This window comes from Photobacterium nomapromontoriensis (genome assembly GCF_050336815.1).
Lineage (GTDB): Bacteria > Pseudomonadota > Gammaproteobacteria > Enterobacterales > Vibrionaceae > Photobacterium > Photobacterium nomapromontoriensis.
In genome coordinates, this window is the sequence record NZ_JAKJSL010000036.1 from 1 (window position 1) to 57,671 (window position 57,671).

The 57,671-nt window shown below is 45.3% G+C and carries 49 protein-coding genes (1 of these 49 running past the window's edge); 25 read left to right on the plus strand and 24 right to left on the minus strand.

Features of this window, described 5'->3' with window-relative positions; genetic code table 11:
• The 16 genes from L4D12_RS15460 to L4D12_RS15535 all read left to right on the plus strand — a co-directional run.
• Positions 1 to 689, plus strand: a 689-nt coding sequence (locus L4D12_RS15460; protein ID WP_428448745.1) for a type II and III secretion system protein family protein, incomplete at its 5' end; no start/stop codon positions are given.
• A complete protein-coding gene (locus L4D12_RS15465; RefSeq protein ID WP_428448746.1) occupies positions 686 to 1,180 on the plus strand; it encodes a hypothetical protein in 495 nt (164 codons plus the stop codon). The genes L4D12_RS15460 and L4D12_RS15465, both read left to right, overlap by 4 nt.
• Before the next feature lie 3 nt (positions 1,181 to 1,183).
• Positions 1,184 to 2,425 (plus strand): CpaE/TadZ family protein, encoded by a 1,242-nt coding sequence (locus L4D12_RS15470; RefSeq protein ID WP_428448747.1) that lies wholly within the window; start codon positions 1,184 to 1,186, stop codon positions 2,423 to 2,425.
• On the plus strand, positions 2,422 to 3,690 hold the full coding sequence (locus tag L4D12_RS15475; RefSeq protein WP_428448748.1) for a TadA family conjugal transfer-associated ATPase: 1,269 nt from the start codon (positions 2,422 to 2,424) through the stop codon (positions 3,688 to 3,690). Before L4D12_RS15470 ends, L4D12_RS15475 begins: the two co-directional genes overlap by 4 nt.
• A 10-nt stretch (positions 3,691 to 3,700) precedes the next feature.
• Complete coding sequence (locus L4D12_RS15480) at positions 3,701 to 4,609, plus strand: type II secretion system F family protein (protein ID WP_428448749.1); 909 nt, start codon at positions 3,701 to 3,703, stop codon at positions 4,607 to 4,609.
• Positions 4,609 to 5,457 carry a type II secretion system F family protein gene (locus L4D12_RS15485; RefSeq protein WP_428448750.1) on the plus strand — a complete coding sequence of 283 codons (849 nt, stop codon included), beginning with the start codon at positions 4,609 to 4,611 and terminating at the stop codon, positions 5,455 to 5,457. Before L4D12_RS15480 ends, L4D12_RS15485 begins: the two co-directional genes overlap by 1 nt.
• Positions 5,458 to 5,460: 3 nt before the next feature.
• On the plus strand, positions 5,461 to 6,180 hold the full coding sequence (locus L4D12_RS15490; protein WP_428448751.1) for a tetratricopeptide repeat protein: 720 nt from the start codon (positions 5,461 to 5,463) through the stop codon (positions 6,178 to 6,180).
• 36 nt (positions 6,181 to 6,216) lie between these two features.
• On the plus strand, positions 6,217 to 6,693 hold the full coding sequence (locus L4D12_RS15495) for a TadE/TadG family type IV pilus assembly protein (RefSeq protein ID WP_428448752.1): 477 nt from the start codon (positions 6,217 to 6,219) through the stop codon (positions 6,691 to 6,693).
• Positions 6,686 to 7,237, plus strand: a complete 552-nt coding sequence (tadF, locus tag L4D12_RS15500) for a tight adherence pilus pseudopilin TadF (protein ID WP_428448753.1) — start codon at positions 6,686 to 6,688, stop codon at positions 7,235 to 7,237. Before L4D12_RS15495 ends, tadF begins: the two co-directional genes overlap by 8 nt.
• A gap of 1 nt (position 7,238) precedes the next feature.
• A complete protein-coding gene (locus L4D12_RS15505; protein WP_428448754.1) occupies positions 7,239 to 8,759 on the plus strand; it encodes a pilus assembly protein TadG-related protein in 1,521 nt (506 codons plus the stop codon).
• Between the two features lie 7 nt (positions 8,760 to 8,766).
• Entirely contained in the window at positions 8,767 to 9,411 is a 645-nt protein-coding gene (locus L4D12_RS15510; RefSeq protein WP_428448755.1) for an OmpA family protein, read from the plus strand.
• A gap of 250 nt (positions 9,412 to 9,661) precedes the next feature.
• Complete coding sequence (locus tag L4D12_RS15515) at positions 9,662 to 10,390, plus strand: outer membrane lipoprotein-sorting protein (RefSeq protein ID WP_428448818.1); 729 nt, start codon at positions 9,662 to 9,664, stop codon at positions 10,388 to 10,390.
• A gap of 88 nt (positions 10,391 to 10,478) precedes the next feature.
• Entirely contained in the window at positions 10,479 to 11,708 is a 1,230-nt protein-coding gene (locus L4D12_RS15520) for an ABC transporter permease (RefSeq protein ID WP_428448756.1), read from the plus strand.
• A gap of 1 nt (position 11,709) precedes the next feature.
• Positions 11,710 to 12,954: an ABC transporter permease gene (locus L4D12_RS15525; RefSeq protein ID WP_428448819.1), complete on the plus strand. Its 1,245-nt coding sequence runs from the start codon at positions 11,710 to 11,712 to the stop codon at positions 12,952 to 12,954.
• Positions 12,954 to 13,637: an ABC transporter ATP-binding protein gene (locus tag L4D12_RS15530; protein ID WP_428448757.1), complete on the plus strand. Its 684-nt coding sequence runs from the start codon at positions 12,954 to 12,956 to the stop codon at positions 13,635 to 13,637. Before L4D12_RS15525 ends, L4D12_RS15530 begins: the two co-directional genes overlap by 1 nt.
• 47 nt (positions 13,638 to 13,684) lie before the next feature.
• Entirely contained in the window at positions 13,685 to 14,824 is a 1,140-nt protein-coding gene (locus tag L4D12_RS15535) for a hypothetical protein (protein ID WP_428448820.1), read from the plus strand.
• Positions 14,825 to 14,943: 119 nt separating this feature from the next.
• Here the strand turns inward: L4D12_RS15535 and L4D12_RS15540 are convergent, their stop codons facing one another.
• Entirely contained in the window at positions 14,944 to 16,110 is a 1,167-nt protein-coding gene (locus L4D12_RS15540; protein WP_428448758.1) for a Card1-like endonuclease domain-containing protein, read from the minus strand.
• Between the two features lie 396 nt (positions 16,111 to 16,506).
• Positions 16,507 to 17,148 (minus strand): LysE family translocator, encoded by a 642-nt coding sequence (locus L4D12_RS15545; protein ID WP_428448759.1) that lies wholly within the window; start codon positions 17,146 to 17,148, stop codon positions 16,507 to 16,509.
• A 239-nt stretch (positions 17,149 to 17,387) separates the two neighbouring features.
• Between L4D12_RS15545 and yidD the strand changes: the two genes are divergently transcribed.
• The gene (gene yidD, locus L4D12_RS15550; protein WP_428448760.1) at positions 17,388 to 17,756 is read left to right on the plus strand and encodes a membrane protein insertion efficiency factor YidD; all 369 of its coding nucleotides are present in this window, start codon (positions 17,388 to 17,390) and stop codon (positions 17,754 to 17,756) included.
• Between the two features lie 87 nt (positions 17,757 to 17,843).
• Here the strand turns inward: yidD and mltC are convergent, their stop codons facing one another.
• Positions 17,844 to 18,971, minus strand: coding sequence for a membrane-bound lytic murein transglycosylase MltC (gene mltC, locus L4D12_RS15555; RefSeq protein ID WP_428448761.1), 1,128 nt, complete (start codon positions 18,969 to 18,971; stop codon positions 17,844 to 17,846).
• A 210-nt stretch (positions 18,972 to 19,181) separates the two neighbouring features.
• Here mltC and L4D12_RS15560 point away from each other — a divergent pair, with 210 nt between their 5' ends.
• The gene (locus tag L4D12_RS15560) at positions 19,182 to 20,243 is read left to right on the plus strand and encodes a succinylglutamate desuccinylase/aspartoacylase family protein (RefSeq protein WP_428448762.1); all 1,062 of its coding nucleotides are present in this window, start codon (positions 19,182 to 19,184) and stop codon (positions 20,241 to 20,243) included.
• Positions 20,244 to 20,545: 302 nt separating this feature from the next.
• Entirely contained in the window at positions 20,546 to 22,501 is a 1,956-nt protein-coding gene (locus L4D12_RS15565; RefSeq protein WP_428448763.1) for a CHASE3 domain-containing protein, read from the plus strand.
• Between the two features lie 94 nt (positions 22,502 to 22,595).
• On the opposite strand, the gene L4D12_RS15570 is transcribed toward L4D12_RS15565, so the two are convergent.
• From L4D12_RS15570 to L4D12_RS15585, 4 genes are all read right to left on the minus strand, one after another.
• Positions 22,596 to 23,090, minus strand: coding sequence for a YcxB family protein (locus L4D12_RS15570; protein WP_428448764.1), 495 nt, complete (start codon positions 23,088 to 23,090; stop codon positions 22,596 to 22,598).
• A gap of 841 nt (positions 23,091 to 23,931) precedes the next feature.
• Positions 23,932 to 24,393, minus strand: a complete 462-nt coding sequence (locus L4D12_RS15575; RefSeq protein ID WP_428448765.1) for a MarR family winged helix-turn-helix transcriptional regulator — start codon at positions 24,391 to 24,393, stop codon at positions 23,932 to 23,934.
• Entirely contained in the window at positions 24,390 to 25,433 is a 1,044-nt protein-coding gene (locus L4D12_RS15580) for a DUF2955 domain-containing protein (protein ID WP_428448766.1), read from the minus strand. The genes L4D12_RS15575 and L4D12_RS15580 overlap by 4 nt, the downstream gene beginning before the upstream one ends.
• A gap of 13 nt (positions 25,434 to 25,446) precedes the next feature.
• Positions 25,447 to 26,496, minus strand: coding sequence for an HlyD family secretion protein (locus L4D12_RS15585; protein ID WP_428448767.1), 1,050 nt, complete (start codon positions 26,494 to 26,496; stop codon positions 25,447 to 25,449).
• 202 nt (positions 26,497 to 26,698) lie between these two features.
• Between L4D12_RS15585 and L4D12_RS15590 the strand changes: the two genes are divergently transcribed.
• A complete protein-coding gene (locus tag L4D12_RS15590; RefSeq protein ID WP_428448768.1) occupies positions 26,699 to 27,049 on the plus strand; it encodes a RidA family protein in 351 nt (116 codons plus the stop codon).
• A gap of 128 nt (positions 27,050 to 27,177) precedes the next feature.
• On the opposite strand, the gene L4D12_RS15595 is transcribed toward L4D12_RS15590, so the two are convergent.
• Both L4D12_RS15595 and yccS read right to left on the minus strand, forming a co-directional pair.
• On the minus strand, positions 27,178 to 28,362 hold the full coding sequence (locus L4D12_RS15595) for a DUF1963 domain-containing protein (RefSeq protein ID WP_428448769.1): 1,185 nt from the start codon (positions 28,360 to 28,362) through the stop codon (positions 27,178 to 27,180).
• Positions 28,363 to 28,429: 67 nt separating this feature from the next.
• Positions 28,430 to 30,622: a YccS family putative transporter gene (gene yccS, locus L4D12_RS15600; RefSeq protein WP_428448821.1), complete on the minus strand. Its 2,193-nt coding sequence runs from the start codon at positions 30,620 to 30,622 to the stop codon at positions 28,430 to 28,432.
• A 213-nt stretch (positions 30,623 to 30,835) separates the two neighbouring features.
• On the opposite strand from yccS, the gene helD reads away from it, so the two are divergent.
• Positions 30,836 to 32,968, plus strand: a complete 2,133-nt coding sequence (gene helD, locus L4D12_RS15605) for a DNA helicase IV (protein ID WP_428448770.1) — start codon at positions 30,836 to 30,838, stop codon at positions 32,966 to 32,968.
• Positions 32,969 to 32,989: 21 nt separating this feature from the next.
• On the opposite strand, the gene L4D12_RS15610 is transcribed toward helD, so the two are convergent.
• From L4D12_RS15610 to torT, 3 genes are all read right to left on the minus strand, one after another.
• Positions 32,990 to 33,970 (minus strand): zinc-binding dehydrogenase, encoded by a 981-nt coding sequence (locus tag L4D12_RS15610; protein WP_428448771.1) that lies wholly within the window; start codon positions 33,968 to 33,970, stop codon positions 32,990 to 32,992.
• Between the two features lie 240 nt (positions 33,971 to 34,210).
• The gene (locus L4D12_RS15615; protein ID WP_428448772.1) at positions 34,211 to 34,672 is read right to left on the minus strand and encodes a methylglyoxal synthase; all 462 of its coding nucleotides are present in this window, start codon (positions 34,670 to 34,672) and stop codon (positions 34,211 to 34,213) included.
• Between the two features lie 238 nt (positions 34,673 to 34,910).
• Positions 34,911 to 35,975, minus strand: a complete 1,065-nt coding sequence (gene torT / locus L4D12_RS15620; protein ID WP_428448773.1) for a TMAO reductase system periplasmic protein TorT — start codon at positions 35,973 to 35,975, stop codon at positions 34,911 to 34,913.
• A 145-nt stretch (positions 35,976 to 36,120) separates the two neighbouring features.
• On the opposite strand from torT, the gene torS reads away from it, so the two are divergent.
• Positions 36,121 to 39,111: a TMAO reductase system sensor histidine kinase/response regulator TorS gene (torS, locus tag L4D12_RS15625; protein ID WP_428448774.1), complete on the plus strand. Its 2,991-nt coding sequence runs from the start codon at positions 36,121 to 36,123 to the stop codon at positions 39,109 to 39,111.
• Positions 39,112 to 39,194: 83 nt separating this feature from the next.
• On the opposite strand, the gene L4D12_RS15630 is transcribed toward torS, so the two are convergent.
• The 4 genes from L4D12_RS15630 to L4D12_RS15645 form a co-directional block, all read right to left on the minus strand.
• Entirely contained in the window at positions 39,195 to 40,496 is a 1,302-nt protein-coding gene (locus tag L4D12_RS15630) for a rhodanese-like domain-containing protein (RefSeq protein WP_428448775.1), read from the minus strand.
• 358 nt (positions 40,497 to 40,854) lie between these two features.
• The gene (locus L4D12_RS15635) at positions 40,855 to 42,435 is read right to left on the minus strand and encodes a DEAD/DEAH box helicase (RefSeq protein WP_428448776.1); all 1,581 of its coding nucleotides are present in this window, start codon (positions 42,433 to 42,435) and stop codon (positions 40,855 to 40,857) included.
• A 123-nt stretch (positions 42,436 to 42,558) separates the two neighbouring features.
• Complete coding sequence (locus L4D12_RS15640; protein ID WP_428448777.1) at positions 42,559 to 43,404, minus strand: TPR end-of-group domain-containing protein; 846 nt, start codon at positions 43,402 to 43,404, stop codon at positions 42,559 to 42,561.
• A gap of 128 nt (positions 43,405 to 43,532) precedes the next feature.
• Positions 43,533 to 43,697, minus strand: a complete 165-nt coding sequence (locus L4D12_RS15645) for a hypothetical protein (RefSeq protein ID WP_428448778.1) — start codon at positions 43,695 to 43,697, stop codon at positions 43,533 to 43,535.
• A gap of 256 nt (positions 43,698 to 43,953) precedes the next feature.
• On the opposite strand from L4D12_RS15645, the gene L4D12_RS15650 reads away from it, so the two are divergent.
• Positions 43,954 to 44,478 (plus strand): RNA-binding S4 domain-containing protein, encoded by a 525-nt coding sequence (locus tag L4D12_RS15650; protein ID WP_428448822.1) that lies wholly within the window; start codon positions 43,954 to 43,956, stop codon positions 44,476 to 44,478.
• A gap of 120 nt (positions 44,479 to 44,598) precedes the next feature.
• On the opposite strand, the gene L4D12_RS15655 is transcribed toward L4D12_RS15650, so the two are convergent.
• The 3 genes from L4D12_RS15655 to L4D12_RS15665 all read right to left on the minus strand — a co-directional run bounded on the left by L4D12_RS15655 (position 44,599) and on the right by L4D12_RS15665 (position 50,095).
• Entirely contained in the window at positions 44,599 to 46,230 is a 1,632-nt protein-coding gene (locus tag L4D12_RS15655; RefSeq protein WP_428448823.1) for a methyl-accepting chemotaxis protein, read from the minus strand.
• Positions 46,231 to 46,618: 388 nt separating this feature from the next.
• Positions 46,619 to 48,250 carry a methyl-accepting chemotaxis protein gene (locus L4D12_RS15660; RefSeq protein WP_428448824.1) on the minus strand — a complete coding sequence of 544 codons (1,632 nt, stop codon included), beginning with the start codon at positions 48,248 to 48,250 and terminating at the stop codon, positions 46,619 to 46,621.
• 216 nt (positions 48,251 to 48,466) lie between these two features.
• On the minus strand, positions 48,467 to 50,095 hold the full coding sequence (locus L4D12_RS15665) for a methyl-accepting chemotaxis protein (protein ID WP_428448779.1): 1,629 nt from the start codon (positions 50,093 to 50,095) through the stop codon (positions 48,467 to 48,469).
• Between the two features lie 590 nt (positions 50,096 to 50,685).
• On the opposite strand from L4D12_RS15665, the gene L4D12_RS15670 reads away from it, so the two are divergent.
• Entirely contained in the window at positions 50,686 to 51,420 is a 735-nt protein-coding gene (locus L4D12_RS15670) for an IclR family transcriptional regulator (protein WP_428448780.1), read from the plus strand.
• Positions 51,421 to 51,449: 29 nt separating this feature from the next.
• Entirely contained in the window at positions 51,450 to 52,445 is a 996-nt protein-coding gene (locus L4D12_RS15675) for an arginase family protein (protein WP_428448781.1), read from the plus strand.
• A gap of 82 nt (positions 52,446 to 52,527) precedes the next feature.
• On the opposite strand, the gene L4D12_RS15680 is transcribed toward L4D12_RS15675, so the two are convergent.
• The 5 genes from L4D12_RS15680 to L4D12_RS15700 all read right to left on the minus strand — a co-directional run.
• Positions 52,528 to 53,745 carry a phosphopentomutase gene (locus L4D12_RS15680; RefSeq protein ID WP_428448782.1) on the minus strand — a complete coding sequence of 406 codons (1,218 nt, stop codon included), beginning with the start codon at positions 53,743 to 53,745 and terminating at the stop codon, positions 52,528 to 52,530.
• A 3-nt stretch (positions 53,746 to 53,748) separates the two neighbouring features.
• Positions 53,749 to 54,948, minus strand: a complete 1,200-nt coding sequence (locus L4D12_RS15685) for a YhfX family PLP-dependent enzyme (RefSeq protein WP_428448783.1) — start codon at positions 54,946 to 54,948, stop codon at positions 53,749 to 53,751.
• 149 nt (positions 54,949 to 55,097) lie between these two features.
• Positions 55,098 to 56,399 (minus strand): YhfT family protein, encoded by a 1,302-nt coding sequence (locus tag L4D12_RS15690; protein WP_428448784.1) that lies wholly within the window; start codon positions 56,397 to 56,399, stop codon positions 55,098 to 55,100.
• 10 nt (positions 56,400 to 56,409) lie between these two features.
• Positions 56,410 to 56,769 (minus strand): DUF2620 domain-containing protein, encoded by a 360-nt coding sequence (locus L4D12_RS15695; protein WP_428448785.1) that lies wholly within the window; start codon positions 56,767 to 56,769, stop codon positions 56,410 to 56,412.
• Between the two features lie 29 nt (positions 56,770 to 56,798).
• Positions 56,799 to 57,671, minus strand: the 3' portion of a protein-coding gene (locus L4D12_RS15700) for a phosphotriesterase family protein (RefSeq protein ID WP_428448786.1). It continues 6 nt past the right edge of the window; the window shows 873 of its 879 coding nt (coding positions 7-879); its start codon lies off the right edge, out of view; it ends in the stop codon at positions 56,799 to 56,801.

The following is a 57,671-nucleotide window of genomic DNA, read 5'->3' on the forward strand; positions in this document are numbered from 1 at the left end:
GGGCCGGGGTGGGGCAGTTTGCGTTCAATCAGTTTGAGGCTGCCGATTTAACGACCCTGATCACGGCATTAGGCGATGAAACCATCGCAGAAGTATTGGCCGAACCCAACCTCACTGTTTTATCAGGGGAATCTGCCAGCTTTTTGGTTGGCGGTGAGGTGCCGGTGATTGTCTCGACCAGTAACAACGTCAATATCAGTTTCAAAGAATTTGGGATCAAGCTGGATCTGACGGCAAAGGTGATGAGCAATGACAAAGTGCGGATGTTGATCGCACCGGAAGTGAGTGAGGTCGAGCAGTACATTAAAGCGGCAGGGCTAGAAGTTCCGCAATTAGCCTCACGTAAAGCGATGACGACCGTGGAATTAGCCGATGGGCAAAGCTTCGTGTTGGGTGGCTTAATGAATAGTCACGATTTTGAGCAGATCCAGAAAATTCCATTGCTGGGGGATATCCCGATCCTTGGGGCGGCGTTTAGGAAGTCAATCACAGAGCGTAAGAAAACCGAATTGGTGATTGTGGCGACGGTCAATTTGGTGCGTCCTATCTCACCGCGCGAGGTACAACTGCCTTATATCAATAAAACCTCGACGCTGGATCGTTGGTTTAACATCGACCACGCAGAAACCAGTGAAACAGAGCAATCATTAGGGATAGATCTACTGTCACGAGGGGGGTTCATGCAATGAGACGATTTATCACGATCACGCAGATACTCTTATTAGGATGTGTATTAGTGGTAACGGGCTGTGCAGAGAATACATTAACGGCGGCCAAGGGGGCGGAAGCCCTGGTTTATCCTGAGCACCATACCTACCAATTCACGCTTACTGGCCGTTCTGGCCCAGCAGAGGTTGAAATAGAACGTGCTATTTTTGACGCGCGACAGTCTGATCATGATTTTGATGTAACGATCAGCTACCGCTCGACGCGAGGACAAGTGGTGGCTAATCGGCAGCTGGCGAAACTGAAAGCATTGGGTGTCTCGTCAGAGCAATATCGGTCGCAATACGTTTTGTCATTATCGAGTGATGTGAAAGTCGACATCAAATTGACGCGTTTGCTAGCAGAGACGTGTCAGCCTGAAACCATTGAACAGCTAGCGCTCAGCCGAGGTTGTTTTGTTGATGTCATGCGCATGAAGCAGGTTGCTAGGCCTGCACGGTTAATGGGAGAGTGAGACATGTTTGATCTTGCCAAGGCTGTCAGCCTGGAGCCTACACCGTCGTTTCCAGTCAATGCCGGGCCGAATAGTTGCACCTTAATTTATCAGTCTGATGAGTTCAGGGCATTAATTGATGAACTGTTTCTCTTTGAAGGCTGGACTGATCCAACGGTGATCAAAGAATCTATTTATTCTAATCAGATTGATCACGACGATCTTAATGACATTGTGTTACTTGAACTGAACCGTTCGACAGATGTGATTGAAGATGCGCGTTATTTTGCCAGTCAAATTTCCCCGCACAAAGGGGTCATCGTGATCGGTAAAGATAACGAAATTACCACCCTTCGCATATTGAAGGAGATGGGTTTTTATTACCTTTATTGGCCAGCAGAAAAGCAGGATTTGACCGACTTTATTCTTCACGTCAATAAGAGCTTGAAGGAACTCTCTGGGGTTTATTCATCACGTAAAGCGAAGCGTGTCGCGGTAGTCGGTTCAAAAGGTGGCGTGGGGACGACGTTTCTTGCCTGCGAGTTGGCTTTTGCACTTGCTGATCAGGGGGCGGATACCATTTTGGTCGATCATCAATATAAAGGCAGTAACATGGATGTCATGTTGGGATTAAAAGGGTTCCAGCGTTATAACATCAGTGAAATGTCAACGCCCATTGTGGAACTTGATGATGAAAGTGCCAGTTTATATCTGCAGCCCGTTAAAAGCAGGTTGCGGTTACTGGCCATGGACAGCAATGACTCTGACAGTCAGGTATTGGGGGTCTGCCAGACACTGTGTCAGCTATTGAGTCGTCATACTAATTTTATTATCGAGGATTATTCCGCCAGTATTGGTTTTCGCTTGGATCCTATTCAGTTGGTCGATTGTCACGATGTCGTGATTTTGGTTATTGAGCCATCGATATCATCGGTAAGAAATGCACAATATTTAATTGAAACACTACAAAATATGGTATTAGCCGGAAGTCGTAAAATTCGGATTATTCCGATATTGAACCATCACCGGCCGAGTAATACCTATGAACTGAATATTGATGAAGTTACACGTAATTTAGAAATGCCGATTGTGCAATCACTGCCGTTTAATAAACATGCTGCACATTGGATTATTGATGGTAAGCGGTTATATAAATTCGATAAAACGATAAATAGGGCATTGAATGAACTGGCTTTACTGATTAATGGTAAATCGAAGAGAAAAGCCAAAACTTCCCATTGGTTTAAGAGGTTGATGATGCGATGAGTGCGAGAAAATCACTTTACCTCGAATTTCGGCAGCGGATATTTGAAGCGCTGGATGCCGAAGCCGTGCAGCAAATGAGCCGAGATGAACTGCATACACAGATTCTTAGTGCAGTGGAAATTCTGGCGCGTAGTCGACCTCAGCCGATGACCACAATGATACGTGATGGGCTGGTTAAAGGTTTAATTGATGAGTTGTTAGGACTCGGGCCATTACAGCCTTTGGTCGATGATCAGAGCATCACCGACATCATGGTCAATGGCCCCGATAATATTTATTTTGAACGTAACGGTAAGCTGCAACGTTCAGAGATTTCATTTGTTAATGAAAATCAGCTGCTAGAAGTAGCAAAGCGTATTGCTTCTCGTGTAGGGCGTCGGGTGGATGAAATGTCACCGATGGTCGATGCCCGTCTTGAGGACGGTAGCCGAGTTAATGTGGTTATTCCGCCTATCGCTCTCGATGGAACTTCTATCTCCATCCGTAAATTTCGTGAACAAACGATAGGGTTAGAAGAGTTAGTCGGGTTTGGCGCGATGTCGGTGGATATGGCTCGAGTGTTGATGATTGCAACGCGGTGTCGATTGAATGTCTTGATCTCTGGTGGTACCGGATCCGGGAAAACAACCCTACTCAACGCATTGTCACAGTATATTGATGAAGATGAGCGCGTCATAACGATAGAAGATGCGGCGGAATTGCGTTTGCTTCAACCTCATGTTGTTCGTTTAGAAACGCGCGGTGCAAGTATTGAGAATACAGGCGCGGTGAATCCGCGAGACTTGCTGATTAATGCCTTACGGATGCGCCCTGATCGGATTATTGTTGGGGAGTGTCGAGGCTCAGAAGCCTTTGAAATGTTGCAGGCGATGAATACCGGCCATGATGGCTCGATGTCAACATTACACGCCAACTCACCGCGTGATGCTATTTCCCGGGTAGAGTCGATGGTCATGATGGCCAACCTGAATCAACCGCTGGATGCTATTCGTCGCACCATCGTGAGTGCGGTGCATCTTGTTATACAAGTTAATCGCATGCGTGATGGGTCACGTAAGGTGACCAGTATTTCGGAAGTGATTGGCTTAGAAGGTGAAAACGTGGTGATGGAAGAGATTTTCCGTTATCAACAAAGTGATACTGAATTAGACGGTAAACTGCAGGGACAATTTGAAACACAAGGCATTATGCAGCGCTCAATTATCGTCAAGAAGGCACAATTCTCCGGATTATACAGCGAGCTAATGGCTGCATTCCGGAGTTAAGGGGCTATGTATGGGATATTATTTATCACTCATTCTCTTTGGTCTTGCCGTTATCTTATGGAGAAAAAGAGATGGAGACAAAAAACAGATTTATTTTGAGCATGCGACAGCCCGTGAACTAAAAAGTATCCGGCAGGCGATTAACGTCAAAACATTTGAGCGTCGTACATTACGTCAAATGGTATTAAATTATGTGAGGCCGGTATTTGCCATGCTAGGAGAGCGCGGGAAGTGGATTGTTTTACTTTACGTGATCGCGATGTTCATGCTGGGCGGATATTTCAACAATACGGTCCTGAATTTGCAATCACAATGGTTCACTGTATTGCTGCCCTGCTTTGCTTGTTGGGGAGGGTGGAATTGGCTGGTGAATAAACGCCGCAGTGATTTCGAACAAACCTTTACTGATGCACTGAACATTATGATGAGCGCGATAACTGCAGGTGAAAGCTTGATGCAGGCAATATCATATGTTGGTGAAAGTATGGATAATGCGATTGGGCGTGAATTTAAATTAATGGGGGAACGCTTCAAACTCGGCGAAAGTCCCGATGTGATTTTACAGCGGTCATGCCGAAATTATCCTTATCCAGCCTTTATTTTTTTTGTAGTGACAATACGCGCCAACATCAGTCGTGGTGGCCAGCTTAAAAATGTCTTGGCACGCTTGATTCGTGTGTTAGTCGATTCACGCGCAATTGAAAAAAAGAAAATGGCGATGACATCGGAAGCGCGGATATCATCAAAAATTGTCGCCGCGATACCGATTATATTTATGTTTATAATTAACACCATTAAGCCTGAAAATATTGACTTCATTTTAATGGATCCTGAAGGTCGCTACATCCTTTATTATGTACTAGGAAGTGAACTGTTAGGGCTGTTTATCATTTGGTGGTTGGTGAGAGGAGTAAAATAATGACTATTTTAATGTCTATATTTATATCTTGCTTGCTATTGGCATGGTTGATCACGTTTTCTATTCAACGGAAAACAAGAAGCAGTACCATTTCACAATTTCTATTCCAACAACATAAAAGTAAACTTTCTCAGCTGAATGATGTGCTTGTTAAATTTGGTAAAGCACATACCAAGGAGTTAAGTCAAAAGTTTATTGAAGCTGGGATATATAACACAAAGTTAGCTAGGTTTTATTTTCCGTTAAAAATCGCAGTTGCGAGTGTGTGTTGTAGTGTAATTGCGTTCAGTGAGTTAGCGTTTGATACACAATTAATGATGGGCTTTTTTTCAATCGTGGTTGTGATCATCGGGCCGGATATGGCCCTGGCAATAAGAAAGAGAGCATTGATAAAAAAAACATCCCGCCAGTTGCCTTATATGTTGGATATGATGGCGGTGTGTGTTCAAACAGGAATGACGTTAGAAGCATCGTTAACCTATCTTGGTATCGAGCTTGAAGCGTTTGACCGGGATCTGTGCTTTCACATCAAAAAAACCTCTGATTCAGCACGAGTATACGGATTAGAAAAAGCGCTGAATGATTTTAGTCATCGCATACCGACACCCGAAGTTAGAAGCTTTACATTAACGCTTATTCAAAACTTGCAGCATGGCACATCAATCGCCTCTGTTTTGAGCGATTTAGCAGAAGATATGCGAAAAATGCAGTTGCTCTCTGTGGAGGAAAAGATAGGTAAGTTATCCGCTAAGATGAGTGTTCCACTAATACTGCTGATTATGTTCCCGATAGTGATCTTAATTTTGGCCCCAGAAGTGATGCAGATGTCAATCAGCGTAGGAGGATGAGACATGGATAGGGTGAATTATTTCGTGTTACCGCTATTACTATTGATGCTATCCGCATGCAGTCAACATGTGGGAAACCACAATGATATTGCTATCGCTGAAATGGAAAAAGCCGGAAATACTCAAGGTATGATTGCTTATTATAAGTCAGAGTTACAAACAGATTCTGATAATCCTAGTTTGTATCAAAAAATAGCACAATTGTATTATTCTAATCATGATCTTGAATCCGCTGAATTTTATGCAAATCATAGTCAGAAGATAGCAGAGCCCGATCAACACTTATTTTTATTAATGGGTAAAATTTATGATGATTCAGGAAAGTATACAGATGCACTCGAGGCATTTGACCAATCTGAATTACAAGGCAATTCATCGGCAGAATTGTACATTAGCAGAGGAATTGTTTTAAGTAAACTGGGTCAATATCTTCAAGCGGAAGAGCAATTTAATACTGCACGATTGAATGGTTATAACGACATCGCGGTTAAAAATAATTTGGCCGTATTATACTTGCTTCAAAGACGCTACGCAGAAGCTGCAGATATTTTACTGCCATTATTGCCTTACGCGAAAGATAATCAACGATTAAAAGTGAATTTATCTATCGCATTGATAAAAGTAGGCGATAAAGAACGTGCTTATCATACATTGAAAGATTTATACAATGATGAACAATTGCGTGTTTTATTCCAGTTAGTAAAAGACATGGAACAAGTCTAGTGATAGATAGCACGGAATGAGTAAGAGGATATAGTGATGGCAAAATACAGACAGCGTGGTGTAACAACAATTGAGTTGGCATTGGGGTGTATAGCACTGATATTCACGACATTTATGATTTTCGAAATTTGCTATAAAATTTACATTGTCAATGTGACTGAATTTGCGTTAAGAGAAACCATTAGAGCGACAAAAGTCTATGAGGGAAAAAACACACATAGTCTTTATCAGACTGAATTTTATAGAATTCTAAATCGTGATAATACATTATGGGATTTTTTGCTCGTTAAAGATAAATTTAAATTAACGTCTGTTTATTTTAAGTCTTATGCAAACATTATTAATAATGTTGCTGAAGATAGTAAAAATCCACGCTTGAAATATGTATTAGCCGAAGTGACGCTTGCCTATCAGTATGCACCGATATTTACATTTAACCCCAGTGTTGAGAGTACCATTAGCCGTACAATGTTGTTGAACCTGGAACACGAAGGGTGGGGAAATCATGACTAGATTATCTCGGAAACAGCAGCAAGGTGTTTTTGCTATAGAGCTCGTCTTTGTCTTACTTGGATTATGTGTGTTTTTTTTGTTTGTGTCAGATCTCAGTCATAAGCTATTAACCCGATCGCAATTGGATAGAACCAGTTTTGCATTGGTGAATATTTTAAAGGAGCGAACTCGTTACTATGCTGATGTGTCCGGAGATACGCGCATTGTTCGTTATGCGTTGAATGATAAAGACAATGAAGACATGCAAATATTAGCCGCGAGAATGCTGAACGTTTCTCGAGAGCAAGTCGCTGTAGGGATAGAATCCCTCGTTGATAAGCAATCTCAGTATTTAAGCAGTGAGGTGTTTGATCGATTGAACTGCAAGCCAGCGACTTTGATTAAGGAGCATGGCTTATTAATACCGAAAAAGAAAAATGAAAAAACCTATCCATTATATCAGGTGACACTGTGTGCTCGTCATGATGGTTGGTTCTTACCTTTTATCAGTAATAAGGATGGGAAAGTCTTAATTGTTTCTAGTTCTGTGATTGCGGGGCGTTGATATGAAAAGGATAGGCGTTAGAACACGAGTCGCTAAACAGCAAGGCGTTGCTGTGATATGGATGGTTTTATTGCTGGTTCCCATCATGGGATTTGGATTTTGGGCCGTTGAGGGTACGCGCTATATTCAAGAGAAAAGTCGGCTTGAAGACGCGGCTGAAGCCGCCGCATTAGCGGTAACCATGGAAGATAGAAGTGAATCATCAAAGAAGATGGCAGAAGCCTATATGCGAGCTTATGTACGTGATATTGATACGGTTAAGTTGGATGTTATTCGTACTTTCCAGGAAGCAAACCCAGATAAAAATATTCCAGAAGTTATCCAATACAGTGTTGATGCCCAAACGGTACATCAATCTTGGTTCAGTAGTGATGTTATTCCTTCTTTTTCGAAGAAACAGGCTATTGCTGGCTATTCACTGGCGAAAAAGTCACCTGAATTTTTAGGTAATAAGAATATCGACATTGTTTTTGTCTCAGATTTTTCTAATTCTATGAATAGTGGATGGGATGGTGATGAAGACAAAATAGATGTGTTAAAAAATGCGATATTATCGATATCAAATAAAATTTTAGTTAAAGACGCATTTGATGGAAAAGTGAAAAATAGAGTAGCATTTGTTCCATACAACTTAAGAGTGCAAGATAAAATATCAAATGAATTAATTTGTAATAGTCAACTTAGATATAATGATAAGTTTCAAAAAAGGAGTGAGTTGAGTTATGAAGAAGTAAATTGGGGTTATTGGTCAACTCGCGATGAAGAAGAGTTAGAAGATTGCAAGAAAAAACAAAGTAAATGTCCAGCTAAAAATGAAAACGAACGTAAAAAACAGCATCAAGAAGCTAAACGAATATATCATGTATTTTCTCTAGATGGCGATGGTTGTCGGGACGGTTATACAGAGTGTTATAAATACATAGATTATAATAATACTGTGTTATCTTTGTTTAAAAATAAAATTGATTCGTTTGATTTTCATTATAAAACATCAGGAAATAATTTATACTCATCTGTTATGTGTTCGTCAAAAAGTAACGGGTTTTATTCTATACCATTATCTAAAGATATCTTGGAAATAAATCAAATTGAAAAAATGTCAGCAAATGGAAATACAGGTGCATATCAAGGTATTATTAGAGGAGCTCAAATACTTGCAGATGGTCGCCAGTTGAGTAATTCAACGCAAGCTGATATTGATGCATATAAATCGAGATTGAAAATGTTATTGATTCTTAGTGACGGGCAAGAATATCCAAATAAAGGCATATTATCAACATTAGTAAATAATAACATGTGTGACAAAATAAGAGAGGAATTTAGTGACAGTGAGGTGCCACTTTATATTGGCGTGATAGGTATTAAGTTTGAGGCCAGTGGACAGGATGGTTTCAAAAACTGTGTATTGGACCCTAAAGAAGACATTATTGATGTGGATAATGTTAATGATTTAATTGATAAAATTGAAGAGCTGATTCAAAAGGGCTCAGAATCTGATGGTATTCCTAAACTATATGGATGATAGTGCGATGAAAACATTATTACGGTTACTTGTTATTTTAATGCCACTATCATCAGCCTTGGCTGAAGGGCGTGATGAGCAGGCATTGATTGAATATTGCAATACCCCGACATACTCAATGCAGCATGAGGTGGTAATTGGTGATGTGACAGGAATCGGTCACCATCGAAACGGCTTCTTACTGGTCACTCAGAAATCACACGATCCAGAGTTGAAAGCTTATTTATTATCATTAGCAGCTCAGGGTGGTTTACCCAGTAAATGTATAGAATATCTGGATGGTAAGCAGTTACTTGTTATTGAAGCGAACAGTCGCTCGGGTGATCCGCTACTTGCCCGCGTATATTTTGATTTTGACCGAGCTAATTTGACACCTACCTCCAAGTTGATTTTGACGCAGGTCGCTCAAAAACTGGCGCAGTCTAATCAGGTTATACGGCTGGTTGGGCATACCGATAATATCGGGACGATAGAGTACAACGAGGTACTTGGGTTGAAACGTGCTCAGAATTCGGCAACCTACCTTATCGGCCAAGGGGTAAATACAGATAAGCTCTCTCTGAGCAGTCAGGGAGAAGTAAACCCGATAGCCTCGAATACCACTGCAGCTGGCCGGCAAACTAATCGACGAGTAGATATCTATCCAAAATGACGGACGGAAAAATGCTAACCGCAGTGTATGTATGGCTGACAGCCATGCTAATGAATCAACAATTAAACCAGCCATTGCGCTGGTTTTTTATACCAGTAATTTTTTATTGGGCGGGCTCACTTATGCTTATTAGTATTGTGCGACAGCATCCCCGATTGCCATAACACGGTATGTTGTCAGAAATGGAATAACAAAGGTGAATATCATGCAAAAGTTAGCGGCGCTTAAGCATTTATTTATTGTGTTCCTGATGGCGGTTTCGGGCCTGTCATCTGCTGCTGTGGAAGCACAGTCGGCCTCTGACATTGTGCGTAAATCGGATGCGCAAATGCGCGGAGATTCAAGTTATTCAGTGGCGACTATGCGGATTGTCCGGCCGACCTGGACTCGAACCATGAGCATGAAAAATTGGACCAAGGGGCTGGATCTCTCTCTGGTGCTAGTGACGGCGCCTGCCAAAGACAAAGGCACAGCGTCGCTTAAACGTTACCGCGAAATGTGGAACTGGTTACCCAATATTGAGCGTGTCATTAAGATTGCCCCTTCGATGCTGGGTCAGTCATGGATGGGCTCAGACTTCACCAACGATGATTTAATCAACCAGTCTTCAATCGTGGTGGACTACACGCATCGGATGGTTAAAAAATTGACCTTCGATGGTGAGCAAGCGTGGGTGATTGATGCGTTTGCTAAACCGAATGCGCCCGTCGTGTGGAGTAAAGTCAGGCTTTGGATCTCTGCCACTAACTATCTGCAGCGTAAAGTGGAGTTTTACGATGAGTTTGATGCGTTGATCAATACCATGCATGCCTTTGATATTAAAATGATGGGCGGCCGACAAGTCGCTACTCGAATGGAAATGCTTCCGGCAGATAAACCGGGGAATAAAACCGAGATCATTATTCATCAGGCACAGTTTAATTTCCCCATCAAAAGCAGTTTCTTTTCTCAAAGCCAGATGAAGGCACTGCGTGACTAAAAATGGTGGCTAAAATAGGTAATTAAAAGAGGCGCTTAGAACAGCTGATGACTCTGCTTTTTTAGCGTGATATGGACAGGGAGCGACGATGTTACTGACGTTAGCTTGGCGAAACATTTGGCGACAGAAGCGGCGAACCCTGCTGACCGCATCAGCATTGGCGCTGGCGTTATCCCTCTCTCTGTTTATGCGCAGCTTGCAAGAAGGCACCTATGCTAACAATATCGAAAACGGTGCCCGTTTTTATACGGGATTGATACAGCTTCAGCACCCTGCGTTTGCAGAAAGTCAGAGTATTGATGATCTGCTGCCGATGGATGCCGCATTTCTCAGCCCCGCAGCTTCCCTCGCGAATATTGAACGTATTCTCCCGCGCATTGAATCCTTTGCTTTAGTCGCATCAAAAGATAAATCCAAAGGGGTTGTGGTGCTGGGGGTTGATCCTATCGCCGAGGATGATTACTCGGCCATTTCTGCCCGCCTGAGTCAGGGGGCATACCTTGAACCGGATGATCAGCAAGTCCTTATTGGCGAGGGTGTCGCGCATTATTTCAATCTGACCGTGGGCGATGAGCTGGTTCTGTATGGCCAGGGATACCATGGTCAGACTGCGGCAGGGCTCTACCGGATCAAAGGGGTTCTGGACTTTCCGGTTGCCCAACTGGATAACCAACTGGTGTATATGCCACTCACACAGGCTAAGACGTTCTATAGCACGGGTGATCAGGTCACCGCTTGGGTAATGAATGTTCATCAGTTGAAGGCATTGCCTCAGACGATTGCAGCACTGCAAGCTGACTACCAAGGGACAGTCAACGTCCGTGATTGGCAAGATCTCGCACCGGAAATGGCTCAGCAGATTCTAATGGATAAGGTGGGCGGGCTCGTTATTATGTATATGCTGTATGGCGTGGTGGGTTTTGGCCTGTTTGCCACGTTGCTGATGATGACTTTAGAGCGCCAGCGTGAGTTTGGGGTGATGTTGGCAACGGGCATGCTCAGGCGCAAGCTGTTGGCGCTGGTGGGGATGGAGTCAGTCATGATTGGTATGCTTGGCGTCCTGATCGGTATGGTTGTGACGGCGCCGCTGCTGGTGTGGTTCTACCTCTACCCTATTGAGCTGACGGGGGAGACGGCAGAAATGATTGTAGAAATGGGCTGGGAGCCGATTCTGCCGATGTCGTTGGATCCCATGCTGATGGTAAATCAGATCATCATTGTATTGGTGCTATTAGGGATCTGTCTGCTGTATCCGATGTGGCGGATCCTCCGCTTAGAGGTCGTCAGTGCGCTAAAAGGAGGTGGCCATGCAAACTAACATGTTGGTGAAGTTAGCATGGCGTAATCTCTGGCGTAACAAGCTACGTACCGGGATCATGCTGGGTGCGATGGTGTTTGGTTTGATGGGGGTTGTCACAATGATGGGGTTCATCTCTGGTCTGTATAGCAGCATGATCCACAATGCCATCATGTGGCAAACCAGCCATATTCAAATACAGAACAGCCGCTATCTTAATGATCCAGACATCAAATCAACCGTGGTTGACCTACCTGAATTGGCACAAGCTATAGCCGCTCTGCCTGGGCTCAGAGGTTGGTCGGCTCGCTTTGTTGCTGATGGCCTGGTGGCCTCAGCACGCAGCTCTAGGGGCGTGCGGATCAACGGTATAGATATCGACGCCGAAGCTTCTGTTACCCCCTTAGCTGACAATATTAGTGACGGTGAATGGCTGTCTGCTGAAGGGCGTAATCCGGTACTGGTGTCTGATAACATTGCATCACGGCTGAAGCTGCGGGTAGGGTCGAAAGTCGTACTGACTTTTACTGACGCCTTTGGTGATGTGAGTGGTGCCGCTTTTCGAGTTCGTGGCCTGTTCAATACCCCATCATCGGCCTTTGATGATGGTAATGTCTTCGTTCGCAAGGCGGACTTGACAGCGCTTGCAGGGATTAATGGCGCGCATGAAATCGCCATTTTACTGGATAGTGATTCGGCAGCCATGCCATTGGCGGTGTCTCTGTCACAGCAACTGCAACAGCAATTTGATCATGAGATGACAGCATCGGGTAATCGGGTCAGAGACTGGCAGCAGGTACAACCCATGCTGGCATCAATCATCAATCAGCAGGGGATCAGTAATGCCATTATGCTGGGGATTTTTGTGGTCGCCCTGAGCTTTGGGATCGTCAATATCATGTTGATGTCGGTCTTTGAACGGACTCGAGAATTTGGGGTGTTAATGGCGGTCGGTATGCAGAAGCACCGAGTGTTCTTATTGATCATGCTGGAAACCGCGTGGTTAGGGATCACGGGGGCGGCGCTGGGACTGGTAGTGAGTTTCGTCCTCATTACGGGGTTGCAGCATACCGGGATCCCGTTGGGCGTAATGGCTGAGGGATTAGGCGCTTTTGGGGTCGATACTGTGTTATACCCGCAGGTCTCGTGGTTCGAATACCTGATGATATTTTTGACCGTTGTGGTGGCGAGTTTACTGGCTGCGCTTTATCCGGCGCGTCAAATTCTCAAGCAGCGTCCCGTTGATGCAATGGTGGAGAAACACTGATGACAATTGAAATTCACCAGCTTTGTAAGACCTATAATCCCCAAAGTGATTTCCCAGTCCATGCCGTAAAGAATGTGGATTTGACGATTGAACAGGGGGAGTTTGTCGCCATTATGGGGCCATCAGGCTCTGGCAAAACGACACTGCTTAATATGCTAGGGGGAATTGACCATCCGACATCGGGCAGCGTTAACATCGACCATTGTGATATTGGTTTGTTGGATGAAAAGGCGTTGATTGCGTTTCGCCGAGATAATATTGGGTTTATTTTTCAAGACTATAGCTTGTTACCAGTACTGACGGCGCTGGAAAATGTGGAGTTTGTGATGCAGTTACAGGGACATGACGAGGCGCTTTGTCGACAGCGAGCCAGTGAATTGCTTGATCAGGTCGGGTTGGTGGAACAAAAACACAAGCGGCCAGCGAAACTGTCTGGTGGGCAGCAGCAGCGAGTTGCGGTAGCCAGAGCGCTGGCACCGCGACCACGGTTTGTCATGGCTGATGAGCCGACCGCCAATCTCGATGCTCAGAGTACCGCTGAACTGCTCGATATCATGCAGCAGCTCAATGAGAAAGAAGGCACGACATTCATTTTTTCTACCCATGATCCCCGGGTGATCACGCGGGCGAGGCGGGTGATCGTGTTTGAAGATGGTCAGTTGAAAGAGGATCGCCGCCAGTGAGTGGAATGCGAAGGCTCACTAGAGTGGGGGCGATAATAGTGTCAACAATGACAGCGGGTTCGGCAGTAGCACAGATCCCCGGCCTTGAACCGGAAAAACAGTGGGATCTGAATGGTTATGTGAAATACATGACGGCAGGTTCTTTGCCAGATAGGCAGTCGAATGGGATCGACCATCTTATCCATCAGCGATTTAATGTTGAGTACCGATGGAATGAACAGCTCAGATTTAATGCGGGGATGCGTAATCGGCTGCTGTTTGGTGATACGACTGAGCAAGCGGGTTACGCAGATTTGATTGCGCTGGATACGGGCTACATGGATCTGTCGAAAAACTGGCTGGATAAGAAAGGGGTTGTCGGTAATAGCCAGTTTGATCGTCTCTATCTTGATTGGCAGCATGATGACTGGCAGTTACGTGGAGGGCGGTTCCGAATAAACTGGTCGATGGCGAGCTTGTGGAACCCTAACGATATCTTCAATGCGTATTCAATTTATGACTTTGATTATGAAGAACGTTCAGGCAGCGATGCGGTGATGGTGAGTCGAAAACTGGGCTTTGCCAGCGCGGTGGATCTGGTTTACAGCCCCAGTTCCGACAGTGAACGGCACAGTTATGCCGGACGTTATTTATTTAACCATGCAGGTTGGGATCACCAATTATTGGTCGGGAAATCAGGGCTGGATTATCTCTTAGGAGCAGGGCTTGCTGGTGAAGTAAAAGGGGCGGGTGTACGTGGCGAAGTGACTTGGTTTGATCCGAGTCAGGCTCAGTGGCAGGGCGAGCCATTAGTGGCAACCGTGGTGGCGACCGTTGAGGCAGATTATAGCATTGGTGGTGAGCGTAACTGGATAGCGCGAGGATCGGTGTTGTACATTTCAAATCCTCAAAACACGCAAAATGCCGTTGTTTTTCTGAACCTGCCGTTGACGGCCAGAACGTTGAGCTTTGCCCGCTGGACAGCTTATGCGGATGCCAGTCTGGATATCACTCCATTGAACAGGCTGACTTTATCAGCGACTTATTACGATGATGGTTCATTTTTTGTTGGAGCCAGTAATAGCTATTCGCTGGCTGATGACTGGCAGTTGCTGGCAGTACTACAGCGTTTTGATGGTACCCATAAGAGCTTGTTTGGGCAGAGTGCAACGACGTTATTGTTTGCTCAGATCCGTTGGAGTTTTTAACCGCTGGTAAGCACCGTTTGAGAGGCGAAGTGATGTCCCAAAATTGCCTTAAGGTGATGGAAAATAAAAAGCGAGAATAGGGCGCTATTCTCGCTTTTTATTTTACTTACATAGACACATTACGCGATATTGTGGTCTTGACCACCCGCGCCTTCAAACCATGTCTGGAGGTGAGCTTGCAAGTCGCCAAGCTGCTCTGGGCCGATAATCGCAAGGCCGAGATCTTGGGCGCGTACGATGTCATGGTGACGTAATGGACGGAAGCTGACCAGCATAGCGCGAGCCTGAAGGCCACCGAGCAAATCACGGAGAGATTCTAGTTTGTACAGCGTATCATCGCCATCATCACGCATGCCTTTGGTTTTACATTCGATGATGTGAAGCTTGTTGTTCACCACCGTGGCGACATCAAGTTCGTTTCGTACTTCTCTTTCACCAATCTTGCGGTAAACCTGCACACCGAGTGAATGGTCCTGAATTGTCGGTAAGTCATTCTGGATAGCACTAACTGTACTGTGTACTAGATTCTCAAGCCATTCACCATTAGCAAAGCGGCGTGCTTCTTCATGTTTGAAGGTTAAGATACCATCGTGGTAGGTTGCCAAACCCGTTTCTTCGAGATCGGTCAGCAGCGTGCCAAGCTCTTTGTAGCCTTGTTGCTTTTCGCTAAGGGCGACATCCAGTTTTTGTTCTTTGCGGCAAGTCGTAGCCAGATAATTTAGGGTTGCGAGGCCAGGGCCTAATTCTAAGGCAGAGCTTGCCCAGCGTTGGCCCAGCTCCCACAATTGCTCATTGAGCGCTTCCGGTACAAGATGCTCGGGGAGTTCACAACGTGCACCAAAGATAGTGAGATAATCGGTGAGTTGAATGCGGTCTTCAACTTGTTGCTGTTCGCGATCTGCAGGGTAAAGCCAGCACATCTCATCACTGAAAGGCTCGATAACGTAAATTGGCCAGTGGTAAGAGCGGAATACTTCGTAAGCAGAGAGTAGACGGTGACGTAGGCCACAGCTGGCATTGAACCAGACTTCAGTGTCTTGTTGTTCGAGTTTTTTAGCCAGCTCATTCACACGCTGGCGAATGCAACTGATATTGATAGAGTCGGGGATAACGCAGAATTCAGCAGCGATGTTACGAGGAATGAGAATCGATGATAGTCGTTCATACTGCTCTCGTTGTGATTCTGTGCCGATAAATATCATTTTATCGGCGGGAATATCGGAATCGAGGAGCGGGGTGATCAGTCTTACTGGATCTTGATCAATAATGCCAACGTGAGTAATCATAATTATCCTTCAGCGGAGTGTGACTCGTGCCGGCGTATTTATAGGGGACAATAAAGGTCTGGCCTGTACACGTTAGTCAGCAACGAACGCTTTGATGTATCATTGTTAATATATATGGACAAGGCTTGTAAAATTCAAGTTCCCCAAGCCAGAAAAATATACCTGAACGATCTCATAGGAACAGATGAAGATGACGAGATCGCTTGGGTATAATCTATGCGATGTTACTCTAACTATTGTCTGAGCAATGTAAGTCTTTGTCAGGAAAAATAAACAATTGTATCTATAGTGATTGAAGGATAATCGTATGGTAAGCAGCATAAATAATTAGCGCGCCTATTGGCGCGCTAATAATATGATTTTTAATTGCATATTTATTTGAATCAGCTATTTCAATTAGCTAATTGAAGGCACTTGCGAAGCTAACAACCAGATAGCTAGAACAAAGAAAATAAAGCCCATAAATTTGTGCTGGTTGGTGCGGAATTTTTCATTTTTTAGCAACGGTTGGCCAAAGCTGCCGACCATTTTTACTAAAAATAAATTAAACAGTAACCCCAATACATTGAGTAATAAACCGAGTACCAGCATTTGTTCGCCGGAGCTAGCGGTAACGTGTGTTGAGACAAATTGTGGCAGAAATAGTACAAAGAAAATCAACGCCTTTGGATTAAGCAGGTTACTGAATACTGCACGGCGATACAGGGTTGCAGCCAAACTATTGCTTTGTTCGAGCTCTGGGGCATCTGAAGGTGTGGTGCGCATGCAATCCCAGCCCATTTTAAGCAGATAAGCACCGCCCAATATGCGTAGTACCTGTAACGCAATAGGGTTCATTGCAATCAGCGCAGAGACCCCCATGGCGGCTAACAAGGTTAAGATTAACCCTGATGTCGCATTGCCCAAGCTGGCAAATACGCCCACTTTTTTTCCGTAGCTTAAGCTCGAGCTGGCAATGAGTAACATGTCCGGGCCAGGGATCAGTAACAGGGCAATTACAGCGGTAAGGTAAACAGGCAATACGGCAAGATCAATCATGGTCACAAGTTGGTTGAAAGCAAAGATGCGGGATTCTAACGGCTGATGCAGTGAAATTGAATAGTTTTGTTCTCTAGTGTGGGATATAAATCTGACTTGTTGCGGTTATGTTTGTTGTTTGTGTTGAACACTGGTGGTGTGAAGTCACTCGCAGATATAATTATGCTCAAGTAGAAGGTAATCGCGTTATTGCATAATGGTATTTTAGTTGCCAGTTCTGATTTCAGATAATCCATATTATGCGTAAAATAGTGGTGTATTTAATTTGTTGTTATCAAAGATATCTATCGCCATATAAGGGCTTTCGATGTGCCTACGGTTGTTTACATAGCGGTGATTCATGCTCTGAGTCGATTAAAAAAGTGATTGCCGAACAAGGGGTTATAGCCAGTATTCGGCCTGCAAAAATGCAATTTCAAGCCTGTCATGATGCCTATGAGCAACTATCCCTTCAGGCAGAGCGTTCACGAAAAAAGAAAAGGAAACGAAAGGTGCTTGATTCCTGTGATTGTGTGCCGTGGGATTGCTTGCCGATAAATAAGTGTGAACTGCCAGATTTACCCTGTGACTGCTCATTCATCGGGTTTCGCAGTAAAAAAGGTGAGTAGGGTCGGTACGTAAGCCCCTGTGATGTCATGATTAGAGTATCACTGGGGCTTAATATTTAACGGTTAGTCAGGCTGAGAATGGATACATCACAGCTTGCCGTCATTGAAGTCTTTTTGGAAATACAGCACTTTTTGCAGATACCGCCGCGCTTCGCCTTTAGGGTGCTGGGTGGTTAATGCGTCATAAACTTGTGTCGGTTTGAGGCTGTTTAATTTCACCATCGCTTGTTTGCGATCTTTATGGAAGGTCGATAATACACCGCCTGTACCACCGTTATACGCCGATACCATGCTAAAATGCAGTGAAGTCGGGTTCTTGACGTCACGGAGGTATCTATTTTTTAAAATATAAAAATAGGCGGCACCCGTATCGATATTGTTGGCTGGGTCAAACAGGTACTCCTTGGTTGGGATCCCAGGCTTTTTCTTAACTAAGTTGAATACATCCGCCCCAGCGGTTTTTGGGATCACCTGCATTAAGCCGTAGGCACCTGCATGACTAACCGCATAGGGATTAAAACTACTTTCTGTTTTAATAATGGAATAGATTAAATCTTCTGATAACCCGTAGCGTTTCGCCGCATCGCGGATCAGGTGGGCATATTGGTATTCTCGTTGACTAAGGTGATCTTTCACCATGTCAATTTCAACGTAATACGCTTTTCCACGCTTGATCGGTTTCTGTTGCAGTTTGTTACTAATTAAGTAGTCAGCAAAACGGTTTGCCCGCCACTGCCATTCAATAGGCTTGCCATCTTGATCGACCACTTGTCCTAATAAAAAGGGCTTACCCGTCAGAATAACGTCTTTATCGGTAAAGAGCTCAGCATCTTTGGGATCGGCGGGCATCAGCAAGGTTTGAACGACTGCTTTTTGTAGTTTTTCCATCGGCTGATGTTGATCAATGGTTGATACGTATATTTTGCCCGTTTCAAAGTCGATGTGTGCGCGAGTACGGTAGCCATCAATGTATTTCACATAACGGTGTTTGCCCGCTTCAAGGTATTCGTCGTCCCCCCATTGCTTTTTAACATGCTGAGCAAGGTAAGCATATAATTTACCAATCGCTTCTCGATCATAAGTCGGCTGGTGTTCTGCTGGTGGCTTTGGGTCGTATATAGGGGGATCATTGCAGAGACAAGATTCAGCAGACGGAGGTTGCTGGGCGCAGGCTGATAACATTAAGCTGCTGAGAAGTAGAATTATTTTCTTCATATAACCTAGGAAAAAAGAGTTCGCCATGAATGTCGGCAGAGGTGCGGATCATAAGTGAAGCGGGAGATTGGCAGAAATAAATAATTTTCATCATGACAATAAAATTATTTAGCCATTAAAGCAGATCAGGAATTTAGCTTATAAGGTTATATTAATGATAAATGTTAAATAAAAGCATTTCTAGTCGTCAAAATAGAAGGAATTAAACCGATGGTCAAAAAAACAATGCAACCACCTTTTGAGCTTGGTGGCATTACGGTGCAACCCGGACAGCGTGGCAACTGTGAACTAGAGATTGCTCGTCTATATACTCATTCACCGTTATCTGTTTCAGTTGATGTGCTTCATGGCAAATTTCCCGGTCCGGTATTATTGGTTAATGCTGCGATACATGGTGATGAATTAAATGGTGTTGAGATCACCCGGCAAGTCATTGACAAAATAGATCTAAATAAGCTTCATGGAACCGTTGTCGCAGTCCCTGTGGTGAACGTTTTTGGGTTTATTCATAAGTCACGGTACTTACCTGACCGTCGTGATCTTAATCGTTGTTTTCCTGGCTCAGAGCGTGGTTCAATCGCTGGGCGTATGGCTTATCAATATTTTAACCAGGTGGTACGCCGCTGTACGCATGTGGTGGATTTACATACTGCAGCAATTTATCGCACCAACTTGCCCCAGATTCGCGCTAACTTAGATAATGAAGCCGCCAGAGCAATGGCAATGGCTTTTGGATCACCGGTTGTTGTTGACGCGACGTTGCGTGATGGCTCGCTGCGTGCAGCGGCAGAGGAATTTGATATTCCCGTGATCACCATGGAAGCGGGTGAAGCACTCCGTCTTGATCCCCATGCAGTCGGTGCTGGCGTGAATGGCGTGCTGCGTGTGATGCGCCACCTAGAAATGCTGCGAACCGGCTATAGCAAGAAACTGCCTGAGCCGATGGTACCGCGTGCTACACGTTGGATTCGGGCCGATTCTGATGGCTTACTGCGTTCGCATGTTGCTCTTGGTGCTAAAGTTGATAAAAATCAGGTTATTGCGACCGTTAGTGACCCTTCTGGCAGTAATGAGGTGACAGTGATCGCCCCGCAGGGTGGCATCGTGATTGGTCAGCAAACGTTGCCATTGGTGAATGAAGGCGATGCCATTTTCCATGTTGCTTTCTTTGAAGAGCCCGATAGCTTAGTTGAAGAGCATGTTGAGTCGTTTCTCGATGATGCCATTGAAGTGCTTGATGATGATCTGAAATGGGGCATGGCAAGCGCATAAGCAAGTAGCAATAATAAGGGAGACGAGAGTTTCCCTTATTTATACAGTAATAAATCCTGTTATTTTATTTAGTCTTTAACTTCAGACAAAACCATTAATCATAGTCTAGAAAATAAGATGTAATAGAGATTGATTCACATTCTTTGATTTTATTGTACTTCTGTGTGCCACTTCTCATTAATTGATATTTTGTTAATTGGTTTATAACAATTTTTAAAAACAAAAACCAAGCCTAATAAATTTCATACACTACTATCAATGATAGGAATTTATCTATTTATTGATTGGTTGGGGGATGAGGAATGGAAATCTCTAATATAACAATACGAGGCCGATTGTTGGCCAGTAATGCCATTATTTCATTGCTGCTGATTGGATTAATGTTTGTTGTTTATAGTGCAATTACGACTATGGGTAAAACATCGCACTGGGTCGCACATACTCATGAGGTAATTGGTCAAAGTAAAGGATTAGTCAACTCGATGGTTAATCAAGAAACGGGATTACGTGGTTTTACAATTGCGGGGCAAGATGATTACTTAGCGCCCTATATTGAGGGACGTGCTGACTTTCAACAATATCTCACAACCGTAAAGCAATTAACCCGTGATAACCCCGCTCAGCAGGCGCGCTTTGATCAGGTCGCAGAGCAAGCAAAGAAATGGCAAGAATATGCAGGATCAGTGATTGCTCTTCGTAAAGAAATCCGTGATGGTGAAGCGATTAATCATCAATTAAAGGCGCTTATAGATTCAGGCATTGGAAAGCAGAAAGTGGATGATATACGTGCCGAGATTGCATCAATGGATCTGGGAGTGATTGGCGATGAAACGCTTGATGCCATAATTAATATGCAAACTGGGCTAAGGGGATTTTTACTTAACCATCAAGAACGTTATCTTGAACCCTATAATGATGGCAAAGCCATTATTGTTGATAATTTACCTATCATTCGAGGAACTCAACTCGCTAATAAAATACAGTCATGGATAGATGATTATGCTGAAGTCGCGATTAATTTGATGCGCGAAGCCAATCAGTTTAAAACAATGGCAGATCTGTATGTATTTATAGAAGGGGACAAAGGTAAGCAATACATGGATAGCTTGCGCGCGAAGGTTGAGGAGATCGTCAATGTTGAGTTGAACTTGATGAAAACACGTGATGCCGCAGCCCGTTCATCCGCAGATTTTGCGAGTAAGGCCATTCTGTTTGGTGGCGCTATCACGTTATCATTAACCTTTATATTTGCTTACTTTACCTCTAGAAGTATTGTTCAGCCGATTGATCGAGCGGTGATATTGGCTAAGAAACTGGCCGCAGGAGATCTCCGAGTAAAAGTAATCAATGCTGGTAATAATGAAGTGGGGGCATTGCTTAATGCGATGCAGACCATTGCCGATAACCTAAAGCAAATGATCGGGAGTATAGCTAAAACCAGTGAGCAGCTCAGCGAATCCTCTCTTCATCTGAGTACCACGCTCGATCAGACCGGTAATGGTGCCAAAGAGCAGCTTAATATGACAGATCAGATCGCAGTGGCAATGAACCAAATGTCGATTTCCGTACAAGAGGTGGCGCAAAATGCCATTTCGGCAGCACAGGTAGCCAGTGAAGCGGACCAAGAAGCTCAGACTGGGATTTCGGTCATTGAAGGGACGATGGGTAATATCGATAAGTTGGACAGCGAAATTAACCAGACATCAAATCAATTGTCTAACTTAGTTGAAGAAACTAACAATATAGGGAAAATCCTTGATGTGATTGGTGGTATTGCCGAACAAACCAACTTATTGGCATTGAACGCTGCTATTGAAGCGGCACGTGCCGGCGAGCAAGGGCGAGGATTTGCGGTGGTGGCGGATGAAGTGCGAGTGTTGGCCAAGCGCACCCAAGAGTCAACCACTGAAATTCAAAGCTTGATTGAGCGTATTCAAGGCGGAACGCAAGACGTTGTCGGTAGCATGGCGCAAAGTACAGATTTGCTACAATCAACCATCTCTTCGGCGGGTCAGTCAGGCGAGGCGTTCAGTGCTATCACTCAGTCTATTTCTAAACTTAATGACATGAATACACAAAGTGCCAGTGCTTCAGAACAGCAAAGCGTAACGGCGGAAGAAGTGAATAGAAACATGTTGACCGTTAACAACATTTCTCAAGAAAGTTTTGACGTTACGATGAGTGCTGTTGAGTCCTGCAAGGAGCTGGCGCGGTTATCTGAAACACTGCATGAAACTGTCAGAAAGTTTAAGATGTAACACCGTAACACCGCAACACAATAGAGTAACGAATCAGGGAAGCCACGCGGTATCGGCTTCCTTGTTATTACCTCTATTGTTGCGCGCATTGACGTTAGTTCATTTTTGATACAGCGTGCTGCTCTACCATGAACGCGATCACTTCATCATTTAAGCACGATTTACTGACATATTGCCGCTGTTTACCCATATGAAAGATAAAACCTAAATCGCTTTGTTGAAGTTGGTCGATTTCACTCCAGGCGATATTACGGGTGTTTTTACCGCTTTTATAACTCACACCGTTAGAGTCAACATGAAATACTACTTTGCTGCCAGAGCTCATGCCGAATGATTGTCGCCATAACCACCAGGTTCTCTTAAAATAAACACTAAGTGCTTCAATAACACTCAATACGATAAAGAACCAACCAATGTAACTGTTTGATAGTAGATCGAATTTTACTAAAATCCCCCCAAAAAGCAGAAAAATCATTCCTTTTAAATAGGCTTTTGGAAATTCAGCAGGGCGGCTAGTTTGATCATAACACTCTGCAAAAAATGCCTTATCGAGAGAGTATTCTGTGGTGAAATCAAAATTTTTAGACATATGTGGCTACTTTGAGGTTTTCTGTGAATGAGTATTCCATGCTGCGGCCTCGCAACTCGAGCGATTGTATCGCTTCTTGGTGCTTTTCTTTAGCTGTTTTGATCCTCTTTTGTAAATCAATAATACCGACAGGGTCTGCTCTCACCATAGCTAGTTTGCTATCCAAATTGGTATTAAATGATTCATCAGTCAGCTAAAAATCTAGGCGCTCTGTAATGTTAAGTATACGTATGCATCTTAATTTGAATTGATTAGCTACTTTGCTAATATATGGATTCCTATACCGAACACGACAGAATTGCTGGGTGATCACAATGTCAGTAGTAACTAAGCTGACTCGCTGTTGGACAATTCTGAGTTACGAGGTGCCAACTGTGAAAGTTCTGGGTAATTTCGTGTGACGAATGGAAGTAACACACCTCATAGTGAGTCATGCTGATTTTTTGTTCTTTCTTTTTGCGTCTAGGTATTCTTGATATTTCTTAGAAAACCACTGATGTAAGTGCAGTCCTGTGTTTTTCTTTACCAAGTACGCGATGAACGCCAAGACCAACATACCTATAACTGTACCCATGATGCTCACCTATTTTAAACAAAAAAACTAATTAAACAGTATGTTAAGCAGCTTATATGAATTGTGATATTTACTATAAATATAGTTTTATCTTAGCTAAAGTCAGCGATTTTGATACTGATTTGTTTAGAAAAGGCTGAGCATTGATTTTTGGTTTGTTCAAGTTCAAATTATGTTTCAAATCAATCAACGTAGCAAATTTTGGGGCAGAAGCGTTTTAGAACCATTGCACTATCTCATTTCTGCCCCAAAACGCTTTTGGTGTCATTAATCACTGCCAAGCAGTAAGTCTCTTTGAATCAGCTTGCGGCATAACTGGTGCAGTAGCGTTATCTCACTGGTATCAAGAGGCGCGAAAAACGCATTAGTAATTTGCTTTAGCCGGCAGTCGGCTTGTTCTTTAATCTCTCGTCCTTTATCGGTGATCGTCAGATACCGCGCTTTTTTATTGGTGTCACTTTTGTGTGCTTCTAATAATCCACGTTTAATGCAGTTATCAACCAGTCGTTTGGTGACAGAACGTTCACGGCGCAGTGATTCAGCCAACGTCTGCTGTGGTACTTTCCCTAAATGGATCAAGGTCCGCATTGCACCGAGCATCTCAAGAGAAATATCAAATTCATCCAGCAGAGCTTGGCTGGCAAGGGTTCTAAATTGTTTATAGGCCAGCCCCATGATGAAAGAAGGGCTGTTATCAAGCTCCGGAATCGATGTGATTGATTGAGTCATGCGTTACCCCTGATGGTATTTTTGTCTTTGTGAGGTTGTGTTAATTGATGACAAATTAACAAAATAATTAGGGTTACCGTTAATTCCCATGCCCGCAGGAAAGTGTTCTCCAGCCCTAAGTCAGTGCTACTCATGTAGAGCTGGATCGGTAACAAGGTGGCCAGCAGAGCATCAGCATGAATGTCTTTTTCTGTTCCCTCGGCATTGGCCATTGAGTATGCCAGCAGATAAATCAATCCCCCGAGTCCGAGAGCATAGAAACCAATGACATGCTGATGGCCAGCCATGAGTAGGGTAAAAATAACCGCAATGGCACAGCCGCCAACTTGGGTTAATAATCGACGTTTTACGACCAAAGCGAAGCTGTCTCGATTCTGCTGAATCGCAGCCGCTACCACTGGCACCATACAGAATGTGGCCGAAATCATATCAACCATCATGAGAAAAGCCAGCCCCGAGCCAATTAAACTTAAAGAAACCAGTCGGTTCTGATAACTGACCGGATGTGGGGTGAAAACGGGGGGCGGGCCTTTTCTCGCGATGGGAAATAGCGCAACCATGATTTTCGCCATAATAGCGGTGATAAGCATTGCGAGGAAAATTTCATGAATACGTTCTGGCATGTTCATGGTGGTGTGTTGCGAGAACACAATGATTAAAATCCAATTGAAGGTTGGCATTAACATTGCGCCCTGCTTGGCTGGGGTGGTTGCACGACGGCGCAGCTGATCAAAAAAGATCAGGCTAATGGTCCAGATGATAAAGGGGTGATCCGCAAAGATCTCTGACACTACCACTGCACAGGATGCGGCCATTAGGGTTGGCAGCAAGGTTTTTGCCAGCCCATACCAAGAATAATCTTTGCCCTTGGTCATGATGATCGTGGGGTAAAGAGCAAAATAGACGGGTGAGCTGAAATCAAAGAATTTGCCGATCAACATGCACAGTGTCACGGTTAACGTCACCCGAAGTGCTTCATTTAAGCGAGATTGTTCCATTAAGCGAGACTGTTTCATTAAGCGAGAGTGTTCAATGGGCATCGGGAGTCTCTCGTTAGTAAATATAACGGAATAGTGCAACCAGTTTGATCCAGCAAGCACCGATGATATCGAGCACCCCATTGCCATTTTCCACCATCGCACTGGCGCGTGAACCTGAAATTAATGCCGGATCGAGGTGGTCAACATGGATGCGGGTCCGTATTTTTTGCTGCTCGCGGATCCAGCGGCTGTCGTTGGTGACGCTAGAGAGTTGATTGGTTGGATTGGACGCATCGTAAATAGCACGATCTTGATTAATGATTTCACCATCAAAAACTTTGCCTGGCAGGGCATCAAAACTGATCCAGACTGGGTGACCGGGCTGCAAGTAAGCGATCCCTTTTTCATTGAAATCGGCACTTAACCAGCTATGACTTTCGCTGACCAAAAATAACGCCACACTGCCTTGGGTAATATACGTACCAGCCTGTAGTTGTAAGTTACTGACCGTGCCATCGGTTTGTGCCAGTACCTGCGTATGGGTCAGGTCGAGCTTGGCACTGTCGAGCTTTGCTTGTGCTAATTCAATAGCAGCATTGGTGTTGCCACTGGTCAGTTCTGCTTGTAATCGCTGTACGTCGGCGTGCGCTGCTTGTACGGCTTTGTTTGTCACTTGGGCGTTGAGCTTTATATCATCCAGTGCTTGTTGGGTGCTGAGGCCTTTTTTTCGCAAAGCAGTATAGCGGGCTAATTTTTGCTGGGCATTATTGGCTTCCAGTTGGCGTTGTGCATGGGTTTGCTCTGCCGCATAGAGTTCTTGTTGCTTCGCGGCAAATGACTCTTTCGCTTGCTGCAGTTCAGCTTGTGCTTGGCGAACGGCAAGCTGATAGCGATGTTGATTGATGGAAAAGAGCACATCTCCCGCTTTAACGGTTTCACCATTTTTTACATTAACCTGTGTAATGACCCCACTGACTTCCGGGGCAATATTCGCCACTGCGCGGTACATCGTGGCTTGCGTGGTAAATGGTGAGAGATTATCGGCAGTGATCAGGAATAAGGAAAAGCCGATGGTGATACTCAGAACCGCATAAATGGCGTATTTATAAACACTTTCTTTCACTTTGTTACCCATACAACAAAATACAGAGGCCGTGATTATAGTATTTTTTGTTGTGTATGCAACAAAAGTTGTGATCTATTTCACCTTTCCTATGTATCACTGCAAATTATGGTGGTCGTTGGCTTGAGCTTTACCATACGAAACGGGCAAAACTGCGTTATTATATTGGCCATGTACAATTGCTCTATTTCTAGGATTTACAATGGATATTCAACGTATTAACCCATGTGCTCGTTGGTCTGACGTGACTATTTTTAATGGTATCGCTCACTTTGTTGAAGTGGCAGACACCGATACCAGTGCCGATATGGCCGGTCAGGTTCAGCAAGTACTGAGCCAAGCGGAAGCGACGTTAGCACGTGCAGGCAGTGACAAGTCTCGTCTGTTGTCTGTGACTATCTACGTAACCGATTTCGCTAACTTTGCAGCGTTGAATGAAGCGTGGGAAGCATGGTTGCCGGAAGGTTGTGCACCAAGCCGTGCGTGTGTAAAAGCAGAATTGGCTGATCCAGATTATCTTGTTGAGATTGCGTTTGTCGCTGCAACAAAATAACCCTGTGAAATGATGGGCTTACTTATTACAGCACAGTAATCTGTTTCCCCCTATGTTATTTAAAGAGGACGTTTTAATTGATGTCCTCAATTTTCATATCAGGGGGATGCTATTCATTTGGACGGGATCTAGTCGGGACAATATGTGTGCGTTAACTGTCGCCAGTCAGTATCATCGCCACGTAACGCATCAGCAGGCATGCTGTATATACTGCTACCCGTATCGCAGTACATAATGTTCAAAATAACGATATGGTTATTAGGCAAATAGTCTTCTGCATAGTCTTCAATCCGAGGCATTAATCCATACCCATATTGTAAGTCACAATAAAGATCAGGATCGCATTGCTCACCAAGCTCACTTAAGGCGAGTGCTATTTTTTCTTCACTATTCGGCAACTGGGTATAGGATTTCCACTGTATTGGATACAGGTTTGGGGTGCGAAGATTACGTTCAAATCGGGTTGGAATCAGCCATGTGGCCTCTAACGCCCTGTCGCTGTGTTCACTCCAGTCAAGAGATGCTAGTTCTGCATCGGTCCAGTACCGCGATTCACACGCATTAATTGGGTCTTCACCTTCTTCCGGTTCAGGAATAAAAACTTGTAATAGTCCTTTGCTTGGTAAAGAGGGGTTTAGCCCGTTTAATTCCGCGAAGTTAATCTGAAATGCCAGTTTCAGGTCTGCATTATTGACTAGTGATACGGGTAGCGCTGATTCAGGCAACCACGGTGACCCGATAATGCGGCTTTGAAATTCATTGATATATTCGCCTTGTAACATGCGAAAACCAATATTCAGATCATCAAAATGCGTGGCCAATTTCATCAGTAGCTGTTGGTGATGTAGTTTGCTGGCAAACTCGTTATGGTAAAAAGCCGTATTATGTTGGTATGGGTTAGTTAAGCCTTTATTTTCAAACTTTTCGAGTAAGAGTAAGTAGGGTTGGGCTAACCGTGTTTTTTCCTCAATATCTTCGATATTACAGTGATCTGTCGGAATTAAATTATCTAGTCGCTCCATCATATTGTTGGCGACAGTGCGTTGGAAATATCCCTTGGGTAGATCAGGACTATAAGGGTAGAGGCTGGTTTCTTTTGATGGATCAAATCCAGATTGGTTTATCAACCATGTTACGACATCGAGATTCGGTGAGGGTTTGGCAAAGACATACTCTAAGGCGCTACGGCCATTGCTATCACGCTCATGTAAATCTTGCCCGGCATCGAGCATGGCTTGCAATGCGTCTCGATGTTCAGCAAATTGCGTATTTGATTTGATTTTTTTTAAAAGCCAAAACCACTCTTTTAACATAATTAACCTTTCTTATTATGTTTATAAATCCATATTGAGATAAGACAGAACGTCGTAACAAGGGAGATCAAGTGTCTTGTTTATCTTCTGCTTTTTCGGGTTTGCGGGTGCGGGCCGCCAGTTTATTCGCTAACGAGTGCAGTTCTGGCAGCATGCGTTGAATAAGGTGTAATTGCTGTAGCACCATTCGGGTTGAGGTGCAATCTTCATCACGCCATTGCCCCAGCCGCTGCTCTAAGTCACTGTCTGATTCAGGTGCCTGACTGCACAGGTTGCCATCTAGCTGTTCGGCTAAGCATTCTAAATGCATGTGAATTTGGCGGTGTGCCTGCGCGACCAGATGGTGAGTACTTTCATCGTCGAGTTGAGTGCGGTGGGCACCCAGAGCGGAAATATAACCCAGCATGGCATGGTTGATAGTCAGAAACCGAAAACATTCATCGGTTGCCATTCGATACCGGCCGGGCTCTAGTAACATATTACTGATAGCGGTACTTAATTGCGCATCGGTATTATGGGCATTGCGACGCGCAATACGGTAACTAAGGCTATCTTTTTTGCCAATTCGGTATTGACCGATGATTTGAGCCAGATAATCGCGGTTGGATCGAATCGCCGTTGCCATTACATTGTGTAATCGGCGGGCTTGCCAGTCAGGCAGGATAAAGCTCACGGCAAGTACGGCAAGCAAGCAGCCAAGGAGCGTATCGCCAAGGCGCGGCAAAATAACCGCAAATCCTTCACCAAGTTGGTTAAAACAAAGCAGAACCAATAAGGTGATAAACATGGTCGCCATGCCGTAATTGGCAGTACGGAACGAAAAAAATAGCACCCCTGACATGACCATCATGACTAACTGACCTTCCTGACCCGGGAATAAGTACAGTAACGGCATACCAATCAACAGGCCGGCTAGAGTACCGATCACCCGCTGCTTGAGTCGCAGGCGAGTCGCGCTGTAGTTAGGCTGGCAGACAAACAAAATGGTTAGCAGAATCCAGAAGCCGCGCTCTAAATCTAATGCAAGAATACAGCCGTATCCTACCGTCAGGGCGATAGCCATGCGCAGGGCGTGACGGAATAGCATTGAGCTGGGAGTAAACTGACTGGTGATGCGTTGCCAACGCTCTTTCATACTGCGCGCTTCGGTATCATCGAGCTCGGTATCAGTGTCGGTTTGTGCCGCATCAGGGTTACTGACGTTCGACAGCTGACGTTCAACGGTTGCCAGATTGTTGAACAGATAATCCAATTGGCTAAGAAAGATGCGCCATTTGGGGTTGTTCTGGTTTTTTAAATACCACAGTGATTCTTGTAGTTCGTCCAAGGCGCGAACACTTTCGTCTCCGTGGCTATAGGGTTTACCCATGGCGAGCGCGTTGGCTATTTCTCGACAGGCATCAGCCTGACGGGATAACAGGCGCTGAAAACGGAACAACACATCACTGCGTTGAAACTCGAGGGCTAGCTTTTGATAGCGATAATGGGATGAGCTGGCGCGTTCGTGAATATCTTGCGCCAGAAAGTAGATTTTTAGAAATTTATCACCCGTTGCATTGGGTTGTCCCCGTCTGGCACGGTGCAGTAACGTTGCTTTGGCATTATTGAGTGCGGTAACAACCCGGGCATTTTTACTGGCCGCCTCAAGTCGCAGAGGTTGGGGCTGCAGATTGGCAATAGGTTCAAATAGCTTACTTTTACTGTCCAGATAATGGGCAAATTCTAGAAACACACCAGCCAGACTTTGTTGCACGGGCTGGTTTGGCCACAAGATCTGCCATGCCAGAGAGAGTACGCCATACCAAGTTGCACCACCGAGTAGCAGCATGGGCTGGTACCAAAGATTGGTGCTCTGATCTGCTCCCAGCATGGTATAGACGGCCAGCAGTAATGATGCAAAAGCAATGCTGGCATAACGGGCTCCCATGGCGCCCAGCATGATAAAGCCAAACGTTGAGCAGAATAAGCCGACGGCAAACAGTACTGGGTAGGGAAAGAGGATTTCGATTGAAAACGCGGCCACCACAAAACAGATGAGGGTGGTGATCAGTGCTTTAATACGTCCGCTCAGGTTGTCATCGGTTTCAGCCAACGCAGAAGCAATAATACCAAGCACCAGTGGTGTTACTTCAGAGGTGGCATTAAAGTACCAGCACGGTAGGGCAACACCAACCAGTGCAATAAACACTCGAATGCTGTAGTTAATACGGTCGTTTGCCCAATAGCGGCGCAAAGTGAATTGTAGGCGGCTAGTCTGCATTTTCATTCAATCTTTCTGGTGAGGCGCTAAAGATAGCAAACTTCGGTTATCAAGAGATATAAATCCTGGGAAAAAAGCGGATAACCTGATTATTTAGCAGAAATTTTACGCAAAAGCGCCGGTGAGCGCTATGGTCAAAAAGCAGTTCTTGATACTCTAAGGCCGTTTATATTCTGCCCTAGCGATATCATGCGATCAGCATTGGCAAGGTAAGTGAAAGTAGATTTACCCAATAGCGTAACAAATAAGTTTGGTGACATGATGCGTTTAACAGCAGGGTGGTTAGCCCAGTGGTTGGCCCAAGGTGATTATTGCAGTATTGCCTTAGGTGAGAATTGCCTGATTCTTGATAGTCAGACAGAAACAGAAGAGATCCCTTTTGATGACTGGGATGGTGCCATTGCCGTGCATCGCGGGGTTCTTTGGGGCAGTTTTGAGCTGACATCCGCTGATCAAGCGTATATTTGGACAATCCATGGCTTACCTTGGCAACATTGTAAGGCTTTTGCCAACGTGTTACTGGATGCCTATCGTAACTGGGCGCAGGGGCGGGTCGAAAAGCTGGATGCTTTACTGCCAGAGATGCTTGCCCATATTGACACTTATACCGGGCAAAAGGGCTACTTGCGCGACTCGGATCATAGCCAATTGCATCATTTCCTTGATCAGTCGCTAGCCTCGACAGGGCTGACGCGTGAGTTGGCGGCGTCGTTTCGTCCACTGGCATTTGAAAAAGTGGCACCATGGTTAGATGGTAACGGTGAGTGGGTAGATACAGTAAATGAACAATGGCTAGTAAAAGAAGCAGAAAAATGGTCATCGTGGTTTGACGAGTGTGAGTCATCGCCGCTTAATGCTTCTCAGCGTGAAGCAATATTGATAAACCAAGATCATAATTTAGTGTTGGCTGGCGCAGGCTCGGGGAAAACCAGTGTATTGGTTGCACGAGCCGGTTACTTAATTGCTAATCAACTGACCCTGCCTGAACAAATATTGATGCTGGCTTTTGGTCGCAAAGCGGCAGAAGAGATGAGTGAACGCTTGGCCATCAAGGTGAATGGTAACGTGAAGGTTGCCACTTTTCACAGTTTGGGAACCCAAATTATCAAGGCGGTGGAGGGGGAGATGCCCCGCATTTCACCCATCACTCTGGATGATAAAGCGCGGGCTGACTGGATAGCTCAAATGTTGATTGAGCAATGGGAAAGCACAGCCTCGGCGAAGCGTTGGCAAAAACACTTAGCGCATTGGCGAATTCCTGGGGTTAAGTCTGATAATTCGATGGAAAAACAGGCTCGTAGTGAACAGTTAGCGAATTGGATATGGCGACATATTGAATTAATAGGCCAGCGTGGCGGCAATAAATCACAGATTTGTGAGAGTATCGAACAGCATAATAAAGAAGAAATTCGGAACAGGATGAAAAGTGAGCTGGCATTATTATGGCCTTGTTATCGCGCTTATGAGCAACATCTGAAAACGAATAAATACATTGATTTTAACTCCATGATCCAACGGGCAAGTGAGTATGTTGCGGAGGGGAAATTTATTCCGCCATGGCGCTTTATTATGGTGGATGAATACCAAGATATTTCACCGCACCGCCTGAGCTTGATTGAAGCGTTATGCCAGGCCAAAGGGGGCGAGATAAAGCCGACATTATTTGCGGTGGGGGATGACTGGCAAGCGATTTACCGTTTTGCTGGGGCTGACGTCAATTTGACGACGGGCTTTGAAAGCCGATTTGGTGCCTGCCATATTACGGAGTTAGATACGACTTATCGTTTCAATAACATGATCGGTGAAGTGGCTAATACGTTTATTCAGCAAAATCCCAATCAATTGAAAAAAACGCTGACCAGCTTTAAAAAGCAAAAACGTAAAGCAATAACCTTGCTGTGTCAGGATCTGATTGATCAAGAATTGGCGCAATTGGCAGCGCAACAGAAAGAGCCGGTGACCACCCTATTACTAGGACGAAATAACAACCAGCGGCCAGAAAAACTGAAGCACTGGCAAACCAAGTGGCCACAGTTGGGGCTGACATTCATGACCTGCCATGCCAGCAAGGGGCGCGAAGCCGATTATGTCTTTATTCTTGATGTCAATCGCGGTGTTTTTCCCGCGCCAGATCGGGATACTGGGTTGGCTGCTTGCTTGCAAGCACGCGGTGAGAGCTTCGCTGATGCCGAAGAACGTCGCGTATTTTATGTGGCATTAACGCGGGCGAAGAAACAGGTATGGGTCTGTGCGGATCCTGAAAAACCATCGTCATTTGTGAATGAGCTGATTGATGACGGCTCTCCTGTGATGAATAAGATCAAACGCGTGAAAGTGAAGAAATAGAGAATATGGCTCTCTTTGAGATTACGCCATCGTGACCACCAGTTTGCCACTGTGCTGCTGGGTTTTCAGGAGTGTTAACCCAGCGGCGAGTTGGTTGAAGGGGTAGATATGATCCACCATGGGATCCAAGGTTCCGTCACTGACCCGATTGGCCAGTGCATTACCGATATTGGCAAGGTGCTGGACATGTTCAATATGGCCGTGGGCATAAGTACCATGCAGAGCAACTTCGTGCAGGCTTAAGGCCTTTGTCGTTGCCAGCAAAGGGACTTGATTGAATTGATCCGCAACCATGACGATGTGGCCGTTGTAGCGGATCAGTGCGCTCATGACACTGCCTGACTTGGCAGACACACAATCAATAACCGCATGGACTAACTTGTCTTCAGTGAGCTCAATCAGCCGCATGGCGGTATTGTCGGTTTGCGGGTCAATCACCTCGTCGATACCGTATTTGAGTAAACGCGGGTGATGTTGGCTTTCGGCTATCGCATAAACGGTCGCTCCTGCCTGTTTGGCTAGTTGTGCTGCAAACCCGCCAACGCCCCCTCCTGCGCCCGTGATGGCGATACTCTGACCGGCCTCTAGCCTGAGTTTATCATGCACAGCTATCCAGGCAGAATACCCAGCACAGGGGAGGGCTGCCGCGTCTGTGAAGCTAACGCTATCTGGCAGGCGACTCACCGCATACGCTTTTGCAGTGGTAAATTGGGCGAAACCTCCAGCCGTACGAGGGTCTAAAAAACACATGACTCGATCACCTGACTGGAAGTGATGAACATTTTTGCCCACAAGCGACACGGTGCCAGCAATATCTAAACCGATAACGTGAGGATATTGCCAGGTCGCATAGCCCCAAGAGGCCAGCTTATAATCGATAGGATTAAGGCCGATGGCTTTGACTTGTATACAGATTTCATCTGCTGCAGGTGTCGGTTTTACGGCCTGGGAGAGGGACAAACTGCTAATCCCTTCTGGCTGAATTAATCTCCATGCTTTCATTGGCCACTGCTCACTGGGTAGATGTTGTTTTTTTATTATCCAATTAACCATAAACCATATTTGCAGCTTGGCGTATTGAAATAATGAGAGACTAATCAATGAAACCGAAAATGAGAAAATACGAGGGGTAAGCCATGTGGGGTGAGGGTGGCTCTGCATAGGGTGGCTAAGAATGAAAAACCCTGCATATTGAGGTAACTGGGGTATGCAGGGTCGAAGAATGTACTTGAAGGCTGTGGGTTATTCGCCCAGACGTTCGTGAAGATAGGCTTTGTAATCGGGTATCTCAATATCCACTTCTTCAGCAAGCATGGGTGACGAGATCATAAAATTCGCACTGGCTCGGTTTGTGGCAACAGGAATATTCCATACCGCAGAGATACGCAGTAACGCTTTGACGTCTGGATCATGAGGTACGGCATTAAGCGGATCCCAGAAGAAAATCATCATATCGATTTTTCCTTCAGAAATAAGCGCACCTAATTGTTGATCTCCCCCCATTGGGCCACTGAGCAAACACGTTACATCTAGCCCTGATTTACTCGAAATCAGATGACCAGTTGTGCCTGTGGCATACAAGGTATGCTCTTTGAGTTTGTCTTTGTGTTCTGTCACCCAGCGTAGTAGATGGGTTTTGCAGTTGTCGTGGGCAACGAGTGCGATATGTTTATTTGTTTCCATTGTACGCGTGGTTACGTGCATCAAGAACTCCACTTAGAGACGAGGTAGCAGGGGTGAAAAACCTTATCCTCTGGATTGCCGTGTGAGGCAGAGCAAGCACGGGATACGAGAATGAGGCTTGCGTATAAGTACCAGAGCTGACTGAAGATGTACAAAAAAATATTGCGAAATCAAAGCGAGCTAACATATTTTCAGTTTAGTCTGTTAGGCCGCTAGTCAGTATAAGCGGCCTAGCATGGTTTTAATGCTGTTGTGATTTTTAAGGGACGTTGAATACGGGACGAAATTCTGCTGGCGACAGGGAATCGGCAATGACCGCTTCTGGCAGATGTGACGGAGTCAGGCCTTCAACAATGGGGGCCAAGTCACGTTGTAGTGGTTTATGCTCTAGGTATCGGACCGCTTGATCGACCGACAGCATGGCTTGCTGCGCCATTTTGTCCGTCGGGGCAAACAAGATCTTATTACGCAGCAGACCGCGGTAGACCCCATGGCTGAGGTAGGTCGAAACCAGATCTATATCGTGACTCTTTCCGGCTGTACGCAGTTCACTGATGGCGACTTCAGTCGCGACAGCACCGCCAACGATGTAGTCGATATGGTGACCTGAAGAGAATAGTTGGTGGATCAAGTTACGTTGCAATTCTTTACTATTATCAGCCCATAGCGTGGTGACGATATTAATATCGCTGTTAGCCGTAGCATCAATGAATCCTTGTACGACCGGCTTGGTTCCGCCTCGTTTGAGTGGACCAGGGAGCAAGGCAATATTCATAATCCCGCTATCTCGTGGGTGGCGTTTAGCGAGAAACTCCCCTGCTTTATATCCCATGTTGTACCAGTCGATACCGACGCGGGCAATAATGTGTTCCTTACTGTCGGGATCTGAATTATCAAGGTAGTTGATAGTTGAGAAAATTGGAATATCACCCGTTAGTTGGCTGAATTTACCGTTATACGCACTGCTATCCACAGTGCCCAGAATAATTGCATCGGCTCCCCATTCTCGACATTCTTCTAATTGGCTTTGTTGTTTGTCGAGATTCGTGTAGCCGCCCGCTTCCAACACATTGAGTTGTACACCCAACTGTTTAGCGTGTTCGACCATGCCGTAGTCAATCGATAACCAGTAGGAATCCCTGAGATGGGGATAAACGGCACATAGCTTCCATGGCTTACTGGCCGTTGTGAGAGGTCGATATTGAATGACGGTTGCTTTTTTATCTGCACTGAAAGGTGGAGTGTAAGTCAGGATCTCTACGGCATTCGCTGACTGGCTGATGCCAGTGAGTAACAGTAGTGCCAGAAACCATTTATTTATCATGTTGTAACCAATTACCTTAATATACAGGCCGTGAATCCTGCATCTTGATGTTGCTTGTGTATATAATACCATTTTTACGGTTTTCTGTTAGATTCCACCGTTATACATTTTTAATTTATACCCCTTTTCGTCGTGGTTGTTTGATATGACATTTACACCCAGAGGTATTGGTCAGAAGTTGCTGATCGCTTTTTCTATGATGGCCGGCCTGATGATCATTGCGGTAGTGATTGGTGTCGCTGGTTTTTCGTTGGTGGCTAAAACTGAGCGAATAGTGATCAATTCTGCCGTGCCCGCATTGGCGGAGGCTCGCCATCTGTCCGACCTCAGTACTCGAATTATTTTTAATGCGCAGGTGCTGACAAAATCAAAGGACGAGCAAGAGCGCCTTCGGCAAGGCCGATCACTCACTATTCATATTCAGTCGTTGAATCGCAGTTTACAGGCTCTGGACAAATATTCCTTTGATCCTAAATTGATGGGGCAGCTGGAAACTGACATTGAAAATATCGTCAACAACCTTGCCATGCAAGGGGTGCTGGTGGGGCGAAAGCTGACACTGGTAGAAACTGTTGCGGCGATGAAAGACAGAATGAGTGCAGCCACGCTAGACATTGATTCATTGTCTCAGTCGCAGGTGTCGAACGCCAATGCGATTGCGGTTGCCAATGTGTCACGCATTTATGACTTGGTTGAGAAAGGGAATAATCGAGCAGTATTTAATGCATTAGATAGTTTAGTTGAAGTTGACATGGATTTGAGTGAGCGCCTGTTCGAGCTACGCTTTTTGTCACTGCAGGTGATTAACATGCTGGATGATAGCGATCAGGTGTTCACGATAGAGCAACTGAAACAGTTAAAAGCACGTTATAACTATGCGGTGTCTGTGATCCAACAGCGGGTAAAGTCAGTTGAAGATCCCAGCCGGTCAAAGCAGTTACAGGTATTAGCAATCGAATTAAATATTGGTGGTCGCTATTTTAATGCACTAGAAGAGCTGATGCATGCGAAGCAGGACGTTGAACGCATGGAGCAGAAGAACCTAGTGTTATTTCAGCAGTTGAATCAAACCGTCGATGACATCATCAATGCTGCGAATGATGGTACGCAGCAGGCCATCACGGAGGTAGACAATACCCTGACAGTAGCACGTAATAGCTTGATAGCCATTTCTGCGCTGGGCATGCTAGCACTGGTAATGATTATGTGGCGTTTTGTTTATGCCCGAGTGATCAGCCGAATTAACGATTATAGCAAGGCATTGATGTCACTAGCGCGTGGTGATCTTGATATTCGGTTAAATACTCAAGGGGATGATGAGTTAGCTCAGATGGGACGGGCGATCATGGTCGCCCGCGATACGGCTTATGAGCGGTATCGGTTGACGGAGGTTGAATCAAAAATTCGACTTGAATTACAGCATCATAAAACCAGCCTAGAGCGTTTAGTCGCAGAGCGCACCAGCCAACTGGAACAGGCCAATAACCAGCTTAATCAGGAAGTGAAGAACCATGCCAAAGCGCGGGTAGAAGCGGAACAGGCCAACCGTGCCAAGTCAGCGTTCCTCGCGACCATGAGCCATGAAATCCGTACTCCGATGAATGGGGTATTGGGTACGGCTTCACTGTTGGCGGATACGGGCTTAAATGCGAAACAGGCCAATTACCTTCAGGTGATCAACCGCAGTGGTGAAACTTTACTCGATATTCTTAATGATGTGCTCGATTATTCGAAAATTGAAGCCGGGCATCTGGATATTCGAACCAGTCACTTCTCATTGCCTGTATTGGTGAATGATGTCAGTAATATGCTGTCAAGTCGGGCTCTGGCGAAACAGATCGAATTAGTGACTGAGATTGATGATAACGTAGCGGAATACTGGCGAGGGGATGCAACCCGGATTCGACAAGTATTGGTGAACTTAGTCGGTAATGCCATTAAGTTTACCGAGCATGGACAGGTAACTGTATATATTAGCGCCTCAGCTCATGCTCCTGGACGATTGCATTTTGAAGTCGAAGATACTGGCGTTGGGATCCCGCATGATGAACAGCAGAGCATGTTTGATGCATTTAAACAATCCAATGAAGGGCGTCAAACGGCAGGTGGTACTGGCCTGGGTCTTGCGATCAGTAAACGGATTGTTGAAGCAATGGGGGGTGAAATTGGCCTGACCTCGGAGCCCGGTGAAGGTAGCTGTTTCTGGTTTACTTTGACGCTAGAGCTTGGAGAGCAGATCCCTGCGCTTGAGGTGGTTGAAAAAGAGAGTATTCCGTCGGCCCACATTCTGCTTGTTGAAGATAATCCGGTGAATAGTCTGGTCGCGGAAGGCTTCTTACGTCGCCTTGGGCACACTGTCGTTGTTGCAGAATACGGTAAACACGCTGAAGAACTCTATCAGCAGCATGCGTTTGATCTTGCATTACTGGATATCAACTTGCCAGATACTGATGGTGTGACCTTATTAGGTCAGCTTCGACAGATAGAGGCCACATCTGCCGTGCATGCGGATCATCGACCGACCCCGATGGTGGCTTTCTCTGCACACGTATTCAGTGAAGAAGTTGAGCAATATCTGAATTCAGGTTTCTCTGGCTTTTTACCTAAACCATTAGTGGAGCATCAGCTCGAAGCACTTATTGCACGCTTGTTGGTGGGAGATAACCGAGTAAAACCATCCTGCAATATTGCCACAAACGGTATGGATCAATGGATAATAGCCGAAAGTGAAACAAGTGATGAACCAATGTGTGGTGAGCCAATGTGCGATGAGACAATGAATGATGAAGCGGTGGTGTTGGATGACGCAGTACTGGGACGAGATTTAAGCGTGTTAGGCGAGGATATGATTAAGAAAATCATTATCTTGTTCATTGACACATCCGGTGAAACCTTAGCAAAGCTATTACTCGCGATTGAACACGGTAATCTGGCTGATGTCGTCAATCATGCCCATACCCTAAAGGGAGCGGCAGGCACCATGGGGTTAATGCGGTTGCACTGCGTTTGCTTAGCCTATGAGAAGGGCGCGAAAGAAGGGGATATTGATCATCTTGAGCCCACTGTCTTAACGGATACTTTTGAGGCTTCTAAGCAAGCATTACAGGTGACCTTTGCCGATATACTTAGTCTGTAACCATTATCAATAATTTGGATAAATTAAAAGGCGGCTGATATTCATCAGTCGCCTTTTTTATTTTGGTATCAATTAGTTATATCTTAGTGATGAGGGGCTTTGGGTGCATTAGGGATATCGCCCGTTTGAGTTGGGTTACTTGTGTCACCGCTCCATTCAAACCAGCCACCGTCAAATACGCTGATCTGTTCCCAGCCCATCACATAGGCATAGAAGAAGGCTTCTGATGCCCGCCAGCCCGTTCCGCAATAAAATGAGACATTTTGATCTTTATCGATGTTCCAGTCTTGCCAGAATTTAGTCATGATATTGGCACTGATCATGGTGTCATCTGGGTTACGGAAGTCTTCAAGATGATAGGCATCAGAGCCGGCATGACCCCATTTTGAACCGGTAATACGGCCTTTGGGCTCAATGTAGCGGTAGCCACTGGTTTCACCGATATACTCTGGCCAACTGCGAATGCTCACCAGCGATTGGTTTTCCTGATCGGCCAGTACCTTACGTGCCTGCGGTACATCAATAATGTATTGTGGATTGGCTGGAATAGTACGTCCAAAGTCAACGGGCTGAGCACGATTGAATAAGGGTTCAGTGGCGAAGCCTGCATTGATCCAAGATGCCCAGCCGCCATTGAGCAGACGAACATCTTCAACCCCTGCATACATCATAATATTGGCAGCCCGCGCAGCGGCCGTATTATCCCGACCATATAGGATCACCGTTGTATCGTATCGGATCCCAAGCTCTTTCAATAGGTCAGTTAATTGCTTCGCATCAACATGGTTCCACCATGGCTCAGATTCCAGCAAATTGGTATTAAGGTACAGGGATGATGGAATATGCGATGCAAGGTATTTTGTCGGTGGTCCCCAGGCAACTTCTACCACGGCAAATCCTTTCTTCGGCGCATGGCTAACCGTTTTACCTTCAATTAACTGATTCAGCCATTGTGCCGGAACGAGTTGTTGGTAGTTTTTCAGTGCCGACAACTCGCCAGAATAGGTCGTGACGTTGTCAGTGATGATGGTCACTTGATGGTTGCCCAGTTTATTAAACTGCTGTTTAAGCAAATTGGCTTTGTCAGCATCGCAATAGAGATAGGTGGGCTTGTGAAGGTCAATGCTTCTTGATTCTAATAAGCTACCGAGTTCCGGCGGGCGAAGAGTACTGAGCCAGTCGGCATCAAAATTGATCGCGCCGGGGAAGTGCCCACCGCGTGACTGATTGGCTTGAGGCCAACCGTTGAAATAGTTGCTGTTACGACAGTCGATAACTTGAAAATTTGAGTGCTTATCGGCGGCTAACTGGTCAAAGGTAGCCGCCAGTAGTTGGGGACTGAGAAGAGTAAGAAGCAAGAAAATTGTGCGTTTGATTAAAAACATACGATAACGTCCAAAATGAAACCGATCGAAAAAGGCCAGCATTATAATATGCTGGCCTTATATACCCAAGTTATCTCAATATCCAGGATTCAGAGTGAGCTTAGCACGCTCAATTCAAGGAAAATTAGCGCGGGAATGGCTATTCCCTTCCAAGCTAATTTGACACTGAAGTGGGTGTGCTAATTCACTCCCAAAGGGCGAGTTGTTTTGGCTTCTACTCTGTGTTGCTAATTTTTAACGTAGATCCACTATGTCTACAAATCTGCGCCTTGATTAGAAGCCAATACATTCTCGCTGAAACGAGCATATTGAGGTAGCTTGGGTATCGTATTATTGATATGCAAACAGGTTTTTGCAATTAAGCGGATTGAGCCGCTTTATTGCCATTACGGTTTACATTGCGGCCTTGTGGTTTTTTGAAGCCAGTGCTTTTAGGGCCGCTTCGTTTTGCATCATGGCTGCGTGCACTGTCATTGTTGTTACGACGACGTGCAGAAGATGGCTTATTTGCACCATTTTCATTGTTCTGAGCCTGGCCGTTCTGTTGTGCCTGACCATTGTTGTTAGAACGGTTTTGGCTGTTGCCACCACGAGACTGACCGTTACGAGGCTGCTGTTCTTGAGACCGCTGCTGACCTTGCGAGCTACGGTTAGCTTGAGCAGGACGTTGTGGTCGACGTTGTCCTTGTGGTTTGGCTGATTGTTTGTCGTTCTGGTTACGGCTATCGCCTTTCTCCATATCGACTTTAACTTTCTTTGGCTTCTTAACTTTTACGGGCTTAAGAGCCTGTGAATTTGGCAGTTTAGCACTTGGCGCAAAACCAAATACTTCTTCACGCTCAAGGTGCTTTTGGGTTAACTGCTCAATAGCATTAAGTTCTTTAAACTCTTCGGCACAAACAAGAGAGATAGCTTGACCATTTGCGCCAGCACGGCCAGTACGGCCAATACGGTGAACATAGTCTTCAGCAATATTCGGTAGTTCAAAGTTGACAACTTGCGGTAGCTGGTCGATATCAATGCCACGGGCTGCGATATCCGTTGCAACCAGAATACGTATTTCACCGGTTTTGAAGTTAGCCAGTGCCTTGGTACGAGCACCTTGACTCTTGTTTCCGTGAATGGCCGCAGCTGTAATGTTTCTTGCTTCAAGGAAGGCCGCCAGACGGTTAGCACCGTGCTTCGTACGGGTGAAAACAAGGGCTTGTTTCCACTTTTTTTCTTGGATCAGCTTGGTCAATAACGCCGATTTTTTCGCTTTATCGACAGGGTGTACGAGCTGTTCAACCGTGGTCGCGGTGCTGTTACGCGGAGTGACTGAAATCTCAACCGGATTGTTGGTTAGATTACGAGCCAGTTCGCGGATTTCTTCTGAGAAAGTTGCTGAGAACAGTAAGTTCTGGCGTTGAGCTGGAAGAAATTTCAATATTTTTTTGATATCACGAATAAAACCCATGTCTAGCATGCGGTCTGCTTCATCCAGAACCAAGACTTCCAATTGATCAAATTTAACCGCGTTTTGGCTATACAGATCCAGTAAGCGACCAGGTGTTGCAACTAATACATCTGCACCTTGACGCATGCGCATCATTTGCGGGTTAATTTTAACGCCGCCAAAGATAACCGCTGAACTAAGTGGTAGATGTTTAGAATAGGTAGCAACGTTTTCATGAACCTGCGCCGCCAGTTCACGAGTCGGTGTTAGGATCAGCGCACGCACTTGATTGGCTCGTACCTTAGGGCCTTTGTTTAAGCGCTCTAAGATAGGAAGGGTAAAGCCTGCAGTTTTGCCGGTACCTGTTTGCGCTGCCGCCATGACATCTCTGCCTTCGAGAACAGCAGGTATTGCCTGCGCCTGAATTGGAGATGGTGATTCATAGCCTTGGTTAGCAACAGCGTCAAGGATAGGGGTACAAAGTCCCAGAGAGGCAAAACTCATAGAAAATTCTCAGTCTGATGAAAAGTTTGATCTGCCTCACAATGGGCAGCAAGCGGGCTAGCTTACAGCAGGATGGAGAAAAGTCCTAATCTTTCGATAATTACTCACATGTGATTGATGTCACTAGTCAGATGGGTCCATGAGGGATTCAAATCGCTCGTTGCCCCACAGTGATTCAAAATCTTTTTCTTCTGCGGCGAGCTCACGTAATGAACCACTGCCTTGAATCGCGAGTTCCAGATCTTTAATTGCTTGCTCCTCCACGCCAAGGCAAGCATAGGCACAGGCTCGCTGGTACAGCGCGTGAGCATTGGAAGGGTCAAGGTCGAGTACTCGGTTACAGAGGCTGAGTGCCCAGTTAAATTCGCGGGTTTCCATTGCGGCATCAGCTTTATAAGTGAGAGCTTCAAGATCACCGGGGCGAATTTTTAATATTTCGTCATATATTTCAATACGTTGTTCTGGTGTTTGCAAGTTTTGTGAGCGTAGCCAGAGGTTGTGGATCTCATTAATCGTCTCAATTTCCTTGTTGTTTTGGGTAATGATCCGAGTCTTACGTTTTAAGTCTAATTCAAGTAAATGAAATTTCTGTTCATATTGTTCTGCAATATCATGCAACTGTTGGTCGGCCACTTTTTTGGTGTTGTCGCGCAGTTCGCGCAGTGATTGCCAGCCAATAAGAGCAAACAGTGAGGCCGCGCCTGCGATCAGATAGAAAAAGTAGGTGACGGTGACATTGGCGTAGTTCATCGATTTATCGGCAACCGACAGTTCACGGTCGGTGATTTCAATGGTCATGCGGCGCTCAAGATCTAATTGATCTTTACGCAGCGCTTTTAATTCATCGAGTACATACCGTTCCATTAACGGCTTGTCGTAAATGCTTTGTTCTGAATAAGCCTGAGGTTCTTCAGCGAGAGTTGGCGTAACCCAAGAGAGTGAAGCGAAGAGAAAAAGCCAATAGTGCATACTGATCGTCCTGATTGAAATCATTGGAAGTATCAATAAAGGAATAGCAGAAGAATCTCAGCTTGGATAATAGGAATTACCCAAGCCGATGTATAAATATCATAGTCGTGGTGGTTCAGAGGGGGAAATCACGCATCATCCTCACAGATTCCACCAGCTTGACGAGCGGCACAGAGCAGGCTCTGGCGGATTTGTTCTTGCTTGATTTCTTTTTCACTGCGCACTTGATTTGATGCTTCACTGATTGCGGCTTGGTTTTTGATAAATACAGAGTCTTTATTAAACGTCAGCATGACGGCTTGCCTTTAGGTATTAGGGTAAAAAATGTGAATGCCATAGTGGCTGATGGTGGTTAAAATACCATCATCCCTTGCGGGTTATTTGCAGGAGGAGATGGCAGGGCGTAGCGTATACCCAAGCTACTTCAAGATGGTGGATTTAGAGCGAGCATAGTGCGCGCCATGTCAGGCTGATGAGAATAGCGTAGCGAATCGGTGATTGCGAGCAGGCTTTAGGGTAGAATTATTTATTGTTATGTCACCACTGGTTATGAATATGTCTGAAGAACACGAAGAATATGAAGTAGAAGCCCTTGGGGTGGAAGTCAACGCCCAGCCTATCGAGCTTTACAAAGTGTTGAAAATTGCCAATGCAGTAAGTGGTGGCGGTGAAGCTAAGTTTGCGATATCCGAAGGATACGTCGCGGTTAATGGTGAGCTTGAGCAACGTAAGCGTCGTAAAGTCTATGATGGTGACGTCGTTGAATTTAATAATGAATTCTACTTGGTGTTATGTGATAAGCCAGTAACTGAAGCATCCGATGAGCCTGTTAAACCCCAAAAACCAGCGGCAGAACCTTCTCAGCCCGCCCGCGGTAAAGTGCGTTCATTAGGTCAAGAGAAGTCGTCAGCTAAATCGGCTAAGAGCAAAAAGTCAGGAGCGGCCGCGAAAGGCAAGGTTGGCGGTAAGGCGAATGGAAGAGCGGGTACGCAATCAGGTGCTAAAGCGAATCAACCTGATCAGTCATCGAATACGGCTGATAAAACAACCGGTCGTAAGCTACTGAGTTTTTAGTTCAGTTCAGATTGTTCTGATACGAAGGCCGCAATATTTGCGGCCTTTTTTATGTGCGTTAAACCATCAAACCAAGCCCGCGATCTGGCTGGCTTAGGACGATGTCGTCACCGATAACGGTTAGATCAGTCGAAATTGGTTCATGGCCTGCTGCAGGCTATTTGCCAACTGGCTGAGCTCGTTACATGCTTGTGTTGTATGATTCGCACCTTGAGCCACCTCTGTCGATGATTCATTTATTCTAGTGATACTACGTTGTAGTTCTTCCGTTACGGAGTCTTGTTCACTGCATGCGCTGGCAATCTGTACGCTCATGTCAGCGATGATGCTGACGGTAGACTCGATAGAGTGCATTTTCTCGCCAGTGCCGTGGCTTTGGCTTACACAAGAGTGGATAAGTGAGCAGCTCTCTGTTGTTGCTTCACGGGCATCGTTAGCGCTTCTTTGGAGCTTTTCAATAATTGAAATAATTTCCCCCGTTGAATGCTGAGTTCGACCCGCTAATGTACGCACTTCATCGGCAACCACGGCAAAACCGCGTCCTTGCTCACCTGCGCGAGCTGCTTCGATAGCAGCGTTCAATGCCAGTAGGTTCGTTTGCTCGGCAATATCACGGATCACATCAACCACCATGCTGATGTTAGCCGATTCTTTTTCAAGCTGGGCGACAAGCGCGCCAGCATTTTCAATTTCATCCGATGCACGTTGGATTTGATTAACGGTTTGGCTGACTTCCTGTGCACCTTGTTGGGCCTCATTGTTTGCTTCAATGGCTGAGGTTGACGCGTTTTCTGTGTTACTGGCCACGTCAGCGACCGTTGCTCGCATTTGATCCATCGCTGTGACAACGGTAGTGATTTCAGCCTGCTGAGTGTCCATTCCTGTTGATGTTTGTGCGGCAACAGCACTGACTTCTTCAACGGCAGAACTGAGTTGAGTAACGGCTGAAATAATGTCTTCAATGAGATGGCGAAGATCCGCTTGCATGATGATGCTTGAGTCTGCCATTTTACCCAGCTCATCATTGCCGATTAGCTCTCGGTTAAGTTTAAATGCCAGGTTACCCTTCGCAATGGCATCAGATTGTTCCATGATTAGGTTAAGTGGGCGACAAATTTGACGGGTTAGGAATATGTTCATGGCGATCATAAATACGGTGATCGCGATGATAGAGACGATGGCTAAAGACAACATCGCAGATACGCTATCAATAATGCTTTCTTTATTGCCTTTTACGAAGTTGAGGTTCATGTTACGCAGTTCGTTGATGCCTGTCTCGATATCCCCATACTTTGTAAAAGATTTCGCGAGTATAGTGCGGGCAGCATCCATATCCTTATTGTAGGCCGCATCATTGAAGCCCTTTAGTAAAAGTTTGTATTCATCCCAGTTATTAATAAGGCGATCAAAAATTTGCTTTTCCTGGTTTGAAGTAACAGTTTTACCGTATGTTTTGAACATTTGTTCCACGCCTTGCGTTTGGCGATTGGCTTTATCAATACGAGTACGAATATCTTGAATATTAGTGTATGACAAAATCGCATATTGAGTGCGGCGTACGTATGATAGTTCATAACGCAGATCTTCTACTTGTAATACACTAGGAACAGTGGAATCAGTTAAATTGGCAATCTCACGTTTAACTATATCTGTTTCATTTTGCAGAAGAAAAGCAAAGGCAATTAAAAGCACAGCAATGCACGTGAAAATAGAAGCAATCTTCTTTCCGATTGGGAGATTTTTAAACACAATAATGAACCATAATAGGAATGTAAAACAGGCACACAAACTTACACTCTGTTACAAACATTTACAAGGGAGGTATTTTTCACGACTAATAATTTGTTGTGATTTATTCTTTTTAAGTTATAAAGACGAATGTGAGTTGAGCGAAATAATGCTATTAAATGGATAATTTAATGTGTTGTTAATAATAAAAATCAAGATTTTAATGTATTGATATTTATTTCAAGTACAAATAAGTGAATATGTTGTTGCCACATGTTGAGTTTATATTTTAGCGATTTAAAAAATATTTAGACTAATGTTATTTGAAAAATTAGCGATAACTGGGTATATACGATCAAAATAAAGCCAGCAAAAGCTGGCTTTATTAAAAATCGACGTTTACCGATAAAGGTTATAGTAGTCGAAATTGGTTCATTGTCTGTTGAAGACTGTGTGCAAGCTGGCTTAGCTCATTGCAAGCTTGTGTGGTGTGGTTAGCGCCTTGTGCTACTTCTGTTGACGATTCATTGATTCTTCCGATGCTGCGTTGCAGCTCTTCAGTTACCGAATCTTGCTCGCTGCATGCGCTGGCAATCTGTACACTCATATCCGCAATTTGACTAACGGTCGACTCGATAGAGTGGATCTTCTCTCCAGTGTCATGGCTCTGGGTGACACATGAATGGATCAAAGAACAACTGACTGTCGTCGCTTCACGCGCCTCATTAGCACTTTTCTGCAGCTTCTCAATAATTGAGATGATTTCTCCGGTCGAGTGCTGGGTACGGCCTGCCAGTGTTCGTACTTCATCGGCAACAACGGCAAAGCCACGGCCTTGCTCACCCGCACGAGCAGCCTCGATAGCGGCGTTCAATGCTAGCAAGTTTGTCTGCTCAGCAATATCACGGATCACATCAACCACCATGCTGATGTTAGCCGATTCTTTTTCAAGTTGGGAAACCAGCGATCCTGCATTTTCAATTTCATCAGATGCACGCTGGATTTGGTTAACGGTTTGGCTGACTTCCTGCGCACCTTGTTGTGCTTCATTGTTTGCTTCAATGGCAGAGGTTGATGCATTTTCTGTGTTACTCGCCACTTCCGCAACGGTGGCACGCATTTGATCCATGGCGGTCGCCACGGTGGTGATCTCTGCCTGCTGGTTGTCCATACCTGCAGATGTTTGGGATGCTACAGCACTGACTTCTTCCACCGCTGAACTAAGCTGGGTGACCGCAGCAATGATATCTTCGATTAGGTGGCGCAGGTCTGCTTGCATGGTGATGCTAGAATCAGCTAGTTTACCCAGCTCATCATTACCGATTTGCTCTCGGTCCAATTTATAAGCCAGATTACCATTTGCAATCGCGTCAGATTGCGCCATGACCAGGCTGAGTGGGCGGCAGATCTGACGGGTTAGGAATATATTCATGGCAATCATAAATAGAGTGATTGCAATGATCGAGGCAATGGCTAGCAGCAGCATAGCTGAAACGCTATCAAGAATACTTCGTTGATTACTTTTTACGAAATCAAGGTTCATACCGCGTAATTCGTTGATGCTTTTTTCGAGGGCGCCATACTCTTCAAATGATTTGGCGAGAATATCGCGGGCTGTCTTCATGTCGTTATTGTATGCCGCTTCATTGAAGCCATTCAGTGAACGCTTATAGTCATTCCAATTGCGACTAAGACGGTCAAACAGTTGCTGTTCACTGCTTGAGGCTACGGTGGCACCGTATGCTTTGAACATCTGCTCAATACTTTGTGTCTGGCTATTGGTTTGATTAATACGGGAGCGGATTTCTTGCAGATCGTTATATGACAAAAGCGCATACTGATTACGACGGACATACGATAGTTCATAACGCATATCTTCCACTTGCAACACGCTAGGAATAGTAGAATCAGTAAGATTAACGATATTATTTCTGACTAAATTAATTTCAGAATGAAGGAAAAAAGTAAAGATAATTAAAAGGGTGATAATACAGGCAAAAATAGAAGCAATCTTCTTTCCAATTGAAAGATTTTTAAACACGATAATGAACCACAACAACAAGACAATTAATAATAAGCAGCGTAATTTATACTTTTTTACAGAAAATTACAATGTTTAACAACGGCATAGCATTCTAGCTTTATGTTTTAGCTATGATGTGGTTCATTTTAATTACGAAATGTAGATATAACGCTTAAAATTAAAACAAAGCCAGTGTTTGCTGGCTTTGATAAAAACAAATGAATTAATGCATCACGTTTATAATAAACGGAATTTACTCATGGTGTTTTGGAGACTGCTCGCCAATTGGTTTAGCTCATTACATGCTTGTGTCGTATGGCTAGCACCTTGAGCGACTTCAGTAGAAGAGGCATTGATGCGGGCAACGCTGCGCTGCAGATCTTCTGTCACGGAATCTTGCTCACTGCATGCACTGGCAATTTGTACACTCATATCGGCGATATGGCTGACGGTGGACTCAATAGAGTGGATTTTCTCTCCGGTTCCCTGACTTTGCGTCACACAAGATTGGATCAGAGAACAACTTACCGTTGTGGCTTCACGTGCTTCGTTCGCACTTTTCTGTAGCTTCTCAATAATAGAGATAATTTCTCCGGTGGAATGCTGAGTACGGCCTGCCAGTGTACGCACTTCATCGGCAACCACGGCAAAGCCACGACCTTGCTCACCCGCCCGAGCCGCTTCGATAGCGGCGTTCAATGCCAGCAAGTTCGTCTGCTCGGCAATGTCCCGAATCACATCAACCACCATGCTGATGTTGGTCGATTCTTTTTCAAGTTGGGCGACAAGTGCTCCCGCATTTTCAATTTCATCTGACGCTCGCTGAATTTGATTTACCGTCTGGCTAACTTCCTGTGCGCCTTGCTGTGCTTCGTGGTTTGCTTCAATGGCAGAGGTTGAGGCATTTTCAGTGTTACTGGCTACTTCTGCGACCGTTGCGCGCATTTGATCCATGGCGGTCGCCACGGTGGTGATTTCCGTTTGCTGGCTATCCATCCCTGCAGATGTTTGAGCCGCAACAGCACTGACTTCTTCCACCGCGGAGCTGAGTTGGGTGACTGCCGCAATAATGTCTTCGATCAGGCGGCGCAGATCCGCTTGCATGGTGATACTGGAGTCAGCCAGCTTACCTAACTCATCATTACCGATCTGCGCTCGGTCTAGCTTATAAGCCAGATTACCTTGAGCGATGGCACCAGATTGTTCCATGATCAGGTTTAGTGGGCGACAGATCTGGCGGGTCAGGAAGATATTCATGACGATCATAAAAACAGTGATTGCCATGACAGAGCCAATCGCCAGAGTGAGCATGGTGGCTACGCTATCAAGAACACTTTGCTGATTGTTTTTGATAAAAACAAGGTTCATTTTACGCAGTTCGTTAATGCTTTTTTCTACTCGGTTATATTCACCAAATGACTCAGAAAGAACAGAGCGGGCTTGCTCCATGTCGCCATTATATGCCGCTTTATTATAGCCATTAAGTGAGCGCTCGTATTCACGCCAATGATTCATCAGGCGATCAAAAACTTGCTGTTCAGACTTTGAAGCGACAGTTGCACCGTAGGCTTTGAACCTTTGTTCAACAGCGACGGTTTGACGGTTGGCGCGATCAATACGCTGACGAACTCTTTGTTGATCGTCATAGGTCAAAATAGCGTATTGCGCGCGTCGGATATATGACAACTCATAGCGCATGTCTTCGACTTGCAGCACGCTAGGCATCGTAGAGTCAGTTAAATTCACAATTTCACTTCTGACATTATTTACTTCAGTCTGGAGGTGAAACGCAAAGGCAATAAGTAAGACGGTAATACAGGTGAAAATAGATGCAATTTTCTTTCCGATAGAAAGGTTTTTAAACACAAGAATGGACCACGAAAAGGGAGAAAATAAAGTCGGCAATTTACAGGTGATTACAAAGGCATACAATCAAATTACAAAGGGTTATTTTTATTTATCTAATTAAAACAATGCTTTAATATTTTTTGTTTTATATCTTAGCCACATTAGCTAATGTGTCATTTAATGGCAATCGATTGCAATGTGTCAATATTAGCTCAAGGGTTAAGAGCAACAGAGGTAATTGATAGTGATCGTATTGATGAAGATTTGTTGTTATGTGATTTTTGAGTGGGTTATTGGTTTTTCTTTGTTTTGATAGATCAAAGAATTGTATGAAAAACAGGATGAAATAAGTGCTACATATTTACATGACAATGCAATGATTGGTTTGTCATGATCTGTGGCAAATTCACGTAGCGTCGATGACTTTCCGGATCGGTGGCCTTTCTGGTCATACTCAGCTTGGCATTTTGTTTTTGCTAGAATGGCCTATTTTCTTATATTGTAATAATCATCTTGATTTATTTGATTTAAATTATCACATAGTGATAATTGGTGTTGTGTGAAATGGTTGGGTAGGGATTAATAGCTACGGCCAAAGGAAAAAACTCATGACAAGTAAATACAAACTGAACGCGAACGAAAAAATGTTACAGGTGCTGATGCATATCGCCTCTGCGAATGAGCCGATGACAGCACAGTCCCTGAGCGAACAAACAAGTATGCCAACCAGCAGCGTTTACCGCTATTTGGTGATTTTAAAAAACTGGAACCTGATTGAAGAAAGCCCTCGTCAAAGCTGTTACAGCATTGGTCCGGCAGCCTTGCAATTACTGCGTAACTTCCAGCAATTTTCACCACTATCGAGTGGGGTGCACCAAGTATTAAAGCGGGTGCAGCAACAGACGGGTGAAATGGTGGCGTATTTGGTTCCCGTCGGTTTTAGGGCTTTGTGTACGGCACGAATAGACAGCCCTCACGCATTACGTTGTGCCTATGAAGAAGGCCAGAGCCAGCCATTGATCCGGGGTGCATCGGGCAAAGTGATTTTAGCCCATATGACTGAGCAGCGGATGATGTCTATTTTGCATCATTTTGGTATCCATGAGCCGGATGAGCTGGATCGCTGGCAAAGTGAATTAGCACAGATAAAGCATGATGGTTATGCCATCAGTACCTCGGAATATGATGCTGGGGTTTCTGGGGTCAGCGCCCCTGTTTTTTCAGGCAATAAGATCGTTGGTGCAGTCAGTGTGATGGCGCCGGAAGATCGTGTCATTAAACGTAAAAATAAGATTATTTTTGCCGTATTACAAGCGGCGAGAGTATTACCACCTGATTTATAACAGCAGACAGACTTAAGTAAGGATCAATCATGTTGGATTTCAAACGTTGGTTTTCGTTTACCCTACCAACCCAGCGCGTAGTGTCACATAAGCCTATCGCGATGATTGAACCTTATTCAGAACAACGTGAAATCGGTGCCGTGGTGTTGGGGCTTGCCAGTGATCTCAGTTTGAATTATTTCGATGCACACAGCGGCGCAAAAGATGGGCCGAACGGCATCCGCCGGGCTTTAGCTGCACTGCCTGTCTCTGCCTCTATGTCTCTGTATGATGCGGGTGTGATTGACGAACAAGACATCGCTGATACGACAGAAAGCAGTTTTGATGCGATGCGGTCTATCCAGTATCAGAAACTGCGTGACATGCTTCAGCTTGGTCATATGCCGATTATGCTTGGCGGCGGACATGAAGTCGCGATAGCCAGTTATCAGGCATTATCTGATACGGTGAATCAGGCTGCCAACGACATGCATTCTGATGGCATTGCTCAGATCCCTCATGCCTGTGAGCCACGCGTGGGCATTATCAATATTGATGCTAATTTCCAGCTCAGAAGAACACTCGCTGTGCGTGCAGGATCCGCTTTCCATACCGTTGCTAGTGATTGTCAGGCACAACAGCGTGAATTTCATTATCTTGGGCTTGGGATGTGCGATCACACTAATACTCAGGCAACATTTGCCTATGCCAAAGAATTAGGTGCGCAATGGTTGCTGGATAGCCAAATGAAAATGAAAAACCGGAAACATATTCAAGCCACAGTAAAAGCCTATCTTGATAAGGTGGATCATGTTCATCTGAGTATTGATTTGGGTGTATTTTCTTCTGCGATCGCAGAAGGCGTAAATATGTCGCGTATTTATGGTGTCAACCTTGCTGTGGTTGAGATGGTGATCAAGCAGATCATGGCCAGTGGTAAAGTCAGGATCATGGATATGGCGGGGCTTAATACCGAATTTGACTATCAGAACCATACCGCAAAACTGGCGGCAAAACTTATTCAATATGCATTAAAAAACGCTTAATAATTACCCTTGCTCCACCTTTCAATTCTTTAGTCATTTGACTGAGGCTCCCCCAGCCAGGGAGCCTTTTTTTACCTTGGTATTAGGTAATACTCGCTTGGCCGGACTCTGGCCAGTTTGCGCCAAAGAATTCGGCGGCACTGGCACCAATATCAGCAAGGGTGGTTAATTCTCCATAGTGCTTGTTGGATTGATTTGCGCGGTAGACCAAAACAGGTACCATTTCGCGGGTGTGCTTGGTATGGCCAATAAACGGGTCATTACCATGATCGGCCATAACCACTAAGAGATCGTCGATGGCCATGGTATTGATTACTCGGTTTATGCCTGCATCGGCTTTTTCTAAAATTTGCCAATAGCGTTTCGGATCTTGCTGATGACCGGAAAGATCTGTCTCCTGCACATTGGCGCAAAAAAAACCGGTTGTTTGATGATTAAGATCATTCAGTAACAAGGTGAAGACTTGATTGGTATCGACCACCTCCCGGTAAGAGATGCCCGTGTCGTTCTGGACAATATCGGCTACTTTGCCATAGAGATTGGTCGGAATACCTATTTGGTGCAAGCAATGAGGAACTTGTGTGTTTGCATCAACCCCATAACCGAGATGCACCACTTGAAACCCATTTTCATAGGTTCCTGAATTGGGCGCATTAACACCAATATAAGTCGGGATACCCTGATCGTTTTGTTGAGTTTCTATGGCGTTAAAGATCGCATCCATGCTCGGTACATGCCCGCCGAAAGCAATATTGCGGCTAACCGTATTCGCCTGCCTGACAACCTGTGCGATTCGCTTTACCTCATCAAAGCTGATTTGATTGAAATTGGCGGTAAGGTTATAGACTTGGCCTAAATCGGCTTCTAGGTTATCACCGATCACCACACTGCTGTTTACGACTAACAGCGACAGGCCATCTTGGCTGAAGCGAACAACCTGATAGTCCTGCGCTTTTAGTGCGATTTCAATGCCCGTAATAGACTGGCTGAAGGGGGTAATGGTCGGCGGTTTGGGCTGTGTCCCCATGATCTCCTGATGGCCCATAAAAGTATCGCAACCGAAGTGAGCCAGCAGTGCTTTACCCCAGCAGGCATCATGGTTAGGCTGCATGATTGAACGTGTTGCAGGGAGAGCATTCAGTAATCCCAACCGTTCCAGTGTCGGTAGCCGTTTTAACGGAAAATGGTTGAGTAACTTTACTGCCGTGTTTGCCCCGATATCTTGTGGCCGTTGTCTGAGCACATCGGGCATTTCTCCGATCCCGAAACCATCCAGCACAATAACGATGAATCTAGCCATGGGTCACCTTTTTATTTCTTTGCCTTGGGTATCAAATATTCCGAGTAAACGAGGCGTGTTACTGGCTATTCCTTCGACCAGTGCTACATCGCTGCGAGTGACAAACAGCTGAGTACGAAATGCCATTACCACGGGTGAACCCACTGGGCAGAGACCATTAAGCTGGAAGTAGTAATCGATATTGTTCTCCATTGATGGGCTCAGCGTTAGTCGCTGATAAGCACTGTTATCAATGCCAGGATGATGATCGCTATGTCCTTTTGTGTCATAGACCAGAGCGGTCTGTAACTGGCTACGGCTGTAGTGCCCACCACCAAAACAGTAACTCCGATCATTGAAGTGATGGGAGATCTCGGTGATATATAGCATGGCAATCTTTTCGGGCTGGCTGCCATCCTGATTGGCGGGTGTGGTCCCCGTTAGCGCATGGCCGGGTTCGCCATGAGTTCCGCCCATGTGATGGATTAACGGCAGGGTCTCACAGCTGGTGGATGATGGCAGATTGATCTGTACCATCGGGTAGCCTAATAATTCAGCCTGTTCAGCGGCTGCGATTGCGGTATGCAGATTGGGAGTCGGTTGGGTTGAATGACTTTGTGGCTGATAGAGAAAGCAAGGGAAGTGGGTGATCCCAGCAATAGAAATATTGGGCAGTTGGCTGATGAATGCCAGAGTGTCCGCCAGTGCTTCAAGTGGGAATCCGGCCTCTTGGTTAGGGTAGAGCGGATCGGATGGTGCGTAAAACTTCAGTAAAATGGCTTGGGTGTAACCTGCTTGGGATGCGGCTTGCGATAGCGCTTGTGCCTTCTCTCGCGAGTATATTGTCACCACTTCAGGCTTGATGGTGGTCACGATGTTATTGATGAAATGGGCAGGGGGTTGGACCAGATGACCGATATGACTGATGGTGATCCCAAATTGTTGAAAATGGAGAGCCTCTTTGAAATCAACACACACAATTCCCTCATAACCAATCTCATCGACTAACATGCGAGCCAGTAATGGGTTACGACCAAACTGCTTGGTCATGGCATAGAGTTTGATTTGGTATTTATCGGCAGTGGCTTTGATCATCCGGGCATTAGCGCGAAATTGGTCAACATCAATCACATAAGTATCGGGCAGGATTGTACCTTGCCGGAGGAGGCTAACGGCACAATCTCGCAGTGCGGGATTCTGTTTCTGTAAGGCATCAATAAACATAGTTATTACTCAACATTATTACTCAACAGAGTATGGTGAATACACGGTGGCATGCGGCTATTCACATGCATTGCCACCGTTTTCAAGGCGCACGAAACCAGCCTGACTATTTTTTAATATCAGGAGGTGCCGCTTTATTGGCTTAATGGTTACAGGGCGAACAAGCCGAGTACGTGGAGAATATTGAGTACAACACCAGTGAGAATGGCGGCAACCGCAGGGGCCGCAATTTTCAGAATAGGGCGTCCCATCACTTCGTTTAGGAAGAACAAGATAGTGAAGACGGTTAATCCGGTTGTTGCTCCCATCTTCATCACGGCTAAGACCCCACCAATGAGTAAAGCGTATTCCATCAGGGTGTTCATTGAGTTACGAATGTTGTCTGAGGCATTACGGATGGATGGAAATTGTTCAAGGAAGCGGCCAATACGGCGTAGCAACATGATTTCCAAGCAGATTGTCAGCGCACCAAGTACTGCTGCAACAGGGATATTGGGTGATAGATAACCGACTACAAAGACAAAGGTCATCCCGACAATGCCGTAGACACCCGTCGCCAGTGCTGTGGTGGCAATCAATGGTACAAAACCTAATCCGCGCATGAACTCAGACAGAGCAACCTGACGGATTGCCGCATCTTGTTCTGTTGGATCAGTGATTTTGTAGGCGTCAGCCAGAGAGTAAATCGACACTTCCGATCCCGCAAAAAATCCTGCATTGGCGACCACGGCGATCAATGCACCGGTTGCCGCCAACAGCGGCAGATTTTTCATGATCCGCTTGGTGCGTTCTTCAAACAGGCTGTGCATGCCAGACATATCCAGCGGTTCAATGCCGTTCTTTTTGTCTTGGATATCGTTACGAATCGCGATACCAACCAGCATCACCATACCGACAAAAATCTGAATGGATTCAGGGTAGATACCAGTGAATTTGATAGTGAGCAGGCGGGCAAGCAGTACAACCGCGCCGGCAACGGCCCCTGCGCGCCAGCCAAATTGATAGAAAATAGCCAATAGTGGAAATAGGGCAAAGGCCGTCATGACTGGGGTTCCCAGCTCGCCAAGCGCACCCAGCGCATCAACAGGTAGGCCCGTTAATACGGCGTTAACCCCTGACAGAGAGGTTACGACTAATATTCCCCATAGCCCCCCTGCTAACGCAGCCAGAACACGGCTGCCGATCATCACGCCAAGAATATCGGTAGGAAGAAAGAGTAGCCAAGGGTTAAGAAGCCCGGTTGACAAGGTAAAAGAGATGCCCACCGAGGCGACGAAACCGATAGAGAGACCAAACGCGACAGAGCCGGCATCGCGGCGGGTCATATGCCCTTCAACCAGTTGTGGAAGAATAGGGCGTATTCCATCGTGAAATACAGATGCACTCATATTGGCGACCAGTGCCGTCAGTGCACAAAGCATACTGATTAAACCGAGTTGTAAAAAGTCCATGACGGTATCCTTACTGTCTGGCTAGCGATGTAATGAGCATCGGAATAGCGTGTTCGACATGTTCGACGGAAAGGCCAAAGGCGACTTTTCCTTCTGTTATAAACGTATCAATTTCAGCTTGCTTGGCTTGAATAGCAGGCTTGGCGATGGTGCAGCTTTGGGCGAAACCGATGATCGCGATAGCCATCGACAGGGCTGCACCCGCACCGGTATTGCAGCAGCCGATGTAATAGTCGAGCTGGCCAGATTTGACTTTCATGGCCGCTTCCATGTCATTGAGGATATAGCAGTCAAACTGACCGGGAACAGCCTGTTCGATCTGTGCTTTTATTTGTTCACGTTGTAATCCGGCAATGCCTATCTTTTTCATATCAACAACCTTGTTTTATTGGACTTATTTTATTGGAATAGTGCGTAGGGGGTAAGGCGTAACATCTGTTCAATCTCTTGATCACGAATACCGTTTTCACGTAATAAAGGGACAAAGTGATCAATCAGATAACTGAATCCGAGGCCGCCATTGTGCTTAAGGTGCGAACGGCGGGTAATATCCATGGAAAGCATGACGCGGCTAAGCAGCCCGCGTTGCGCCAGTGCTTTGAGCATCTCAATACGCTGGCTGTCTGGGTAATAGCTGTTTTTGCCTATGGTATCGAACTGAACCAAGCAGCCTTGATCGATAAGCCAGAGAATGTCATCGAGGTTATCCCGTAGATCGCAATGCCCAACGGTGACGCAGGTAAGATCAACCGCATAGCGTTTGAGTAACAGGATTTGCTCACGGCCCATGGTACTCATGGACAAATGGGTAGAGATTGGCCGTCCGGTGGCATAGTGCGCCATGGCGGCGGCTTGAAAGACTTTTTGCTCAGTTTCGGAAAAGTGGCCTTCACTGCTGCCGATCTCACCGATCAGTGAGGCTTTCAGCGTGCTGCCAGCAATGCCGTGCTCAATTTCTCGTACCATGTCATTGCAGATGGTTTGTGCTGATTGCTGGTAGAGTGCGTCGGGAAAGAAGCCTTCAATGTAATAGCCGGTCGATAGCAAAATATTCATGTCGGTATCGGAGATTAAATTTTCAATAAATTGAGGATTTCTTCCCATAAAATGATTAGTTACTTCGACGATATTCATCACCCCGCGATCGCGCAGTTGTATTAACTCATCACGAAGCAGGGTGTACTGATCCAGCTTGCAATCGAGATCGTGCTTTTGCTCCGACAAATCAATATGCAGGTGCTCATGGCAATAGGTGTAACCCTCTGGATTAAT

Excerpts from the sequence above, each read along its gene's own strand:
- L4D12_RS15465 (WP_428448746.1), top strand. The coding sequence starts at position 686 with ATGAGACGATTTATCACGATCACGCAGATACTCTTATTAGGATGTGTA.
- L4D12_RS15470 (WP_428448747.1), top strand. The coding sequence starts at position 1,184 with ATGTTTGATCTTGCCAAGGCTGTCAGCCTGGAGCCTACACCGTCGTTT.
- L4D12_RS15475 (WP_428448748.1), top strand. The coding sequence starts at position 2,422 with ATGAGTGCGAGAAAATCACTTTACCTCGAATTTCGGCAGCGGATATTT.
- L4D12_RS15480 (WP_428448749.1), top strand. The coding sequence starts at position 3,701 with ATGGGATATTATTTATCACTCATTCTCTTTGGTCTTGCCGTTATCTTA.
- L4D12_RS15485 (WP_428448750.1), top strand. The coding sequence starts at position 4,609 with ATGACTATTTTAATGTCTATATTTATATCTTGCTTGCTATTGGCATGG.
- L4D12_RS15490 (WP_428448751.1), top strand. The coding sequence starts at position 5,461 with ATGGATAGGGTGAATTATTTCGTGTTACCGCTATTACTATTGATGCTA.
- L4D12_RS15495 (WP_428448752.1), top strand. The coding sequence starts at position 6,217 with ATGGCAAAATACAGACAGCGTGGTGTAACAACAATTGAGTTGGCATTG.
- tadF (WP_428448753.1), top strand. The coding sequence starts at position 6,686 with ATGACTAGATTATCTCGGAAACAGCAGCAAGGTGTTTTTGCTATAGAG.
- L4D12_RS15505 (WP_428448754.1), top strand. The coding sequence starts at position 7,239 with ATGAAAAGGATAGGCGTTAGAACACGAGTCGCTAAACAGCAAGGCGTT.
- L4D12_RS15510 (WP_428448755.1), top strand. The coding sequence starts at position 8,767 with ATGAAAACATTATTACGGTTACTTGTTATTTTAATGCCACTATCATCA.
- L4D12_RS15515 (WP_428448818.1), top strand. The coding sequence starts at position 9,662 with ATGGCGGTTTCGGGCCTGTCATCTGCTGCTGTGGAAGCACAGTCGGCC.
- L4D12_RS15520 (WP_428448756.1), top strand. The coding sequence starts at position 10,479 with ATGTTACTGACGTTAGCTTGGCGAAACATTTGGCGACAGAAGCGGCGA.
- L4D12_RS15525 (WP_428448819.1), top strand. The coding sequence starts at position 11,710 with ATGTTGGTGAAGTTAGCATGGCGTAATCTCTGGCGTAACAAGCTACGT.
- L4D12_RS15530 (WP_428448757.1), top strand. The coding sequence starts at position 12,954 with ATGACAATTGAAATTCACCAGCTTTGTAAGACCTATAATCCCCAAAGT.
- L4D12_RS15535 (WP_428448820.1), top strand. The coding sequence starts at position 13,685 with ATGACAGCGGGTTCGGCAGTAGCACAGATCCCCGGCCTTGAACCGGAA.
- L4D12_RS15540 (WP_428448758.1), bottom strand. The coding sequence starts at position 16,110 with ATGATTACTCACGTTGGCATTATTGATCAAGATCCAGTAAGACTGATC.
- L4D12_RS15545 (WP_428448759.1), bottom strand. The coding sequence starts at position 17,148 with ATGATTGATCTTGCCGTATTGCCTGTTTACCTTACCGCTGTAATTGCC.
- yidD (WP_428448760.1), top strand. The coding sequence starts at position 17,388 with ATGCGTAAAATAGTGGTGTATTTAATTTGTTGTTATCAAAGATATCTA.
- mltC (WP_428448761.1), bottom strand. The coding sequence starts at position 18,971 with ATGAAGAAAATAATTCTACTTCTCAGCAGCTTAATGTTATCAGCCTGC.
- L4D12_RS15560 (WP_428448762.1), top strand. The coding sequence starts at position 19,182 with ATGGTCAAAAAAACAATGCAACCACCTTTTGAGCTTGGTGGCATTACG.
- L4D12_RS15565 (WP_428448763.1), top strand. The coding sequence starts at position 20,546 with ATGGAAATCTCTAATATAACAATACGAGGCCGATTGTTGGCCAGTAAT.
- L4D12_RS15570 (WP_428448764.1), bottom strand. The coding sequence starts at position 23,090 with ATGTCTAAAAATTTTGATTTCACCACAGAATACTCTCTCGATAAGGCA.
- L4D12_RS15575 (WP_428448765.1), bottom strand. The coding sequence starts at position 24,393 with ATGACTCAATCAATCACATCGATTCCGGAGCTTGATAACAGCCCTTCT.
- L4D12_RS15580 (WP_428448766.1), bottom strand. The coding sequence starts at position 25,433 with ATGCCCATTGAACACTCTCGCTTAATGAAACAGTCTCGCTTAATGGAA.
- L4D12_RS15590 (WP_428448768.1), top strand. The coding sequence starts at position 26,699 with ATGGATATTCAACGTATTAACCCATGTGCTCGTTGGTCTGACGTGACT.
- L4D12_RS15595 (WP_428448769.1), bottom strand. The coding sequence starts at position 28,362 with ATGTTAAAAGAGTGGTTTTGGCTTTTAAAAAAAATCAAATCAAATACG.
- yccS (WP_428448821.1), bottom strand. The coding sequence starts at position 30,622 with ATGCAGACTAGCCGCCTACAATTCACTTTGCGCCGCTATTGGGCAAAC.
- L4D12_RS15610 (WP_428448771.1), bottom strand. The coding sequence starts at position 33,970 with ATGAAAGCATGGAGATTAATTCAGCCAGAAGGGATTAGCAGTTTGTCC.
- L4D12_RS15615 (WP_428448772.1), bottom strand. The coding sequence starts at position 34,672 with ATGCACGTAACCACGCGTACAATGGAAACAAATAAACATATCGCACTC.
- torT (WP_428448773.1), bottom strand. The coding sequence starts at position 35,975 with ATGATAAATAAATGGTTTCTGGCACTACTGTTACTCACTGGCATCAGC.
- torS (WP_428448774.1), top strand. The coding sequence starts at position 36,121 with ATGACATTTACACCCAGAGGTATTGGTCAGAAGTTGCTGATCGCTTTT.
- L4D12_RS15630 (WP_428448775.1), bottom strand. The coding sequence starts at position 40,496 with ATGTTTTTAATCAAACGCACAATTTTCTTGCTTCTTACTCTTCTCAGT.
- L4D12_RS15635 (WP_428448776.1), bottom strand. The coding sequence starts at position 42,435 with ATGAGTTTTGCCTCTCTGGGACTTTGTACCCCTATCCTTGACGCTGTT.
- L4D12_RS15640 (WP_428448777.1), bottom strand. The coding sequence starts at position 43,404 with ATGCACTATTGGCTTTTTCTCTTCGCTTCACTCTCTTGGGTTACGCCA.
- L4D12_RS15645 (WP_428448778.1), bottom strand. The coding sequence starts at position 43,697 with ATGCTGACGTTTAATAAAGACTCTGTATTTATCAAAAACCAAGCCGCA.
- L4D12_RS15650 (WP_428448822.1), top strand. The coding sequence starts at position 43,954 with ATGAATATGTCTGAAGAACACGAAGAATATGAAGTAGAAGCCCTTGGG.
- L4D12_RS15670 (WP_428448780.1), top strand. The coding sequence starts at position 50,686 with ATGACAAGTAAATACAAACTGAACGCGAACGAAAAAATGTTACAGGTG.
- L4D12_RS15675 (WP_428448781.1), top strand. The coding sequence starts at position 51,450 with ATGTTGGATTTCAAACGTTGGTTTTCGTTTACCCTACCAACCCAGCGC.
- L4D12_RS15680 (WP_428448782.1), bottom strand. The coding sequence starts at position 53,745 with ATGGCTAGATTCATCGTTATTGTGCTGGATGGTTTCGGGATCGGAGAA.
- L4D12_RS15685 (WP_428448783.1), bottom strand. The coding sequence starts at position 54,948 with ATGTTTATTGATGCCTTACAGAAACAGAATCCCGCACTGCGAGATTGT.
- L4D12_RS15690 (WP_428448784.1), bottom strand. The coding sequence starts at position 56,399 with ATGGACTTTTTACAACTCGGTTTAATCAGTATGCTTTGTGCACTGACG.
- L4D12_RS15695 (WP_428448785.1), bottom strand. The coding sequence starts at position 56,769 with ATGAAAAAGATAGGCATTGCCGGATTACAACGTGAACAAATAAAAGCA.